Annotated in this window: 73 protein-coding genes, 1 rRNA gene and 2 other annotated features (1 of these 76 cut by a window edge); of the genes, 2 read left to right on the top strand and 72 right to left on the bottom strand. The window is 39.0% G+C overall.

Going from position 1 to position 57220, the window contains the following annotated elements; all coding sequences use genetic code 11:
• Positions 1-206 carry the end of a polysaccharide deacetylase family sporulation protein PdaB gene (gene pdaB, locus ABH959_RS27770; RefSeq protein ID WP_113938444.1) on the top strand. 559 nt of this gene lie to the left of the window's left edge, so 206 of the gene's 765 nt are visible here — the last part of the coding sequence; its start codon lies beyond the left edge, outside the window; the stop codon is at positions 204-206.
• Between the two features lie 124 nt (positions 207-330).
• On the opposite strand, the gene kbaA is transcribed toward pdaB, so the two are convergent.
• Entirely contained in the window at positions 331-942 is a 612-nt protein-coding gene (gene kbaA / locus ABH959_RS27765; RefSeq protein ID WP_002167158.1) for a KinB signaling pathway activation protein KbaA, read from the bottom strand.
• 139 nt (positions 943-1081) lie between these two features.
• On the opposite strand from kbaA, the gene gerD reads away from it, so the two are divergent.
• Complete coding sequence (gene gerD, locus ABH959_RS27760) at positions 1082-1696, top strand: spore germination lipoprotein GerD (RefSeq protein WP_002009716.1); 615 nt, start codon at positions 1082-1084, stop codon at positions 1694-1696.
• Between the two features lie 53 nt (positions 1697-1749).
• On the opposite strand, the gene ABH959_RS27755 is transcribed toward gerD, so the two are convergent.
• The 71 genes from ABH959_RS27755 to rrf all read right to left on the bottom strand — a co-directional run.
• Positions 1750-2817 carry an Mrp/NBP35 family ATP-binding protein gene (locus tag ABH959_RS27755; protein WP_113938445.1) on the bottom strand — a complete coding sequence of 356 codons (1068 nt, stop codon included), beginning with the start codon at positions 2815-2817 and terminating at the stop codon, positions 1750-1752.
• Positions 2818-2961: 144 nt separating this feature from the next.
• Complete coding sequence (gene cwlD, locus ABH959_RS27750; protein ID WP_002009721.1) at positions 2962-3675, bottom strand: N-acetylmuramoyl-L-alanine amidase CwlD; 714 nt, start codon at positions 3673-3675, stop codon at positions 2962-2964.
• A gap of 66 nt (positions 3676-3741) precedes the next feature.
• Positions 3742-4170, bottom strand: a complete 429-nt coding sequence (locus ABH959_RS27745; protein WP_002029335.1) for a DUF2521 family protein — start codon at positions 4168-4170, stop codon at positions 3742-3744.
• Between the two features lie 162 nt (positions 4171-4332).
• Entirely contained in the window at positions 4333-4725 is a 393-nt protein-coding gene (gene rpsI, locus ABH959_RS27740) for a 30S ribosomal protein S9 (RefSeq protein ID WP_002009728.1), read from the bottom strand.
• Between the two features lie 21 nt (positions 4726-4746).
• Positions 4747-5184, bottom strand: coding sequence for a 50S ribosomal protein L13 (gene rplM, locus ABH959_RS27735; RefSeq protein ID WP_002029337.1), 438 nt, complete (start codon positions 5182-5184; stop codon positions 4747-4749).
• Between the two features lie 152 nt (positions 5185-5336).
• Positions 5337-6080: a tRNA pseudouridine(38-40) synthase TruA gene (truA, locus tag ABH959_RS27730; RefSeq protein ID WP_002124694.1), complete on the bottom strand. Its 744-nt coding sequence runs from the start codon at positions 6078-6080 to the stop codon at positions 5337-5339.
• Between the two features lie 14 nt (positions 6081-6094).
• Positions 6095-6889: an energy-coupling factor transporter transmembrane component T family protein gene (locus ABH959_RS27725; RefSeq protein WP_113938446.1), complete on the bottom strand. Its 795-nt coding sequence runs from the start codon at positions 6887-6889 to the stop codon at positions 6095-6097.
• Positions 6877-7758, bottom strand: coding sequence for an energy-coupling factor ABC transporter ATP-binding protein (locus tag ABH959_RS27720; RefSeq protein WP_002124690.1), 882 nt, complete (start codon positions 7756-7758; stop codon positions 6877-6879). Before ABH959_RS27720 ends, ABH959_RS27725 begins: the two co-directional genes overlap by 13 nt.
• Positions 7734-8576, bottom strand: a complete 843-nt coding sequence (locus ABH959_RS27715; RefSeq protein ID WP_002009740.1) for an energy-coupling factor ABC transporter ATP-binding protein — start codon at positions 8574-8576, stop codon at positions 7734-7736. The genes ABH959_RS27720 and ABH959_RS27715 overlap by 25 nt, the downstream gene beginning before the upstream one ends.
• Positions 8577-8680: 104 nt before the next feature.
• On the bottom strand, positions 8681-9043 hold the full coding sequence (gene rplQ, locus ABH959_RS27710; protein ID WP_000331490.1) for a 50S ribosomal protein L17: 363 nt from the start codon (positions 9041-9043) through the stop codon (positions 8681-8683).
• A gap of 35 nt (positions 9044-9078) precedes the next feature.
• Positions 9079-10023 (bottom strand): DNA-directed RNA polymerase subunit alpha, encoded by a 945-nt coding sequence (locus ABH959_RS27705; protein ID WP_002009743.1) that lies wholly within the window; start codon positions 10021-10023, stop codon positions 9079-9081.
• Positions 10024-10203: 180 nt separating this feature from the next.
• Positions 10204-10593, bottom strand: coding sequence for a 30S ribosomal protein S11 (gene rpsK / locus ABH959_RS27700; RefSeq protein ID WP_002009745.1), 390 nt, complete (start codon positions 10591-10593; stop codon positions 10204-10206).
• A gap of 24 nt (positions 10594-10617) precedes the next feature.
• Positions 10618-10983 (bottom strand): 30S ribosomal protein S13, encoded by a 366-nt coding sequence (gene rpsM, locus ABH959_RS27695; protein WP_002063431.1) that lies wholly within the window; start codon positions 10981-10983, stop codon positions 10618-10620.
• Positions 10984-11004: 21 nt separating this feature from the next.
• Positions 11005-11118, bottom strand: coding sequence for a 50S ribosomal protein L36 (gene rpmJ, locus ABH959_RS27690; protein ID WP_000868344.1), 114 nt, complete (start codon positions 11116-11118; stop codon positions 11005-11007).
• A gap of 35 nt (positions 11119-11153) precedes the next feature.
• A complete protein-coding gene (gene infA, locus ABH959_RS27685; protein ID WP_001029884.1) occupies positions 11154-11372 on the bottom strand; it encodes a translation initiation factor IF-1 in 219 nt (72 codons plus the stop codon).
• A gap of 68 nt (positions 11373-11440) precedes the next feature.
• Entirely contained in the window at positions 11441-12187 is a 747-nt protein-coding gene (gene map, locus ABH959_RS27680) for a type I methionyl aminopeptidase (protein ID WP_113938447.1), read from the bottom strand.
• On the bottom strand, positions 12187-12837 hold the full coding sequence (locus ABH959_RS27675) for an adenylate kinase (RefSeq protein WP_113938448.1): 651 nt from the start codon (positions 12835-12837) through the stop codon (positions 12187-12189). Before ABH959_RS27675 ends, map begins: the two co-directional genes overlap by 1 nt.
• Before the next feature lie 54 nt (positions 12838-12891).
• Positions 12892-14193: a preprotein translocase subunit SecY gene (gene secY, locus ABH959_RS27670; protein ID WP_002124688.1), complete on the bottom strand. Its 1302-nt coding sequence runs from the start codon at positions 14191-14193 to the stop codon at positions 12892-12894.
• A complete protein-coding gene (gene rplO / locus ABH959_RS27665) occupies positions 14193-14633 on the bottom strand; it encodes a 50S ribosomal protein L15 (protein WP_002009754.1) in 441 nt (146 codons plus the stop codon). The genes secY and rplO overlap by 1 nt, the downstream gene beginning before the upstream one ends.
• Before the next feature lie 33 nt (positions 14634-14666).
• Positions 14667-14849, bottom strand: a complete 183-nt coding sequence (gene rpmD / locus ABH959_RS27660; protein ID WP_001085231.1) for a 50S ribosomal protein L30 — start codon at positions 14847-14849, stop codon at positions 14667-14669.
• 13 nt (positions 14850-14862) lie between these two features.
• Positions 14863-15363 carry a 30S ribosomal protein S5 gene (rpsE, locus tag ABH959_RS27655; RefSeq protein WP_002063426.1) on the bottom strand — a complete coding sequence of 167 codons (501 nt, stop codon included), beginning with the start codon at positions 15361-15363 and terminating at the stop codon, positions 14863-14865.
• A 21-nt stretch (positions 15364-15384) separates the two neighbouring features.
• Positions 15385-15747 (bottom strand): 50S ribosomal protein L18, encoded by a 363-nt coding sequence (gene rplR, locus ABH959_RS27650; protein ID WP_002009761.1) that lies wholly within the window; start codon positions 15745-15747, stop codon positions 15385-15387.
• Between the two features lie 31 nt (positions 15748-15778).
• Positions 15779-16318, bottom strand: a complete 540-nt coding sequence (gene rplF, locus ABH959_RS27645) for a 50S ribosomal protein L6 (RefSeq protein WP_002063425.1) — start codon at positions 16316-16318, stop codon at positions 15779-15781.
• 32 nt (positions 16319-16350) lie between these two features.
• Entirely contained in the window at positions 16351-16749 is a 399-nt protein-coding gene (gene rpsH, locus ABH959_RS27640) for a 30S ribosomal protein S8 (RefSeq protein ID WP_002091529.1), read from the bottom strand.
• 29 nt (positions 16750-16778) lie between these two features.
• A complete protein-coding gene (gene rpsN, locus ABH959_RS27635) occupies positions 16779-16964 on the bottom strand; it encodes a 30S ribosomal protein S14 (protein ID WP_001085700.1) in 186 nt (61 codons plus the stop codon).
• A gap of 33 nt (positions 16965-16997) precedes the next feature.
• The gene (rplE, locus tag ABH959_RS27630) at positions 16998-17537 is read right to left on the bottom strand and encodes a 50S ribosomal protein L5 (protein ID WP_002091528.1); all 540 of its coding nucleotides are present in this window, start codon (positions 17535-17537) and stop codon (positions 16998-17000) included.
• Positions 17538-17563: 26 nt separating this feature from the next.
• Entirely contained in the window at positions 17564-17875 is a 312-nt protein-coding gene (gene rplX / locus ABH959_RS27625) for a 50S ribosomal protein L24 (RefSeq protein ID WP_000558201.1), read from the bottom strand.
• Between the two features lie 38 nt (positions 17876-17913).
• The gene (gene rplN / locus ABH959_RS27620) at positions 17914-18282 is read right to left on the bottom strand and encodes a 50S ribosomal protein L14 (RefSeq protein ID WP_002063420.1); all 369 of its coding nucleotides are present in this window, start codon (positions 18280-18282) and stop codon (positions 17914-17916) included.
• A gap of 43 nt (positions 18283-18325) precedes the next feature.
• Positions 18326-18589 carry a 30S ribosomal protein S17 gene (gene rpsQ / locus ABH959_RS27615; protein WP_002091526.1) on the bottom strand — a complete coding sequence of 88 codons (264 nt, stop codon included), beginning with the start codon at positions 18587-18589 and terminating at the stop codon, positions 18326-18328.
• A 20-nt stretch (positions 18590-18609) separates the two neighbouring features.
• Complete coding sequence (gene rpmC / locus ABH959_RS27610) at positions 18610-18810, bottom strand: 50S ribosomal protein L29 (RefSeq protein ID WP_002091523.1); 201 nt, start codon at positions 18808-18810, stop codon at positions 18610-18612.
• Positions 18800-19234 carry a 50S ribosomal protein L16 gene (gene rplP, locus ABH959_RS27605; RefSeq protein WP_002063419.1) on the bottom strand — a complete coding sequence of 145 codons (435 nt, stop codon included), beginning with the start codon at positions 19232-19234 and terminating at the stop codon, positions 18800-18802. Before rplP ends, rpmC begins: the two co-directional genes overlap by 11 nt.
• A gap of 1 nt (position 19235) precedes the next feature.
• Positions 19236-19895: a 30S ribosomal protein S3 gene (rpsC, locus tag ABH959_RS27600; RefSeq protein ID WP_002009771.1), complete on the bottom strand. Its 660-nt coding sequence runs from the start codon at positions 19893-19895 to the stop codon at positions 19236-19238.
• A gap of 3 nt (positions 19896-19898) precedes the next feature.
• Positions 19899-20240: a 50S ribosomal protein L22 gene (gene rplV, locus ABH959_RS27595; RefSeq protein WP_002009773.1), complete on the bottom strand. Its 342-nt coding sequence runs from the start codon at positions 20238-20240 to the stop codon at positions 19899-19901.
• Between the two features lie 17 nt (positions 20241-20257).
• Positions 20258-20536, bottom strand: coding sequence for a 30S ribosomal protein S19 (gene rpsS / locus ABH959_RS27590; RefSeq protein ID WP_000124452.1), 279 nt, complete (start codon positions 20534-20536; stop codon positions 20258-20260).
• A gap of 60 nt (positions 20537-20596) precedes the next feature.
• Positions 20597-21427: a 50S ribosomal protein L2 gene (gene rplB / locus ABH959_RS27585; RefSeq protein WP_000511584.1), complete on the bottom strand. Its 831-nt coding sequence runs from the start codon at positions 21425-21427 to the stop codon at positions 20597-20599.
• A gap of 28 nt (positions 21428-21455) precedes the next feature.
• Positions 21456-21746: a 50S ribosomal protein L23 gene (rplW, locus tag ABH959_RS27580; protein ID WP_001205557.1), complete on the bottom strand. Its 291-nt coding sequence runs from the start codon at positions 21744-21746 to the stop codon at positions 21456-21458.
• The gene (gene rplD, locus ABH959_RS27575) at positions 21746-22369 is read right to left on the bottom strand and encodes a 50S ribosomal protein L4 (protein ID WP_001127261.1); all 624 of its coding nucleotides are present in this window, start codon (positions 22367-22369) and stop codon (positions 21746-21748) included. Before rplD ends, rplW begins: the two co-directional genes overlap by 1 nt.
• A 25-nt stretch (positions 22370-22394) precedes the next feature.
• Complete coding sequence (gene rplC / locus ABH959_RS27570) at positions 22395-23027, bottom strand: 50S ribosomal protein L3 (protein ID WP_000160209.1); 633 nt, start codon at positions 23025-23027, stop codon at positions 22395-22397.
• 34 nt (positions 23028-23061) lie between these two features.
• The gene (rpsJ, locus tag ABH959_RS27565; RefSeq protein ID WP_001040595.1) at positions 23062-23370 is read right to left on the bottom strand and encodes a 30S ribosomal protein S10; all 309 of its coding nucleotides are present in this window, start codon (positions 23368-23370) and stop codon (positions 23062-23064) included.
• Between the two features lie 400 nt (positions 23371-23770).
• Complete coding sequence (gene tuf, locus ABH959_RS27560) at positions 23771-24961, bottom strand: elongation factor Tu (protein WP_002009778.1); 1191 nt, start codon at positions 24959-24961, stop codon at positions 23771-23773.
• Positions 24962-25078: 117 nt separating this feature from the next.
• Positions 25079-27157: an elongation factor G gene (gene fusA, locus ABH959_RS27555; protein ID WP_113938449.1), complete on the bottom strand. Its 2079-nt coding sequence runs from the start codon at positions 27155-27157 to the stop codon at positions 25079-25081.
• 207 nt (positions 27158-27364) lie between these two features.
• A complete protein-coding gene (rpsG, locus tag ABH959_RS27550; RefSeq protein WP_001137492.1) occupies positions 27365-27835 on the bottom strand; it encodes a 30S ribosomal protein S7 in 471 nt (156 codons plus the stop codon).
• 29 nt (positions 27836-27864) lie between these two features.
• A complete protein-coding gene (gene rpsL / locus ABH959_RS27545; protein ID WP_001142341.1) occupies positions 27865-28287 on the bottom strand; it encodes a 30S ribosomal protein S12 in 423 nt (140 codons plus the stop codon).
• 114 nt (positions 28288-28401) lie between these two features.
• Positions 28402-28650 carry a 50S ribosomal protein L7ae-like protein gene (locus ABH959_RS27540; RefSeq protein WP_000121833.1) on the bottom strand — a complete coding sequence of 83 codons (249 nt, stop codon included), beginning with the start codon at positions 28648-28650 and terminating at the stop codon, positions 28402-28404.
• 113 nt (positions 28651-28763) lie between these two features.
• Positions 28764-32375, bottom strand: coding sequence for a DNA-directed RNA polymerase subunit beta' (gene rpoC, locus ABH959_RS27535; protein ID WP_002009783.1), 3612 nt, complete (start codon positions 32373-32375; stop codon positions 28764-28766).
• A gap of 37 nt (positions 32376-32412) precedes the next feature.
• Entirely contained in the window at positions 32413-35946 is a 3534-nt protein-coding gene (gene rpoB, locus ABH959_RS27530) for a DNA-directed RNA polymerase subunit beta (RefSeq protein ID WP_002113316.1), read from the bottom strand.
• Positions 35947-36237: 291 nt separating this feature from the next.
• Positions 36238-36837, bottom strand: a complete 600-nt coding sequence (locus tag ABH959_RS27525) for a class I SAM-dependent methyltransferase (RefSeq protein WP_002124684.1) — start codon at positions 36835-36837, stop codon at positions 36238-36240.
• Between the two features lie 76 nt (positions 36838-36913).
• Positions 36914-37273, bottom strand: coding sequence for a 50S ribosomal protein L7/L12 (rplL, locus tag ABH959_RS27520; RefSeq protein WP_002009788.1), 360 nt, complete (start codon positions 37271-37273; stop codon positions 36914-36916).
• 67 nt (positions 37274-37340) lie between these two features.
• On the bottom strand, positions 37341-37841 hold the full coding sequence (gene rplJ / locus ABH959_RS27515) for a 50S ribosomal protein L10 (RefSeq protein ID WP_002009790.1): 501 nt from the start codon (positions 37839-37841) through the stop codon (positions 37341-37343).
• A 39-nt stretch (positions 37842-37880) separates the two neighbouring features.
• Positions 37881-38026 (bottom strand) — a sequence feature (ribosomal protein L10 leader region).
• Between the two features lie 49 nt (positions 38027-38075).
• Complete coding sequence (rplA, locus tag ABH959_RS27510) at positions 38076-38768, bottom strand: 50S ribosomal protein L1 (RefSeq protein WP_002009792.1); 693 nt, start codon at positions 38766-38768, stop codon at positions 38076-38078.
• Between the two features lie 180 nt (positions 38769-38948).
• Positions 38949-39374 carry a 50S ribosomal protein L11 gene (gene rplK, locus ABH959_RS27505; protein ID WP_001085872.1) on the bottom strand — a complete coding sequence of 142 codons (426 nt, stop codon included), beginning with the start codon at positions 39372-39374 and terminating at the stop codon, positions 38949-38951.
• 168 nt (positions 39375-39542) lie between these two features.
• Positions 39543-40076, bottom strand: a complete 534-nt coding sequence (nusG, locus tag ABH959_RS27500; protein WP_002009795.1) for a transcription termination/antitermination protein NusG — start codon at positions 40074-40076, stop codon at positions 39543-39545.
• 131 nt (positions 40077-40207) lie between these two features.
• A complete protein-coding gene (gene secE, locus ABH959_RS27495) occupies positions 40208-40387 on the bottom strand; it encodes a preprotein translocase subunit SecE (RefSeq protein WP_002009797.1) in 180 nt (59 codons plus the stop codon).
• 32 nt (positions 40388-40419) lie between these two features.
• Complete coding sequence (gene rpmG, locus ABH959_RS27490) at positions 40420-40566, bottom strand: 50S ribosomal protein L33 (protein WP_012260172.1); 147 nt, start codon at positions 40564-40566, stop codon at positions 40420-40422.
• 128 nt (positions 40567-40694) lie between these two features.
• A complete protein-coding gene (locus ABH959_RS27485; RefSeq protein ID WP_002009799.1) occupies positions 40695-41354 on the bottom strand; it encodes an RNA polymerase factor sigma-70 in 660 nt (219 codons plus the stop codon).
• 67 nt (positions 41355-41421) lie between these two features.
• On the bottom strand, positions 41422-41934 hold the full coding sequence (locus tag ABH959_RS27480; protein WP_002009801.1) for an NYN domain-containing protein: 513 nt from the start codon (positions 41932-41934) through the stop codon (positions 41422-41424).
• Between the two features lie 3 nt (positions 41935-41937).
• Entirely contained in the window at positions 41938-42681 is a 744-nt protein-coding gene (gene rlmB, locus ABH959_RS27475; protein WP_002091503.1) for a 23S rRNA (guanosine(2251)-2'-O)-methyltransferase RlmB, read from the bottom strand.
• On the bottom strand, positions 42678-43085 hold the full coding sequence (locus ABH959_RS27470) for a Mini-ribonuclease 3 (RefSeq protein WP_002204579.1): 408 nt from the start codon (positions 43083-43085) through the stop codon (positions 42678-42680). The genes rlmB and ABH959_RS27470 overlap by 4 nt, the downstream gene beginning before the upstream one ends.
• Positions 43086-43087: 2 nt before the next feature.
• Entirely contained in the window at positions 43088-44485 is a 1398-nt protein-coding gene (gene cysS / locus ABH959_RS27465) for a cysteine--tRNA ligase (protein WP_002191705.1), read from the bottom strand.
• Positions 44466-45131, bottom strand: a complete 666-nt coding sequence (cysE, locus tag ABH959_RS27460; protein WP_002091498.1) for a serine O-acetyltransferase — start codon at positions 45129-45131, stop codon at positions 44466-44468. The genes cysS and cysE overlap by 20 nt, the downstream gene beginning before the upstream one ends.
• Before the next feature lie 137 nt (positions 45132-45268).
• Positions 45269-45514, bottom strand: a binding site (T-box leader).
• Between the two features lie 47 nt (positions 45515-45561).
• The gene (gene gltX / locus ABH959_RS27455; RefSeq protein ID WP_002091496.1) at positions 45562-47019 is read right to left on the bottom strand and encodes a glutamate--tRNA ligase; all 1458 of its coding nucleotides are present in this window, start codon (positions 47017-47019) and stop codon (positions 45562-45564) included.
• Between the two features lie 89 nt (positions 47020-47108).
• Complete coding sequence (gene ispF, locus ABH959_RS27450) at positions 47109-47585, bottom strand: 2-C-methyl-D-erythritol 2,4-cyclodiphosphate synthase (RefSeq protein WP_113938450.1); 477 nt, start codon at positions 47583-47585, stop codon at positions 47109-47111.
• Between the two features lie 113 nt (positions 47586-47698).
• On the bottom strand, positions 47699-48379 hold the full coding sequence (gene ispD / locus ABH959_RS27445; protein ID WP_113938451.1) for a 2-C-methyl-D-erythritol 4-phosphate cytidylyltransferase: 681 nt from the start codon (positions 48377-48379) through the stop codon (positions 47699-47701).
• A 16-nt stretch (positions 48380-48395) separates the two neighbouring features.
• Complete coding sequence (locus tag ABH959_RS27440) at positions 48396-49499, bottom strand: PIN/TRAM domain-containing protein (RefSeq protein WP_002063406.1); 1104 nt, start codon at positions 49497-49499, stop codon at positions 48396-48398.
• A 160-nt stretch (positions 49500-49659) separates the two neighbouring features.
• A complete protein-coding gene (disA, locus tag ABH959_RS27435) occupies positions 49660-50733 on the bottom strand; it encodes a DNA integrity scanning diadenylate cyclase DisA (RefSeq protein WP_000392162.1) in 1074 nt (357 codons plus the stop codon).
• A 3-nt stretch (positions 50734-50736) separates the two neighbouring features.
• A complete protein-coding gene (gene radA, locus ABH959_RS27430; RefSeq protein WP_002009817.1) occupies positions 50737-52113 on the bottom strand; it encodes a DNA repair protein RadA in 1377 nt (458 codons plus the stop codon).
• A 94-nt stretch (positions 52114-52207) separates the two neighbouring features.
• A complete protein-coding gene (gene clpC, locus ABH959_RS27425) occupies positions 52208-54643 on the bottom strand; it encodes an ATP-dependent protease ATP-binding subunit ClpC (protein ID WP_002063405.1) in 2436 nt (811 codons plus the stop codon).
• A gap of 22 nt (positions 54644-54665) precedes the next feature.
• The gene (gene mcsB / locus ABH959_RS27420; RefSeq protein ID WP_113938452.1) at positions 54666-55730 is read right to left on the bottom strand and encodes a protein-arginine kinase McsB; all 1065 of its coding nucleotides are present in this window, start codon (positions 55728-55730) and stop codon (positions 54666-54668) included.
• A gap of 4 nt (positions 55731-55734) precedes the next feature.
• A complete protein-coding gene (gene mcsA / locus ABH959_RS27415; RefSeq protein ID WP_113938453.1) occupies positions 55735-56283 on the bottom strand; it encodes a protein-arginine kinase activator protein McsA in 549 nt (182 codons plus the stop codon).
• A gap of 169 nt (positions 56284-56452) precedes the next feature.
• Positions 56453-56914 carry a transcriptional regulator CtsR gene (ctsR, locus tag ABH959_RS27410; protein ID WP_113938454.1) on the bottom strand — a complete coding sequence of 154 codons (462 nt, stop codon included), beginning with the start codon at positions 56912-56914 and terminating at the stop codon, positions 56453-56455.
• A 213-nt stretch (positions 56915-57127) separates the two neighbouring features.
• A 5S ribosomal RNA gene (rrf, locus tag ABH959_RS27405) occupies positions 57128-57220 on the bottom strand; the annotation flags it as partial.

Below are 57220 nucleotides of genomic sequence, written 5' to 3'. Positions count from 1 at the left end.
ATCCCGGCGTAAATAAAATCATTTCCACAGTCTCTAGCAATTTAAAGGGTGGAGATATCGTCTTATTACATGCTTCTGATTCTGCCCTTCAAACAAATAAGGCTTTACCATTACTCTTACAAAAATTAAAGAGCGACGGATATGAACAAACATCTGTATCACAACTTATTTCCAACACAAGTACAAAAAGTGAAGATATTAAGTAGTTCCTTTCTACACGGTTCTTCACACATAAAAAGCTCTGCTATCTTTTATTAAAATAGCAGAGCTTTTTTATGCTAGCATTTACAGACGATAAGAATCTGGATAATTAAAAATCCACTCTCCTCATTAAGCTGACTTACTCTTTTGTCCAATTAAACGATGCAATACAAGTAACTGATATGAATTACATAATAGAAGTGGTATCACCATTAAATATAACCAATCTGTATCATTAATCCGGAGCGCTGGTACCCATTCAAGAATTGTTACAACGACCATAAAGAACAGAGCGGGAACAAATGCTTTTTTATTCGTTTCTTTACTCTTTATATAAGCGACAATTGCCCCAAACACAAATAACATCCCAGCAACAAGTATGTTATTCCCTAATGAAACTTCCCCATTTGCAATAAGTACTGACCTTAAATAAACGAAATCAAACAATACGAACGCAATAAAGAACAGTTGCACTGTATTCCATAAAGAAGATGACCGAAACATCCCTAATCCAAAACGATGGATCGTTAAATACGCAAAGAACCCCATTTGACTTATAACACTAAAAATAAATCCTACGCCCATCAACCAAAAGGAAATTGCTAAAATCTCTTTTCCGTCGAAATTTTGAAAAAATTTAGCGTACTTGTCCCACTCTAAAACAAAACCAATAAAGACTGTGCTAATCCCACCAAGAAACAACGTCGTAAAAAATAGTCGTACCCACTTGCGGCTATTCACAACACATCCCCCATTATTCTTATATTTCTAATTAAATTGTAACAATGACAATTTCAAAAAGCTAGTCATGTTAATGTATAAATTCCTTAAAGAGATTTATATTAAAAAAAGAGAACTTTGCTGAAAGGAGCTCCAACTTATGAAACGGATGCTGCTCGTTTTGATTTCTTCTTTTCTATTTATAGCACTAGCGGCATGTGCACAAGAAAAAGAAGCAAAATCCGAACTTGATTATGATCAAACAAAAAAAATGATTGTTGATATTTTAAAAACCGATCAAGGAAAAAAAGCGATCCAAGATGTATTAACTGATGAAAAAATGAAACAAGCACTCATACTAGATGAAACAGTAGTAAAGAAAACGATTGAAGATGCACTGGTATCTGAAAAAGGGCAACAATTCTGGGAAAAGCTCTTTAAAGACCCTGAGTTCTCATCGAAATTTGCTAAAAGTATGGGAAAAGAACAAACAAACTTAATGAAAACTTTACTAAAAGATCCTGAATACCAATCAGGTGTTATAGAAATTATGAAAAATCCTGAAGTAGAGAAAATTATGTTACAAACAATGAAGAGTAAAGAATATCGTCAATATTTACAGCAAGTACTAACCGAAACTGCCGAAAGTCCACTCTTCCAAGCTAAGATGATTGACATCATTAGTAAAGGTGTACAAAAAGCCGAAAAAGGTGGATCTGATAAGAAAGGCGCAGGTGGTGAAGGCGGTTCCCAAGATGGGAACAAAGAACAATAATAAAAATTATAGTAATGAGTGGACAATGTATATATTGTCCACTCATTACTACTTTATTTTTGCGCGACAGCTGTTTTATCAATAACTGTCTCAGCTATCGTACGATAAATGAGACCCGTTGTATGTGTATCTTCATATACTGACGGCGCAAAGTCCTCTTTATTCCAATCAGGTTGTTGAAGTGGAATTCGGCCAAGTACATCCGTTTGGAGTTCCGTAGCCAATTTATCTCCTCCACCTCTTCCAAACACATACTCTTTTTCACCAGTTGCTTTACTTTCAAAATACGCCATATTTTCAACAACACCAAGAATACTATGTTCTGTACGTAAAGCCATGGCTCCAGCGCGCGCTGCTACAAATGCCGCTGTTGGATGCGGCGTTGTTACAATAATCTCTTTACAAGCCGGCAACATCGAATGTACATCTAAAGCAACATCACCCGTACCTGGTGGTAGGTCCAATACTAAGTAATCTAAATCACCCCACTCTACTTCTGTGAAAAAGTGATTTAACATTTTCCCAAGCATCGGTCCTCTCCAAATAACAGGTGCGTTATCTTCTACAAAGAATCCCATTGAGATTACTTTCACGCCTAGACGCTCCACTGGTATTATCTTATCACCTCTTACGATTGGACGTTTTTCTATACCCATCATATCCGGTACACTAAAACCGTAAATATCCGCGTCAATGATACCAACCTTTTTGCCTAAACGAGCTAAAGCAATTGCAAGGTTAACAGAAACAGTTGATTTCCCTACTCCACCTTTTCCACTTGCCACTGCTAAAAATGTTGTATTTGAGTTCGGTGATAATAAGGATTCACTTTTCTCTTCCTCTTGCGGTGGTGCAAACTGAGCTAATTCCTCTTCTGTAAATTCTGCAAAACGAAGTCCAACTGTTGTTGCTCCAAGTTCTTTTACTAACTTTACAATTCCAGACTGCAACTGCATTTGTTCCGCTGTACCCGTCTTTACAATTGCAATTTTAACACTTACATGTTCCTTCTCAGGCTTGACTGTCACCTCTTTAATTGCATTTGTTTCTTTTAACGTTTTATGTATAAACGGATCTACAATCCCTTCCAATGCTTCCACTACCTGCTCTTTTGTTACCATAATTAGCCCAGCCCCCTGTATAAAAAATAACGTAATGTTAATTAAATTTATCTCTCTTTATTTTTGAAATAAATGCGTTTACATTTCCAGTATAACATATTTTCGGAAAACTTCGTTAACGAGAGAAACTCGAAAAAATCCTCCTTATTCTGGAGGATTTCCTTTTTCCGTAAAATAACGTAATATACCACGATATATTGCAGCAGCTACTTTTTGTTGGTATTTCTCCGAATTTAACATATATCTTTCATTCACATTCGATAAAAAGCCAGCCTCAATTAAAGCACCTGGTGTTTTGGCATACTTCAATAAATACACGTGAGGAATTGTTTTAGCAGAACGATTCGTATTTTCTAAGCTTGTTCTCAATTCAGCTTGTATAAATTTCGCAGCCCGTTCATTTTCAATCGAAGAACGATAGTAGAACGTTTGTGCGCCCTTAGATCCACTACTAGTTAGGGCATTTAAATGAATGCTCGCAAAAAAGTCTACATCAGGCTTATTAATGATCTCAACACGCTTTTTTAAATCCTCTGCTTTACGTCTACTATATGACTTTGTATCTTTATTAGCTAGATCATAATCTCCTTCACGCGTTAAAATAACTAAAGCACCTTGTTCTTGTAAATAATCTTGTACCTTTTTTGTAATCTCAAGTGTAATATCTTTTTCTACAATATCCTTTCCACCAACAGCCCCTCCGTCTGGCCCACCATGCCCAGCATCTAGTACAATCACTTTCCCTGATAAGGGTAAATTCCAAGCTCGCCACGATTTTGTAATTTGAAATTCTTGTTTAACTAAAAAAAACAAAACAACCGCAGCGAGCGCAAAAGAGATAATTCGAATTCTCTTCATACCTTTCCTCCTCCAGCTAGTCCCTCTAATTACTTATATGGGACAAGAGGAAAGTTTATGCTTGTCTTAGTGTAGCTTTAATCGATATCTTCTTTCGCCTTTTTCATACCCTTCCTGCCACCACAAGCCGATAAACTGCTGGCAAGATTCAAAAAGCAATTCCTCGTCTTGCAACTTAATTTCACGTATAGTCATACTCGTTAAAAATTGAAATAACGTTTCAGTTAATTGTTGTTCTTCTTCTAAAGCCCTATATTTCACATCAAAGAATGATTCACCATGATAACCAAATTTACTGTATCTCGCTCCTAATAAATAAGATTCTATCCCTAGTTCAATACAATAATCTTCATACTGACGATGAAGTTCTTGCATCTGAAAGGCATCACGAATATTTAAACGCAATGTTTTTAATGATAATTCTCGCAGCATCTTCCGCTCGTATTTTAACTGCTTTTCTTTTTGTTTTTCTTGTAAGCTGACAATGACATTCATAGTACTTATAAACCTCCCTAATACGTATTAGTCTAAACTTCTAAAGAAGAAGCATACGCGAGGCGGTAGCACTAAAATATTCCAAGCTAAAAAAATTACAAAAGAAGAATTAAACATAAAAAAACCCCAACCAAAATGGTTGGGGTTTGTAGTTCGCAAAAATTAACGTTTTGAGAACTGAGGTGCACGACGTGCGCCTTTAAGACCGTATTTTTTACGCTCTTTCATACGTGCGTCACGAGTTAATAGACCCGCACGTTTTAATGTTAGACGGTATTCTGGATCAGCTTTTAATAAAGCGCGAGAAATACCGTGACGAATAGCACCAGCTTGACCAGTGTATCCACCACCATTTACGTTTACAAGTACATTGTAGTTACCTAAAGTTTCTGTTGCAACTAGAGGTTGTTTCACTACTTCACGTAATGCAGCAAATGGGATATAGTTTTCAAAATCACGACCGTTAATAATAACGCGTCCTTCGCCTGGAACTAGGCGTACGCGCGCTACTGAACTCTTACGACGTCCAGTGCCATAGTATTGAACCTGTGCCAAAGTAAGCCCTCCTTTAATTAATTATCCGCGAAGTTCGTAAACTTCTGGTTGTTGTGCTTGGTGTGGATGCTCTGCTCCAGCATACACGTTTAATTTCTTAGACACTTGACGTCCTAAACGTCCTTTTGGAAGCATGCCTTTAATTGCAAGCTCTAACATTTGTACAGGGTAGTTTGTACGCATTTCTAGAGCTGTTCTTTGCTTAAGTCCACCTGGGTGGTTAGTGTGACGGTAGTAAATTTTATCGTTTAATTTATTACCTGTTAAATGAATTTTCTCAGCGTTAATAATAATTACATGATCACCCGTGTCAACGTGTGGTGTAAATGTTGGTTTGTGTTTACCACGTAAAATGGATGCTACTTCAGTAGATAGGCGACCTAAAGTTTGACCTTCAGCATCAACCACATACCATTTACGCTCAACTTCGTTAGCTTTTGCCATAAAAGTCGTACGCATGTGTTTCCCTCCTCGTTATCTTTTCCATAGAAAAAATCTATTGTTTATCTTAAACACGATTTCCTTCCGGGGCTAATCGTGGTTTTAGAAACAATACCATATGTTATGATATACTTTTGAGTTTCTAATGTCAAGCAAATGTTACACCAGGATTAGTTGTTATAGTTTACCTGCCATAAGTAAAGTCCATGACCTGGAGCCATCTTTCCAGCAAACTGGCGATTTTGTTTCGCTAAAATCTCTGGAATACTATCCGGATCAAGCTTTCCTTGACCTACGCTAAGTAACGTACCAACAATAATTCTGACCATATTATATAAAAATCCATTACCTACAAAGCGAAAAATTAATTCATCGTCTTGCTCAATTAATTCGATTTCATAAATTGTTCGTACTTTATCTTTTTTGTCAGTTTTTGCCGAACAAAAAGAAGTAAAGTCATGCGTTCCAATAAAATAAGGAATCGCTTTTCTTATAGAGTTTATTTCGAGTGGATATGGATATTGATATACGTAATTTCTACGGAATACATCCGCAGTCTTTGATAATAATACACGATAGCGATATTCTTTTTTCTCGACACCGTAACGTGCATGAAATTCTTCTGTTTTCTTCTCTACCTGCCTGATAATAATATCATCCGGCAACATTGTATTTAAAGCATTACTCCATTGCCACTCTTCAAGAGACAAAGGTGTATCAAAGTGTATCACTTGTCCTTTGGCGTGAACGGTAGAATCCGTTCTGCCTGATGCCTGCACACGAACAAGTTCTCCTTTATGCAACTTCTGCAATGCTTTCTCTATTTCTTGTTGAACAGTCCGATGCTGTGGTTGAATTTGGTAACCACAAAAATGAATGCCATCATATGCAACTGTACATTTTATTCTTTCCATTTCTCTATTCTCCATTACGACCGCACCCATGCCAAAATACAAGCTAAACAAAGTAAGCTTACAATTGTTACTGTATCACTTATTTTCCAGCGTAGTTGCCTAAATTTAGTACGTCCTTCGCCACTTTTATATCCACGAGATTCCATCGCAATCGCTAAGTCCTCTGCACGCTTAAAAGCACTGATAAATAATGGAACGAGTAGTGAGATAATAGCTTTCATCCTATCTTTTATCGGTCCCCCGGCGAAATCAATGCCACGTGACGCTTGTGCTTTCATAATTTTACTCGTTTCATCCATTAATGTCGGGATAAAACGTAGTGAAATTGACATCATTAATGCGATTTCATGAACAGGAACTTTTATACGCTTGAACGGCTTTAATAACGTCTCCAACCCATCTGTAATTTCAATAGGTGTCGTCGTTAACGTTAATAATGTCGTCATTAAAATAATAACGAAGAATCGTATAGAAATGTATATCCCTTGCTCTAATCCTTTTTCATGTATCGAAAACCAACCAAGCTGGACTAGTACTTCCCCTTCTTTATTTGTAAAAATATGCAGGAAAAATGTAAAAAGAAAAATCCACAGAATTGGTTTTAAGCCCGAAAGTACATAACGAATCGGCACTTTTGCAAAAAATAAAGCAATGAGTGCATATAAAAATAAAAATCCATATGAAATCGCATTATTTGCTAAGAAAACAACAAATACATATAAAAAGACAATCAACAGCTTCGTACGAGGATCAAGTTGATGAATGAGTGACTGACCTGGAATATATCTCCCAATAATCAACTGCTGCATGATTCATGACCACCTTTTCGTAACACCTGTACAACTTCATGAGTAAGATCCTCTAAAGATAAGGTAGCCTTCGAAATTGAAATACCAAACTTCTCTTCAATTGCACGTTTATACTTTAAAGACATTGGAAGATCCACACCGATTTGTTCTAATTCATCAGCATATGAAAATACTTCCTCTGCTCTTCCTTGCAAAAAGACCGTTCCTTTATGCATGACCACTATTTGATCTGCATACTTAGCGGCATCCTCCATATTATGGGTAACAAGAATGACTGTAAGCCCCTGTTCCTTATGCAAATTGTAAAACATCTCCATGAGCTCGTGCTGTCCTTTTGGATCAAGCCCTGCTGTAGGTTCATCTAATACAAGCACTTCGGGTTCCATCGCAAGTACGCCTGCTATTGCAACACGCCTCATTTGCCCACCGCTTAATTCAAACGGAGAACGTGCTAATAACTCTATGTCCAATCCAACAAGCTGGATTGCATCTTTCGCCTTTTGTTTTGCCTCTTCTTCAGATACACCAAAATTAGTCGGTCCAAAACAAATGTCCTTTTCAACTGTTTCTTCAAATAGTTGATGTTCTGGAAACTGAAAGACAACCCCTACTTTTTTTCGTAGCGGCTTAAGCTTTTTCTCTTTCTTCCCTGCTGAAATTAAATGTTCACCAATTTGAACCGTACCATTTGTCGGCTGCAATAAACCATTTAAATGTTGAATCATCGTCGACTTACCTGAACCAGTATGACCGATAATGGCATAATAGCCCCCACTTGGAAACGACACGTCTACATCATAAAGTGCGCGTCTTTCAAATGGAGTTTTATATTGATAACGATGTTCTACTTTTTGGAATGTAATCTCCAAAGTTCGTTCACCAAGCTTTCCATTGTAAGATGCGTGTTTTGCAAGTGAATTTCATTTCTTTTTAATAATTCTGCTATTTTCACCGAAAAAGGTACATCTAATCCAATCTCTTGGAGCATATGAGAGGATTTGAAAATTTGCTCTGGAGTACCTTCCTCTAATATTTCTCCCTTGTTCAAAATAATAATACGGTCTGACTGTGCCGCCTCTTCTAAATCGTGCGTAATCGATAACACCGTAATACCTTTTTGATCAACAAGTTGTCTGACCGTTTCTACTACTTCACGTCTCCCCTGAGGGTCTAACATTGAAGTTGCTTCATCTAGTATTAAAATAGATGGCTGAAGTGCTAGAACACCTGCTATTGCGACTCGCTGCTTTTGTCCACCAGATAACGAATGGGGTTCTTCATTTAAAAAATCTTCCATACGGACAAGTTGCAGAGCTTGTTCTAGTCTTTCTATCATCTGCTCCCTTGGCATTCCGATGTTCTCTAGGCCGAATACAACGTCATCTTGTACTGTCGTTCCAACAAATTGATTATCTGGATTTTGAAATACCATGCCAATTTGCTTTCGAACATCCCATACTGTTTCCTCTGATAAAATCATTGTATCATTTAAAGTAATTTTCCCTGATTCCGGTAAAAATAAGCCATTCAATAATTTTGCAAGTGTAGACTTCCCTGAACCATTTTGTCCAATAACAGATACCCATTCTCCTTCATATAAGGAAAACGAAACATCTTTTAATGCATAAGAGGCTGCCCCAGGATATTGAAATGATATATTTTCTGTCCGAAGTTTCTCTTTTTTCAATACAAGGCACCCTTTCTTTCGTCAAGTTAGCCTATTTTTATACTTAAAAAAAAAGGGCCATGACCAGTTACTTGAAAAGAACTGTCCTGCCCTTTTAATCATCATTATACTAACTCGATAATTACCATTGGTGCTGCGTCTCCGCGACGTGGACCAATTTTTGCAATACGAGTGTATCCGCCTTGGCGCTCAGCATAGCGTGGAGCTACATCAGCGAATAATTTTTGAAGTGCATCTTGACCAGTCTCAGCGTTAGCAACCTCATTACGGATGAAAGCTGCTGCTTGACGACGAGCATGAAGATCTCCGCGTTTACCTAAAGTGATCATTTTTTCCACTACAGAACGAAGTTCTTTTGCACGAGTTTCTGTCGTTTGGATGCGCTCGTTGATAATTAAATCAGTAGCTAAATCACGTAACATAGCTTTACGTTGCGCACTTGTACGGCCTAATTTTCTGTATGCCATTCGTAGTTCCCTCCTTTGTTGATGGGTTTAAATCCTCAGTCGTCTTTACGTAAACCCAAACCTAATTCCTCAAGTTTATGTTTAACTTCTTCTAAGGATTTACGTCCTAAGTTACGAACTTTCATCATATCTTCTTCTGTTTTGTTCGCAAGCTCTTGTACAGTATTAATTCCTGCACGTTTTAGGCAATTATAAGAACGAACAGAAAGATCTAGTTCCTCGATAGTCATCTCAAGAACTTTTTCTTTTTGATCTTCTTCCTTCTCGACCATAATCTCAGCATTTTGTGCTTCGTCAGTTAAACCAACAAAGATATTTAAATGCTCAGTTAAGATTTTGGCACCTAAAGAGATAGCTTCTTTTGGCCCGATGCTTCCATCCGTCCATACATCAAGCGTAAGCTTATCATAATTAGCCACTTGTCCGACACGTGTCTTTTCCACTTGGTAAGTCACACGTGATACTGGAGTATAAATAGAATCAATAGGAATTACTCCTATTGGTTGATCTTCGCTTTTATTTGCATCAGCTGGCGTATACCCACGGCCACGCTTTGCAGTTAAACGCATGCGGAAATGCGCATTTTTTGCTAACGTCGCAATGTGTAAATCTGGATTTAAGATTTCAACATCACTATCGTGAGTAATATCAGCAGCTGTGACAATACCTTCGCCCTGTACATCGATTTCCAACGTCTTCTCTTCTTCAGAGTAGATTTTAAGAGCTAACTTTTTCAAGTTTAAGATCATCGTCGTAACGTCTTCTACTACGCCCTCAACTGTTGAAAATTCGTGTAAAACGCCATCGATTTGGATAGCAGTTACAGCGGCACCAGGGAGTGAGGATAAAAGAATACGACGTAAGGAGTTACCCAAAGTAGTACCATATCCACGCTCAAGCGGTTCAATCACGAATTTGCCATACTTAGCATCTTCGTTAAGTTCAACCGTTTCGATTTTCGGTTTTTCGATTTCAATCATTAACTAAACCCTCCTTCAAAACGTCGAAACCCCGGTTAAACAAAGGAAGAACCTCTGTTTAACCGAAAGTCCCCCTTAGGCAGTTCCCGATTGTGCACAACAAGCGATGTTTCTGTACGAAATTTCTCGATAATGCATCATATCCATTATAGACAAAAGGGAAAATTCTATACAGAAAAATTACACACGACGACGTTTTGGTGGACGACATCCATTATGAGGAACTGGAGTAACATCTCTAATTGCTGTTACTTCTAGACCTGCCGCTTGAAGAGCACGAATTGCAGCTTCACGACCAGCACCAGGACCTTTAACAGTAACCTCTAAAGTTTTTAAACCATGCTCCATTGCAACTTTAGAAGCAGCTTCAGCAGCCATTTGCGCAGCGAATGGAGTAGATTTACGAGATCCACGGAAACCAAGTGCACCAGCACTAGACCAAGAAAGTGCGTTACCATGAGTATCTGTAAGTGTTACGATTGTGTTGTTGAAAGTAGAACGAATATGAGCTATACCAGCTTCAATATTCTTTTTCACACGTTTTTTACGAGTGTTTGTTTTACGTGCCATTGTTAGTTCAACCTCCTTTACTTATTATTTCTTTTTATTTGCTACTGTACGACGTGGACCTTTACGTGTACGAGCATTGTTTTTAGAGTTTTGACCACGAACTGGTAAACCACGACGGTGACGAAGACCACGGTAAGAACCGATCTCCATTAGACGTTTAATATTAAGAGATACTTCACGACGAAGGTCTCCCTCAACTTTAATACGATCGATGATATCACGGATACGTCCTAATTCATCTTCCGATAAATCACGAACTCGTGTTTCCGAAGAAATACCAGCTTCTGTAATAATTTTTTCAGCAGTTGTGCGACCAATGCCGAATACGTAAGTTAAAGAAATAACAACGCGCTTGTCACGAGGAATATCTACACCTGCGATACGTGCCATTCTGAATGCACCTCCTTCTGATTAACCTTGTTTTTGTTTATGTTTAGGGTTTTCACAAATAACCATTACTTTTCCACGTCTACGAATAACTTTACATTTTTCGCAGATTGGTTTAACTGACGGTCTTACTTTCATGTCTCGAACCTCCTTAAAGATTACGGAGTGCTATATTATTTAAAACGGTACGTAATACGACCACGATTTAAATCGTACGGAGATAATTCTACCGTAACTTTGTCTCCTGGTAAAATACGAATGAAGTTCATACGGATTTTACCAGAAACGTGAGCCAATACGACATGCCCATTCTCTAATTCTACTTTGAACATAGCATTTGGCAACGTTTCAAGAACGGTACCTTCGACTTCAATTACATCATCTTTAGCCATTCAATAGTTCTCCCTTCTTCAAATCAGTAACATTTTACACTGCTCTGAAATCCCGGAGAGCCAGCTACTTATAAAGTGGTAAGGATTTCGTATCCTGCTTCTGTAAGAGCAATCGTGTGCTCAAAATGGGCACACCATTTACCATCTACCGTTACCACTGTCCAGTCATCAGATAGTGTTTTTACATATCGTCTTCCTTGATTCACCATCGGCTCAACACAGATGACCATTCCCGGCTTTAATCTAGGGCCTCTATTTGGTGGACCATAGTGCGGGATTTGAGGGTCCTCATGTAAGTCTTGCCCGATTCCGTGACCAACATACTCCCTAACGATCGAGAACCCATTCTCTTCAGCATGTGTTTGAACCACATGCGAGATATTTGATAATCTTTCGCCTGGTTTTACTTGTTCTAGACCAAGATACAACGATTTTTCTGTGACATCAAGTAGCTTTTGAACAGATTCAGAAATGTTTCCAACTGGATACGTCCATGCAGAATCTCCATGGTACCCATTGTATTTCGCACCAATATCGATACTGATGATATCGCCCTCTTCGAGCTTACGCTTCCCTGGAATCCCGTGTACAAGCTCTTCATTTACAGAAGCACAAATGCTCCCCGGAAATCCGTTGTATCCTTTAAAAGATGGCGTAGCACCATATTTTCGAATCGTCTTTTCCGCTATTTGATCGAGCTCTTTCGTTGTAATTCCTGGAGTAATATGTTGTTTCAACTCTTGATGAGTTAAAGCAACGATCCTGCCAGCTTCTCGCATGATTTCTATCTCGCGAGGAGTTTTGCAGATGATCATTACGCTAAGTCTCCGATGAGAACATCGATATCAGCAAATACTTTATTGATACCTTGCTCACCATTAATGCTTTGTAAGTAGCCAAGCTCCTCGTAGAAATCAAGCAAAGGTTTTGTTTGCTTAATATTTACATCTAAACGATTTGCTACAGTTTCTTCATTGTCATCAGAGCGTTGATATAATTCGCCACCACATTTATCGCACACATCAGCTTTTGCTGGCGGATTGAATTCTAAGTGGTAAGTCGCACCGCATTCTTTACAAATGCGACGGCCTGTAAGGCGTGTTAATAACAACCCTGAATCCACATTAATGTTTAAAACATAGTCGATTTTTTTGCCAAGATCTTTCATAATCTCTTCAAGAGCTGATGCTTGTGCAACAGTTCGTGGGAAACCATCTAATAAGAAGCCTTTAATACAGTCTTCTTGGCTTAAACGTTCACGAACAATTCCAATTGTAACTTCATCTGGAACAAGCGCACCTTTATCAATAAAAGATTTTGCTTGTAAACCAAGTTCAGTTTCAGCCTTCATAGCTGCACGGAACATATCTCCTGTTGAGATGTGAGGGATGTTATACTTGGCAACAATCTGTTCGGCTTGTGTACCTTTACCAGCACCAGGAAGCCCCATTAAAATCAAGTTCATCCTTGTTCCCCCTCAGTACATGAGCATGTAGGGAAGACAGTTCTTCCCACTTACTCACTGCTTGATAAACCCTTTGTAATGGCGTTTTACCAATTGGCTTTCTAGCTGCTTCATTGTTTCTAAAGCAACGCCGACAACGATTAACATACTCGTTCCACCAATCTGTGCAGATGGAGGAAGATTTCCCAATTTCGTAAAGATAACTGGTAAGATTGCAATCGCTGCTAGGAAAATTGATCCCACAAAGGTCAAACGATACAAGATTTTTGTTAGATATTGTTCTGTATTCTTACCCGGACGAATACCTGGAACATATCCACCTTGCTTGTTTAGATTCTCTGACATTTGCTCTGGATTAACCTGAACAAATGCATAGAAATATGTGAAGGCTACAATGAGCGCAACATATATGATCATTCCCACTGGGTGAGAATAGTTAAAGTTTGCAATAATCCACTGCGACACATCATGTTTCGGGAAGAACTGTGCAATAGTTGGAGGCGTAATTAAGAATGAAACAGCAAAAATGACTGGAATAACACCCGCACTATTTACCTTAAGTGGTAAATGAGTGTTTTGTGCTCCAGCATGATTCCCATTCCCTCCTGTTACACGCTTCGCGTATTGAATTGGGATCTTTCTAACAGCCTGTTGAATGAAAATAACACCAACAATAACTGCTAGCACAGCTAGTAAAATCAATGCAACTTTAACGATACTCATGAACAATTGATCTCCGATATTTTGAAACTGTTGTTGATACACTTGAGATATAACACTTGGGATCGCTGCGGCAATACCACCAAAGATAAGAATGGAAATACCATTACCTACACCTTTAGCTGTAATCTGTTCACCTAACCACATTAAAAATGCAGTACCAGCAGTCAGTACCGTAGCAATGTATAAATAAGTGCTCCAACCTGGATTCAAAATTAATTGCCCACCTACCATACCGTTAAAACCGATTGACATACCAAACCCCTGAATAAACGCAAGAACAATTGTAAAGTAACGCGTGAATTGCGTTAGTTTACGACGGCCCATTTCGCCTTGCTTCGACCATTCCGAAAATTTAGGAACAACATCCATCTGCAATAATTGCACGATGATGGATGCTGTAATATACGGCATGATTCCCATCGCGAAGATGGAGAAGTTCTTCAAGGCGCCACCGCCAAATGTATTTAGGATACCTAAGGCATTTAATTGATCTTGTGCTTTCAGTACGTCTCCATTTGTAAATGGCACTGGGATAAACGTGCCAATCCTGAATACGACTAACATGGCTAAAGTGAATAATATTTTACGTCTTATCTCAGCAACGCGCATAAAGTTGGAGATTGTACGAAACATTAGATCACCTCAACTGATCCGCCAGCTGCTTCAATTGCTTCTTTAGCACTTGAAGAGAACTTGTGCGCTTTAACAGTTAATTTTTTCTCTACTGCTCCGCTTGCAAGAATTTTAACACCGTCGTTTAACTTGCTGATAACGCCAGTTTCCAGCAATAATTCAGGTGTTACTTCTGTACCATCTTCAAAACGATTTAACGTTGATAAGTTTACAATAGTAAACTCTTTACGGTTAATGTTTGTGAAGCCGCGTTTTGGTAAACGACGGAATAGTGGAGTTTGACCACCTTCGAAGCCAAGACGAACACCGCCGCCAGAACGTGCGTTTTGTCCTTTATGACCTCTACCAGCAGTTTTACCGTTACCAGAACCGATACCACGACCGACACGGTTACGTACTTTACGAGAACCTTCTGCAGGTTTTAATTCATGAAGTTTCATTCCCAGGCACCTCCTTATATTAATGAGTTATCCTTAAGCTTCTTTTACAGTTATAAGGTGAGAAACTTTGTTGATCATACCAAGAATAGCAGGAGTTTCTTCCTTAACTACAGTTGAATTCAACTTTTTAAGACCTAAAGCTTCTACCGTCGCACGTTGATCTTGTGGACGACCAATTACACTACGAGTGAGGGTAATTTCTAACTTTTTCGCCATTTGTTTTCCCTCCTTAACCTAGTAGCTCTTCTACAGATTTACCGCGTAATTTTGCAACATCTTCAGCGCGCTTAAGTTCGCTTAATCCGTTCACAGTAGCGCGAATCATGTTGATTGGTGTGTTAGTACCAAGAGATTTCGAAAGAATATCTTGTACACCAGCTAATTCTAGTACCGCACGAACAGGTCCACCAGCAATAACACCAGTACCCTCAGCAGCAGGTTTTAAGAATACTTCACCAGCTCCAAAATGACCGTTGATTGTATGTGGAATTGTTGTACCAACTAATGGTACTGCGATTAGGTTTTTCTTAGCGTCTTCGATAGCTTTACGGATTGCGTCTGGTACCTCTTGTGCTTTACCAGTACCGAATCCAACATGACCGTTTTTATCGCCAACTACAACTAGTGCAGCAAAGCGGAAACGACGACCACCCTTAACAACTTTCGCGACACGATTTATCGTAACTACACGTTCTTCAAGTTCTAATTTACTTGGGTCAATGCGTTGCATCAATTTTCCCTCCTTTGACCATTAAAATTGTAATCCAGCCTCACGAGCAGCTTCAGCTAGAGCTTTAACACGGCCATGGTATAAGTAACCACCGCGATCAAATACTACTTCTTTAACGCCTTTCTCTACAGCACGCTTAGCAACTGATTCTCCAACTTTCGTAGCAGCTTCAGTATTGCTAGTACCGTTAAGAGCAAGGTCTTTATCAAGAGTAGATGCACTTACTAATGTTACACCATTTACATCATCAATAACTTGAGCGTAAATATGTTGGTTAGAACGGTACACGTTTAAACGTGGACGTTCTGCAGTACCAGTAAGTTTAGCACGTACACGTGCATGTCTTTTCTTACGAGTCGCATTTTTAGCAGCTTTAGTGATCATTCTTGTCACTCCTTTCTTTCACCTAACGGGTTTACTTAGCAGTTTTACCTTCTTTACGACGAACAACTTCGCCTTCGTAACGAATACCTTTACCTTTATATGGCTCAGGAGCACGTACAGCACGGATGTTAGCAGCAAATTCGCCAACACGTTGCTTGTCGATACCTTTAATTACGATTTTAGTTGGTACAGGTACTTCAACTTCAAGTCCTGCTTCTGGAGTCATTTCTACTGGATGAGAATAACCTACGCTTAAAACAAGTTTATCACCTTGTTTTTGAGCACGGTAACCAACACCGACTAATTCAAGTCCGCGTGCAAAACCTGTAGTAACACCTTCAACCATGTTTCCGATTAAAGCACGAGTTGTACCGTGTAATGCACGGTGTTCCTTCTGTTCAGATGGACGCTCAACTGTTAGTGTATTTTCTTCAATTTTGATAGACATATCAGTTTTGAAAGTACGAGTTAATTCACCTTTAGGGCCTTTTACTGTTACAGTATTGTCTTCTGCAACTGTAATAGTAACACCTGCAGGGATTTCAAGAATCTTTTTACCAATACGAGACATGTGGTCACACCTCCGTTCGTTTTAAATATATATTACCAAACGTATGCTACTACTTCTCCACCAGTTTGTAATTGACGAGCATCTTTGTCTGTCATTACTCCCTTAGATGTAGAAACAAGAGCGATACCTAATCCGTTAAGTACACGAGGTACTTCATCAGCTTTTGCGTAAACGCGTAAGCCAGGCTTACTGATACGCTTTAATCCAGTGATTACACGTTCATTGTTTGCACCATATTTCAGGAAAATACGAAGGATACCTTGTTTGTTATCCCCGATGTATTCTACATCACGAATGAAACCTTCACGTTTTAAAAGATCAGCGATCTCTTTTTTGATTTTAGAAGCAGGAACCTCTAATTTCTCATGACGTACCATATTCGCATTACGGATGCGAGTAAGCATGTCTGCAATTGGATCTGTCATCACCATGTGTTTTACCTCCTTCCCATTTGTGGGTTTTACCAACTAGCTTTTTTAACACCAGGAATTTGACCTTTATATGCAAGTTCACGGAAACAAATACGGCAAAGCTTAAATTTGCGGTATACAGAATGCGGACGACCGCAGCGTTCGCAACGTGTATACTCTTGTACTTTAAACTTAGGAGTACGCTTTTGTTTCGCGATCATAGATTTTTTAGCCACGTTTTCGCCTCCTCTACTTAGCGTTGGCTTCCATTATTTTTGGAATGGCATACCGAATTGTGTTAAAAGTTCACGAGCTTCTTCATCAGTTTTCGCTGTAGTAACGATTACGATGTCCATACCTCGGACTTTACTTACTTTATCATAATCAATCTCAGGGAAAATTAGTTGCTCTTTAACACCTAATGTGTAGTTCCCACGACCATCAAATGATTTCTTAGAAACACCACGGAAATCACGTACACGTGGTAAAGAAACTGATACTAATTTGTCGAAGAACTCATACATTTGCTGACCGCGTAAAGTTACTTTCGCACCGATTGGCATACCTTCACGAAGACGGAAACCAGCGATTGATTTTTTAGCGCGAGTTACAACAGGTTTTTGACCTGCGATTTGAGTTAATTCTTCTACTGCATTGTCTAAAGCTTTTGAGTTAGATACCGCGTCACCAACACCAGTGTTGATTACGATCTTTTCGATTTTCGGTACTTCCATCACAGATTTATAGTTAAACTTGCTCATTAGAGCAGGAGTAATTTCCTTTTGGAACTTCTCTTTAAGGCGATTCAATGAAGTGACCTCCTTTCTTAAGAAAATTATTTATCTAATAATTCACCAGATTTTTTTGCAATACGCACTTTTTTACCATCTTCTACTTTGAAGCCTACGCGAGTAGGTTCGCCTGTTTTCGGATCTAATACCATAACATTAGAAACGTGAATAGGTGCTTCTTTCGTAATAATTCCACCTTGTGGATTTAATTGAGATGGCTTAGAGTGTTTTTTAACGATGTTAACACCCTCAACGATAACACGGTTTTGCTTTGGGAAAGCCACAAGGATAACACCTTGTTTTCCTTTGTCTTTACCAGTGATTACCTGAACTTTATCACCTTTTTTTACATGCATCTTAATTCTGCACCTCCTTAGCAAGGCAATACCTTAAATTATAGAACTTCTGGAGCTAAAGAAACGATCTTCATGAAGTTGCTATCACGTAATTCACGAGCTACTGGTCCGAAGATACGAGTACCACGTGGGCTCTTATCGTCTTTGATGATAACCGCTGCGTTTTCATCAAATTTAATGTAAGAACCGTCCGGACGACGAGCTCCGCTCTTCGTACGTACCACTACTGCCTTAACAACGTCACCTTTTTTAACAACGCCACCTGGTGTTGCTTGTTTTACCGTAGCAACGATAATATCACCAATATAAGCATATTTACGACCAGAGCCGCCTAATACTTTAATTGTTAAAAGTTCGCGGGCACCAGAGTTGTCAGCAACTTTCAAACGAGATTCTTGTTGGATCATGTTATGAAACCTCCCTTCGGACTAAAAATTCCGATTCGTCTATTTAGATAACAACCGCTTCTTCAACGATTTCAACTAAACGGAAACGCTTAGTAGCAGAAAGCGGGCGAGTTTCCATGATTTTAACGATATCGCCAAGTTTCGCTTGGTTTTGCTCATCATGGGCTTTATACTTTTTAGAATACTTAACACGTTTTCCGTATAAGGAATGAGTTTTGTAAGTTTCAACTAAAACTGTAATCGTTTTGTCCATTTTGTCAGAAACAACACGACCAGTATAAACTTTGCGTTGGTTACGTTCGCTCACTATGCAAACCTCCCCTCAATTTATCGATTAATTCCGATCTCTCTTTCACAAACTACAGTTTTCATACGAGCAATCGCTTTACGTACTTCACGGATGCGAGTTGGGTTCTCTAATTGTCCTGTAGCAAGTTGGAAGCGAAGATTAAACAACTCTTCCTTTAAAGCTTTAACTTTTGTTTCGATTTCGGCAGTGGTTAATTCACGAATATCATTAGTTTTCATTAGATTCACCACCATTTTCTTCACGTTTTACGAATTTACATTTCACAGGTAACTTGTGAGCTGCAAGACGTAATGCTTCGCGTGCTACCTCTTCAGATACACCCGCAATTTCAAACATAATTTTCCCAGGTTTTACTACTGCTACCCAGCCTTCTGGTGCCCCTTTACCGGAACCCATACGTACTTCTAGAGGTTTTGCAGTGTAAGGTTTAGAAGGGAAAATTTTAATCCATACTTTACCGCCACGTTTCATGTGACGAGTCATTGCACGACGAGCAGCTTCGATTTGACGGTTTGTAATCCATGAAGCAGCTAGTGCTTGTAAACCAAATTCACCAAAAGCGATTTCAGTTCCACCTTTTGCACGACCACGCATTTTACCACGATGCTCTCTACGATATTTTACGCGTTTAGGCATTAACATATTATTTTCCTCCTTCCTCAGAAGCTTTCTTTTTTGTAGGAAGGACTTCTCCACGGTAGATCCATACTTTTACGCCTAATTTACCGTATGTTGTATCAGCTTCAACTGCTGCATAGTCAATATCAGCGCGAAGTGTATGAAGTGGAACAGTTCCTTCACTGTAAGATTCTGCACGAGCGATATCAGCTCCGCCAAGACGACCAGAAACCTGTGTTTTAATACCTTTTGCTCCTGCACGCATAGCACGTTGAATAACTTGCTTTTGTGCACGACGGAATGATACACGGTTTTCTAATTGACGAGCGATGTTTTCGCCTACTAATTTAGCGTTAAGATCAGCTCTCTTAACTTCTAAAATGTTAATGTGTACACGCTTGCCTGTTAATTGGTTAAGAGCTTTACGAAGTGCTTCAACTTCAGTACCACCTTTACCAATTACCATACCAGGTTTTGCAGTGTGAATTGTAACATTTACACGATTTGCTGCACGTTCGATTTCTACTTTAGCAACAGCAGAATCTTTTAAGCGTACAGTAATGTACTCACGGATTTTGATGTCTTCATGTAATAACGTAGCATAATCTTTCTCAGCGAACCAACGAGATTCCCAGTCGCGGATAATACCGACACGAAGACCAATTGGATTAACCTTCTGACCCATCGATTATCCCTCCTTCTTTTCTGATACCACAACTGTGATGTGGCTTGTGCGTTTGTTAATTTGGCTTGCACGACCCATTGCACGTGGACGGAAACGTTTCAACGTTGGACCTTCGTCAACGAAGACTTTTTCAACAACTAGGTTGTTAATATCCATCTCATAATTGTGCTCTGCATTTGCGATTGCAGATTTTAAAACTTTTTCTACAACTGGAGAAGCAGTTTTTGGTGTGTGGTTAAGGATAGCAATCGCTTCACCCACTTGCTTACCTCGGATTAAGTCTACTACTAAACGAACCTTACGAGGAGCAATACGAACTGTTCTCACTACTGCTTTAGCTTGCATTGAAGTGCCTCCTCTCATTATCTTCTAGTTTTCTTATCGTCAGCAAGGTGACCTTTATACGTACGAGTTGGTGCGAATTCACCTAACTTATGGCCAACCATATCCTCAGTGATGTACACAGGTACGTGTTTACGACCATCATATACAGCAATTGTATGTCCGATGAACTGAGGGAAGATTGTTGAACGGCGAGACCAAGTTTTAACAACTTGTTTTTGCTCAGATGCAACTAATTTTTCCATTTTGTTCATTAAGTGATCATCGACAAATGGTCCTTTTTTTAAGCTACGAGCCATTTTGGTGCCTCCCTTCGTGATTGGCGTACGGTTCTTGAAATGAACCGTACTACAATCCCATTATTTTTTACGACGACGAACGATAAATTTATCAGACGCTTTGTTTTTCTTACGAGTCTTGAATCCAAGAGTTGGTTTACCCCATGGAGACATTGGAGACTTACGTCCGATTGGAGAGCGTCCTTCACCACCACCGTGTGGGTGATCAACCGGGTTCATTACAGAACCACGAACTGTTGGGCGCTTACCTAACCAGCGAGAGCGACCTGCTTTACCGATTTTGATAAGTTCGTGTTGTTCGTTACCAACTTGACCGATTGAAGCGCGACAAGCAGATAATACTAAACGTACTTCACCAGAAGTTAAACGTACAAGTACGTATTTTCCTTCTTTACCAAGTACTTGAGCAGACGTACCAGCAGAACGGACTAATTGTCCTCCACGACCAGGCTTAAGCTCGATATTATGAACAACAGTACCTACTGGAATGTTGATTAATGGTAATGCGTTACCGATTTTAATGTCAGCTTCAGGGCCAGACATAACTTCCATACCTACTTCTAAAGTTTTAGGAGCAAGAATGTAACGTTTTTCACCGTCAACGTAGTTAATTAATGCGATATTCGCAGAGCGGTTTGGATCGTATTCGATCGTAGCAACGCGTCCTGGAATTCCATCTTTGTTACGCTTAAAGTCGATGATACGGTATTGACGCTTATGTCCGCCACCTTGATGACGTACAGTAATTTTACCTTGGTTATTACGACCAGCCTTTTTGCTTAAAGGAGCAAGTAAAGACTTTTCCGGTCTGTCAGTCGTGATTTCAGCGAAATCATTCGTAGTCATGTTACGACGACCGTTAGTAGTTGGATTATACTTTTTAATTCCCATCTCAATTTCCCTCCTTCTTTAGTAAGAATTAAACGCCTTGGAAGATTTCGATTTCTTTGCTGTCAGCAGTTAGCTTAACGATTGCTTTACGACGACGGCTAGTAAAACCAGCGTGACGACCAACACGTTTTGCTTTCGGCTTGTAGTTCATGATATTTACTTTGTCTACATTAACACCAAAGATCGCTTCTATAGCGTCTTTAACCTCTGTTTTATTAGATTTAACGTCCACGTCGAACGTGTATTTTTTTTCAGCCATCATTTCCATAGAACGTTCAGTGATAACTGGGCGCTTAATGATATCACGAGGATCTCTCATTATGCAAGCACCTCCTCTACTTTTTCCACTGCCGCTTTTGTCATGATTAGCTTATCATGATGAAGCACATCTAGCACGTTTACGCCATCAGCAGTGATTACTGTTACTCCAGGGATATTGCGAGCAGATAACTCTACAGATTCGTTTGCATCAGCAGTTACGATAAGAGCTTTCTTCTCAACAGTTAATCCTTTAAGTACTGCTACCATGTCTTTTGTTTTTGGTGCATTTAACACTAGGTCCTCAAGAACTACAATGTTGTTCTCAACTACTTTAGTAGCTAATGCAGATTTGATTGCTAAACGACGAACTTTCTTAGGAAGTTTGTACGCATAGCTTCTTGGTGTAGGTCCGAATACCGTACCACCACCACGCCATTGAGGAGAGCGGATAGAACCTTGACGAGCACGTCCAGTTCCTTTTTGACGCCATGGTTTACGACCACCACCGCGAACTTCAGAGCGAGTTTTTACTTTGTGTGTACCTTGACGTAAAGATGCACGTTGCATCATTACAGCTTCAAATAGTACAGCTTCATTTGGTTCGATACCGAAAATAGCTTCAGCTAATTCGATTTCACCAACCTGTGAACCAGTTTGGTTATATACAGTAACTTTTGGCATTGGAATTCCTCCTTCCTATTGTGAATTATTTGCTAACCTTCACAGCGCCTTGAACAACTACAAGAGATTTCTTAGCACCTGGAACGTTACCTTTTACTAGTAATAAGTTGCGCTCAGTGTCAACTTGAACGATTTCTAAGTTTTGGATAGTAACTTGGTCTCCACCCATACGTCCAGCAAGTTTTTTGCCTTTGAATACACGGTTCGGAGCAACTGGCCCCATTGAACCTGGACGACGGTGATAGCGAGAACCATGAGACATAGGTCCGCGAGATTGTCCGTGGCGTTTAATAACACCTTGGAAACCTTTACCTTTAGAAATTCCTGTTACGTCAACGATTTCACCTGCAGCGAAAACTTCAACTTTTACCTCTTGACCAACCTCTAATCCGTCCACGTCTGCATCGCGGATTTCGCGAATGAAGCGCTTAGGAGTTGTAGATGCTTTAGCAGTGTGGCCTTGTTCAGGTTTGTTAGTTAACTTTTCACGTTTATCTTCAAATCCTAACTGAATTGCGTTGTAGCCATCAGTTTCAGTTGTTTTCTTTTGAAGAACAACGTTTGGATTAGCAGCGATTACCGTTACTGGGATTAACTCACCGTTCTCAGCAAATACTTGAGTCATACCGATCTTTCTTCCTAAGATTCCTTTGGTCATGAGTTACACCTCCTACATTTTTAAGTTATATGAATTATAGTTTGATTTCGATATCTACACCAGATGGTAAATCTAAACGCATTAATGAATCTACTGTTTGCGGAGTAGGACTCACGATGTCGATTAGACGTTTGTGTGTGCGCATTTCGAATTGTTCACGAGAATCTTTGTACTTATGAACAGCACGAAGAATTGTGTAAATAGTCTTCTCAGTTGGTAATGGGATCGGACCAGAAACTGTTGCCCCAGAACGCTTAGCTGTTTCTACAATTTTCTCAGCTGATTGATCAAGAATACGGTGATCATAAGCTTTTAAACGGATACGAATTTTTTCTTTTGCCATTATTTTCCCTCCTTCGTTCGCCTATTTCTAAAATAGACCTTCTCCATGGAAATTTCCCCACACCATGCCATGGCAAAGCGGCCGGGTGTGTCAGCAACCTTCCACTTCATCGCAGTCAAAGACCAACATTGTCTATTATACAATGTTATTCGTCTAGATGCAAGCATCTTTTTGTTCGCATCTGCTTTTCTCTACTTTTGCTATTATACATGGCACTTTAAAGAATATCAAGTTTTCATCTATTCTTATTCACCTTACAGTTTTTGGGTGTTGTTTTCGTTTTATATACTATAGAAGAAACTCATCCAAAAATAGAAAATACATCTCTTTCTTCTATAGTAATAAGCAATAAAAAAACTCAAGGGAGAATCCCTTGAGTTTTTAATAATCTAATTAAAGACTACTCAGCAACGATTGTAGCAACTACACCGTAACCTACTGTACGTCCACCTTCACGAATAGAGAATTTAGTTCCCTCTTCGATAGCGATTGGAGCGATAAGTTCGATAGTCATTTCGATGTTGTCACCAGGCATTACCATTTCAGTACCTTCTGGTAATTGGATGATACCAGTTACGTCAGTTGTACGGAAGTAGAACTGTGGACGGTAGTTAGCGAAGAATGGAGTATGACGTCCACCTTCTTCTTTAGATAATACGAAAACCTCAGCTTTGAATTTAGCGTGTGCTTTTACAGAGCCAGTTTTAGCAAGAACTTGTCCACGTTGGATGTCTTCACGAGCAACCCCACGAAGTAGAGCACCGATGTTGTCTCCAGCTTGAGCTTGGTCAAGAAGCTTACGGAACATTTCTACACCAGTTACAGTTGTAGTAGCATTCTCTTCAGCAAGACCGATGATTTCTACTACGTCACCAACTTTAACGATTCCACGCTCAACACGACCAGTTGCAACTGTACCACGACCTGTGATAGAGAATACATCCTCGATAGGCATTAAGAATGGTTTGTCAGTTTCACGTTCTGGAGTTGGGATGTAAGCATCAACTTCAGTCATTAATTCGATGATTTTTTCTTCCCACTCAGCTTCTCCTTGAAGAGCTTTAAGAGCAGAACCTTTAATTACAGGAATATCGTCGCCTGGGAATCCGTATTCAGATAATAGGTCGCGAACTTCCATTTCTACTAATTCTAATAATTCTTCGTCATCTACCATGTCGCATTTGTTTAAGAATACAACGATGTAAGGAACACCTACTTGACGAGAAAGAAGGATGTGCTCACGTGTTTGAGGCATTGGACCATCAGCAGCAGATACTACTAAGATACCGCCGTCCATTTGAGCAGCACCAGTGATCATGTTTTTAACATAGTCAGCATGACCTGGGCAGTCAACGTGTGCATAGTGACGAGTTTCAGTTTCGTACTCAACGTGTGCAGTTGAGATTGTGATTCCGCGCTCTCTTTCTTCTGGAGCAGCGTCGATTTGATCGTATCCGCGTGCTTCAGCACCACCAGCTTTTGCAAGAACTGTAGTGATCGCAGCAGTTAATGTAGTTTTACCATGGTCAACGTGGCCGATTGTACCGATGTTAACATGGGGTTTAGAACGTTCGAATTTAGCTTTAGCCATTCTAAATTCCTCCTTAGTTTATATGAGTTATTTTATATTTAGACTAGAAAGTGAAACTTGCGTCTCACTTTCTAAGCTTACATAAGTAGTTATACTTGAACAATCGATAAAAATCAATTATTCACCTTTATTTTTTTTAATAATTTCTTCAGAAACAGACTTCGGTACTTCTTCATAATGATCAAATGTCATCGAGAATGTTCCGCGTCCTTGAGTGTTAGAACGTAATGCCGTTGCATAACCGAACATTTCAGAAAGTGGAACCATAGCGCGAACAACTTGAGCGTTACCGCGAGCTTCCATACCTTCTACACGTCCACGACGAGATGTTACGTCGCCCATAATGTCACCCATGTACTCTTCAGGAATTACAACTTCAACTTTCATCATTGGCTCAAGAATTACTGGGCTACATTTAGAAACCGCAGCTTTAAGCGCCATAGATGCAGCGATTTTGAACGCCATCTCAGATGAATCGACATCATGGTAAGATCCGTCAACTAACGCAGCTTTAATATCAACTAGTGGATAACCAGCTAGTACACCATTTTTAAGTGCGTCTTCAAGACCCGCTCCAACAGCTGGGATGTATTCACGTGGAACTACACCACCGACTACCTTGTTTTGGAATTCGAATCCTTTACCTTCTTCATTAGGTTCAAACTCAATCCAAACGTGACCGAATTGTCCACGACCACCAGATTGACGAGCGAACTTACCTTCAACTTTCGCAGCAGCGCGGAAAGTCTCACGGTATGCTACCTGAGGAGCACCAACGTTTGCTTCCACTTTGAATTCACGGCGCATACGGTCAACAATGATATCAAGGTGAAGTTCACCCATACCAGCGATGATTGTTTGGCCAGTTTCTTGGTCAGTGTGAGCACGGAATGTTGGATCTTCTTCAGAAAGCTTAGATAATGCTGTACCCATTTTATCTTGGTCAGCTTTAGATTTTGGTTCGATAGCTACAGAGATAACTGGCTCTGGGAATTCCATAGACTCAAGGATAACAAGGCTCTTCTCGTCACAAAGAGTATCACCAGTAGTAGTATCTTTTAAACCTACAGCAGCAGCGATATCACCAGCGTAAACTGTTGAAATCTCTTCACGGCTGTTAGCGTGCATTTGTAGGATACGACCTACACGCTCACGCTTACCTTTAGTTGAGTTTTTCACGTATGATCCAGAGTTTAACACACCAGAGTACACACGGAAGAACGTTAACTTACCAACATAAGGATCAGTCATGATTTTGAATGCTAAAGCTGCGAATGGTTCTTCATCGCTAGACTTACGCTCGATAGCTTCATCTGTATCCGGAAGAGTACCTTTAATAGCAGGTACATCTAATGGAGATGGTAGGTAGTCGATAACTGCGTCTAACAGAATTTGAACACCTTTATTTTTGAATGCAGAACCACAGATTACTGGGAAGAATTCTACAGAAGTTGTAGCCTTACGGATACCAGCTTTAAGCTCTTCTACAGTGATTTCTTCACCTTCTAGGTACTTCATCATCATTTCTTCATCAAGCTCAGCTACCGCTTCAATAAGTTTTCCACGGTATTCTTCAGCTAATTCTTTATGCTCTTCAGGAATTTCGACACGCTCGATGTCTGTTCCTAAATCGTTAGAGTACATGTAAGCACACTCTTCAACAAGGTCAATGATACCATTGAACTCATCTTCAGCACCGATTGGTAACTGAATTGGATGTGCGTTTGCTTGTAAACGATCGTGGATTGTTCCTACAGAGTATAAGAAATCTGCACCAATCTTATCCATTTTGTTAACGAATACGATACGAGGTACACCATAAGTAGTAGCCTGACGCCAAACAGTTTCTGTTTGTGGTTCTACACCAGATTGTGCATCAAGTACTGCTACTGCGCCATCAAGTACGCGTAAAGAACGTTCTACTTCTACTGTGAAATCTACGTGTCCTGGAGTGTCAATGATATTTACACGGTGACCTTTCCATTGTGCTGTAGTTGCAGCAGAAGTAATTGTGATACCACGTTCTTGCTCTTGCTCCATCCAGTCCATCTGAGATGCACCTTCATGAGTTTCACCGATTTTATGAATACGTCCTGTGTAATACAGAATACGCTCAGTTGCTGTTGTTTTACCAGCATCGATGTGAGCCATGATACCAATATTACGAGTGTTTTCTAAAGAGAACTCTCTAGTCATTTGGTGTCTTGCTCCTTCCATATATGGATTGGATTATTTTATTTTAAGTAGCAAAAAAGCCACTTTATATTGTTACATATGCCAGTGTCCAGTACCCTCATTATGTAAAACGAGCGCCCAACGAAAGGGAGAGGCATTCTCCCTCTCCACACTTCCATAAGCGACAAATAAAGCGGTTTATGCTTATAATCTATTTTACGTTGAATCCTACCAACGGTAATGAGCAAATGCTTTGTTAGCTTCTGCCATTTTATGAGTGTCTTCACGTTTCTTAACAGATGCACCAGCGTTGTTAGCTGCATCTAAGATTTCGTAAGCTAGACGCTCTTCCATAGTTTTTTCACCACGAAGACGAGCATAGTTTACTAACCAGCGAAGACCTAAAGTTGTACGGCGTTCTGGACGAACCTCAACTGGAACTTGGTAGTTAGCACCACCAACACGACGAGCGCGTACTTCAAGAACAGGCATGATGTTCTTAAGAGCTTGCTCGAATACTTCCATTGGTTCTTTATCTGAACGTTCACGAACGATATCGAAAGCGTTATAAAGAATTGTTTGAGATTTACCTTTTTTACCGTCAACCATCATTTTGTTGATTAGGCGTGTTACAAGTTTAGAATTGTACATTGGATCTGGTAACACGTCACGTTTCGCAACAGGTCCTTTACGAGGCATATTGAGTTCCTCCTTTCATTATAAGTTTATTATTTTTTAGCAGGTTTTGGTCGCTTAGTACCATATTTAGAACGTCCTTGCATACGTTTGTCAACACCAGCTGTATCAAGCGCACCACGAACGATGTGGTAACGTACCCCTGGTAAATCCTTTACTCGACCACCGCGAATTAATACTACGCTATGCTCTTGTAGGTTATGACCGATACCTGGGATGTAAGCTGTAACTTCAATACCATTTGTTAAACGTACACGAGCGTATTTACGTAACGCTGAGTTAGGTTTCTTCGGAGTCATTGTACCAACACGAGTACACACACCACGTTTTTGAGGTGCAGAGATATCAGTTGATTTTTTCTTTAAAGAATTAAAACCTTTGTTTAACGCAGGTGATTTAGACTTCCATACTTTATCAGTACGACCATTTCTCACTAATTGGTTAATAGTAGGCATTTGATTATCCTCCCTTCGCATGTTTGTATGACCACATATCCAGGTGGTTCATTATTAGTTGAAAACAAAGTTTTTGCAAGGAAGAGCAAATGCTCTCTCCTCACAAAAACAGTTTTAACTTATTATTCCTATTGCTGAAGCTCCCACTTGAATCCCCGAAACTTTTCCAAGCTTACGAACTGATTCAACTTTGGTTATGGGTATGTTATGTTGCAAGGCAGTACGAATGATAACATGGGTTAACCGCACATCAGCATCTTCCGCAATAACAACTTCTTTAACTATACCATTTTTGATTGCTTCCAATGTTCGTTTATGACCAACGACTACATTTTCAGCATTTGACACTTTTTGATAAGACATATAAATATCCTCCAAAGCATCGTTCAGGAGCAACCTTGATTATAGTAACATTTTGTCTCATACAATGTCAACTAGGATTAGCTGTTTTTATACAAAATTTACGACGGAAAATTTTACTGTTCCACATAAACTTCATCGTTTTCTACATTCATGTTATCTTGTGTTGTTTTTACAAGATCCACTTTGCGATAACGATTCATACCTGTTCCAGCAGGAACAAGCTTACCGATAATAACATTCTCTTTCAATCCTAGAAGCTCATCGCGTTTACCTTTAATTGCTGCATCTGTTAGAACACGAGTTGTTTCTTGGAATGACGCCGCAGATAAGAACGAATCTGTCTCAAGTGAAGCTTTTGTAATACCAAGTAGAACCGGTCTAGCCGTTGCTGGTTGTTTACCTTTCAGTAACACCTTCGCATTCGCATCAGTAAACTGATGGATATCTAGTAATGTTCCTGGTAATACATCTGTTTCACCCGCATCACTCACACGGACTTTACGTAGCATTTGACGTACCATTACTTCTACGTGTTTGTCACCAATTTCTACCCCTTGCATACGGTATACTTTTTGAACTTCACGTAATAAGTATTCTTGAACTGCTGTAATGTCCGTTACTTTTAGTAATTCCTTCGGATCAATAGAACCTTCTGTTAACTCTTTACCGTGGCTAATTGGCTGTCCTAGAGTTACTTTCAGACGAGCACCGTAAGGAATAGCATACGTACGAGCTTCAACTTCACCCTGTACAACTACTTCTTGGCGATCTTTAACATCGTTGATCGCTGCGATAACACCGTCAATTTCACTGATAACTGCCTGACCTTTCGGATTACGAGCTTCGAAGATCTCTTGGATACGAGGTAAACCTTGTGTGATATCATCTCCGGCAACCCCACCTGTATGGAACGTACGCATCGTTAACTGTGTACCTGGCTCACCGATAGATTGAGCTGCGATAATACCTACCGCTTCTCCTACTTCTACGTCTGTACCAGTTGCTAAGTTACGACCGTAACACTTCTTACATACACCATGGCGAGTATTACACGTAAACGCTGAACGAATGTTTACAGTTTCAACACCCGACTTTTCAACGATATGAGCAATATCTTCAGTAATTAATTGATTTTCAACAACTAATACTTCACCTGTTTCAGGATGTTTTACAGTTTTTCTTGCAAAACGTCCAACAAGACGATCATATAGTGACTCAATAACTTCATTACCCTCTTTAATCGCACCAATTAGTAAACCGCGATCTGTTCCACAATCATCTTGACGAACAATTACATCTTGTGCAACGTCTACAAGACGACGTGTTAAGTAACCAGAATCGGCAGTTTTAAGTGCTGTATCGGCAAGACCTTTACGCGCACCATGCGTAGAGATGAAGTACTCAAGTACTGTTAAACCTTCACGGAAACTCGATTTGATCGGAAGCTCAATGATACGACCAGATGGATTGGCCATCAGACCACGCATACCAGCAAGCTGAGTAAAGTTCGATGCGTTACCACGGGCACCGGAATCACTCATCATGAAGATTGGGTTGCGTTTATTCAAGGATTTCATCAGCTTTCCTTGGATAACATCTTTTGCATTACTCCAAATAGAGATAACGCGATCGTAACGTTCTTCTTCCGTAATTAAACCGCGACGGAATTGTTTAATTACATTATCTACTTTTGCTTGTGCTTCATGGAGAATTTCATCTTTTTCACCTAATACAAGAATATCTGATACCCCAACTGTAATACCAGCTTTTGTAGAGTATTTAAATCCTAAGTTTTTCATACGGTCAAGCATGCGAGACGTTTCTGTAATTTGGAAACGTTTGAATACTTCCGCAATAATGTTACCAAGGATTTTCTTGCTAAATGGTGCCACTTCTTCGCGACTAGCAATAATTTCTTTAATGTTCGCACCTTTTTCAACGAAATATTCCGCTGGTGTTTCTTTTTCAAGGTTTGAGTTTGTTGGTTCATTAATATAAGGGAACGACTCTGGTAAGATTTCGTTAAATATTAATTTACCAACTGTTGTTAATAGAAGCTTACTCTTTTGCTCTTCAGTAAACGTTACATTATTTACCGAACTCGCAGCAACTGCAACACGTGTGTGCAGATGTACATATCCATTTTGGTATGCAAGTATTGCTTCGTTTGCATCTTTGAAGACCATACCTTCACCGATTGCACCCTCGCGCTCAAGTGTTAAGTAATAGTTACCTAATACCATATCCTGAGATGGAGTAACAACTGGTTTTCCGTCTTTTGGATTCAAGATGTTTTGTGCCGCTAACATAAGAATACGAGCTTCTGCTTGTGCCTCTGATGATAACGGAACGTGAACCGCCATTTGGTCACCGTCAAAGTCCGCGTTGTATGCAGTACATACAAGTGGGTGAAGACGGATTGCACGACCTTCTACTAGTGTAGGTTCAAACGCCTGGATACCAAGACGGTGAAGTGTTGGTGCGCGGTTTAGAAGTACTGGATGCTCTTTGATCACAGATTCTAAAACGTCCCAAACTTCAGGGTGTACACGCTCGATTTTACGTTTAGCACTCTTAATGTTGTGTGCTAATCCTTTTCCAACTAACTCTTTCATAACGAAAGGTTTAAACAATTCCAGTGCCATTTCTTTCGGTAATCCACATTGGTACATCTTTAAGTTCGGTCCTACAACGATTACAGAACGGCCAGAGTAGTCAACACGTTTACCTAATAAGTTTTGACGGAAACGTCCTTGTTTACCTTTAAGCATGTGAGATAGTGATTTTAATGGACGGTTACCTGGTCCAGTAACTGGACGGCCACGGCGACCATTATCGATTAATGCGTCTACAGCTTCTTGTAACATACGTTTTTCGTTTTGAACGATGATGCTTGGTGCACCTAAGTCCAATAGACGTTTTAAACGGTTGTTACGGTTAATTACACGACGATATAAGTCGTTTAAGTCAGAAGTAGCAAAACGTCCACCATCTAACTGTACCATTGGGCGTAGTTCTGGTGGGATAACTGGAAGAACCTCTAAGATCATCCAAGATGGGTGATTTCCAGAGTTACGGAATGCTTCTAATACTTCTAGACGTTTAATAGCACGAGTACGGCGTTGTCCTTGTGCTGTTTTTAATTCTTCTTTTAAGAAGTCTACTTCTTTATCTAAATCGATGTCTTGCAGTAATTTTTTAATCGCTTCTGCACCCATAGCAGCATGGAATGTACTGCCATATCGATCACGATATGCACGGTATTCTTTTTCAGAAAGTAATTGCTTCTTATCAAGTGGTGTATCTCCACTTTCTGTTACAACATAAGAAGCGAAATAAATTACTTCTTCAAGCGCGCGAGGGGACATGTCTAAGACAAGTCCCATGCGGCTCGGGATACCTTTGAAATACCAAATATGAGATACAGGAGCAGCTAATTCGATATGACCCATACGTTCACGACGAACTTTTGCACGCGTTACTTCAACGCCACATCGATCACAAACTACACCTTTATAACGTACACGTTTATATTTTCCGCAATGACATTCCCAGTCCTTTTGTGGTCCGAAAATACGCTCACAGAACAAGCCATCTTTTTCAGGCTTTAACGTACGATAGTTAATTGTTTCTGGTTTCTTAACTTCACCGTATGACCAAGAACGAATCTTGTCAGGTGAAGCAAGTCCAATCTTCATATATTCAAAGTTATTTACATCTATCAAGGGGCCTACCTCCCTTTTAGTCTACAGGTTATCCCAATTATTCCTTAGTTGTCTCAACTTCAACATTCAATTTATCTGCTGATTGATGATCATCGTCATCTTCCGTATCACGCATTTCAATTTCTGTATCGTTGATAGACATCATTTTAACGTCCATACCTAAACTTTGCAGTTCTTTAATCAATACTTTGAATGATTCAGGAACACCTGGTTCTGGAACATTTTCACCTTTAACAATTGCTTCATACGTCTTAACACGTCCAATAACATCATCAGACTTCACTGTTAAGATTTCTTGAAGAGTATAAGCAGCACCATAAGCTTCAAGTGCCCAAACCTCCATCTCACCGAAACGCTGTCCACCGAACTGAGCTTTACCTCCAAGAGGTTGCTGCGTTACAAGTGAGTATGGTCCAGTAGAACGAGCATGAAGTTTATCGTCAACCATGTGCGCAAGTTTGATCATATACATGACACCAACAGATACACGGTTATCGAATGGCTCACCAGTACGTCCGTCATACAGGATTGTTTTCGCGTCATTTGCCATACCAGCTTCTTCAATTGTGCCCCATACATCTTCCTCACGAGCACCATCGAATACTGGTGTTGCAATGTGAATGCCAAGGTATCTTGCTGCCATACCAAGATGAAGCTCTAATACCTGACCGATATTCATACGAGATGGTACCCCTAATGGGTTTAACATGATATCGATTGGCGTACCATCTGGTAAGTAAGGCATATCTTCTTCCGGTAAAATACGGGAAATAACACCTTTGTTACCATGACGACCGGCCATTTTGTCACCTTCAGAAATTTTACGCTTTTGAACGATATATGCACGTACAAGTTGATTCACGCCTGGTGGCAATTCATCGCCATCTTCACGGTTAAACACTTTTACGTCTAATATAATACCGCCACCACCGTGTGGTACACGTAGTGATGTATCACGTACTTCACGTGCTTTTTCACCGAAGATTGCATGTAATAGACGTTCTTCTGCCGTTAATTCTGTTACACCTTTTGGCGTTACTTTACCAACAAGTAGATCTCCATCTTTTACTTCAGCACCGACGCGAATAATACCGCGCTCGTCAAGATTACGAAGTGCATCTTCTCCAACATTCGGGATATCACGTGTAATTTCTTCTGGTCCAAGCTTCGTATCACGAGCTTCTGATTCATATTCTTCAATATGGATAGAAGTGTACACATCATCTTTTACAAGGCGCTCACTCATGATGATCGCATCCTCATAGTTATAACCGTCCCATGTCATAAAGCCAACAAGCACGTTACGTCCAAGCGCCAGTTCACCTAGTTCCATAGAAGGACCATCCGCAAGGATTTCACCTTTTACAACTTGGTCTCCAACACTTACGATTGGACGTTGGTTGTAGCAAGTTCCTTGGTTAGAACGAATGAATTTTTGCATTTTGTAGCGATCTAAGTCGCCTTTTACTGTTTGACCGTCAACGTCTACATAGCGACGTACCCAAACTTCACGTGCTTCTACGCGCTCAACAACACCAGGCTGTTTACAGATTACTGCAGCACCTGAGTCTTTTGCTGATACGTACTCCATACCTGTACCTACAATCGGAGATTCCGGATTTATTAACGGAACCGCCTGACGTTGCATGTTCGCTCCCATAAGTGCGCGGTTAGAGTCATCGTTTTCTAAGAACGGAATACAAGCTGTCGCTGCCGACACTACTTGTTTTGGAGATACATCCATGTAGTCGATGCGTTCTTTATTTGTGACAATGTTTTCACCACGGAAACGAGCTACGATATCTTCATCAAGGAATTCCCCTACTTCAGATAATTTCATATTCGCTTGGGCTACAACATAGTTATCTTCTTCATCTGCCGTTAAATAATCAACCTGCCCTGTTACAAGACCAGTTTCTGGGTCAACACGACGGTATGGCGTTTCAATGAAACCAAACTCATTTACTTTCGCAAACGAAGATAATGAGTTAATCAAACCGATGTTTGGTCCCTCTGGCGTTTCAATTGGACACATACGACCATAGTGAGAGTAGTGAACGTCACGTACTTCAAAGCCTGCGCGCTCACGCGTTAAACCACCGGGTCCTAATGCAGATAGTCTTCGTTTGTGAGTTAACTCTGCTAATGGGTTTGTTTGATCCATGAACTGAGATAACTGAGAACTTCCGAAGAACTCTTTAATAGATGCAATAACCGGGCGAATGTTAATTAACGCTTGTGGTGTAATTGCATTTGTATCTTGAATCGACATTCTCTCACGAACAACACGTTCCATACGAGAAAGACCGATACGGAATTGGTTTTGTAGTAACTCTCCTACAGAACGCAGACGACGATTTCCTAAGTGGTCAATATCATCTGTATCCCCTACTTTATATAGCAAGTTAAAGAAGTAGCTAATAGAAGCAAGAATATCACCTGGTGTGATGTGTTTTATATCACGAGTAATATTTGCATTCCCAATTACGTTTATAGATCGTTCGCCTTCTGATTCTGGAGCATAAATCTTAATAGATTGCAGCTCAACATCGCCTGCTACCACTCCACCCATTGGTTTCGCTGTTTTGAATCCAATGTTTTTCTCTAAGTAAGGTAGAATGCGATCCAGTGTACGACGATCTAAGACTGTTCCTTCTGCCGCTAAAATTTCACCAGTTTCTGGATCCACCAGTGTTTCAGCTAAACGTTGGTTAAACAATCTGTTTTTAATGTGTAGCTTTTTGTTGATCTTATAGCGACCTACATTTGCTAAATCGTAGCGCTTCGGATCAAAGAAACGAGACACAAGTAAGCTCTTTGCATTTTCTACTGTTGGTGGTTCACCAGGGCGTAGACGCTCATAAATTTCAAGCAATGCTTTCTCTGTGCTATCTGTGTTGTCTTTTTCTAACGTATTGCTTAAGTATTCGTTATCACCTAAAAGCTCGGTGATTTCTTGATCAGAGCCAAACCCTAATGCGCGTAACAAAACAGTTACAGGAAGTTTACGCGTACGGTCAATACGCACATATACAACATCCTTAGCATCTGTTTCATACTCTAACCAAGCTCCGCGGTTTGGAATTACAGTAGCAGTAAAACCACGTTTTCCGTTTTTATCCACTTTGCCACTATAGTATACGCTTGGAGAGCGAACTAACTGGGAAACGATAACACGTTCTGCACCGTTAATTACGAATGTTCCAGTCTCTGTCATGAGTGGGAAATCTCCCATGAACACATCTTGTTCTTTTACTTCACCAGTTTCCTTGTTGATTAGACGCACTTTTACACGAAGTGGTGCTGCATACGTCACATCACGCTCTTTGCATTCTTCTACAGAGTATTTAGGTTCACCCAAGCTGTAGTCGATAAATTCAAGCGATAGATTTCCCGTAAAGTCTTCGATCGGAGAAATGTCTTGGAACATTTCTCGCAAACCCTCATCAAGAAACCACTGATAAGAAGAGGTTTGAATTTCGATAAGATTTGGTAACTCTAATACTTCACTAATACGGGCATAACTTCTTCGTTGGCGGTGGCGTCCGTATTGAACTAGTTGACCTGTCAACTGCTTCACCCCTCAAATCATGAGTATTATAAATGCACAAAAAAATTTGTGCAAAATCACAAATAAATACAACTACTGCTATTAGCGTAGTTTTTTTCTCTTAAAGATAGATACGTTGAGTCTTTCTACCTGCTCAAAAAAGAAAAATGGCTTCTATAAGAAAACCATCATTCTGTTTCATAATCTGCTGATTTTACTATCTTTTCCAAGAGAAGCAAAAATATACATCTTTCTCAACGCAGAAAATCATATATTGGCATTGTATAATGTTAACATAGCCAAAAATAACCGTCAACGCTTTTTTGATTTTATGATATAATATCCTTTTTTCTTTTCTACAACTTCAACTTCAGAAAATACTTCTTCTAGTTTTTTCATCGCAGATGGCGCACCTTGTTTCTTTTGAATAACAATCCACAATTCTCCACCTGAAACTAAATACTCCACAGCCTTTTCTAAAATCTCATGCACGATATCTTTACCAGCACGAATTGGAGGATTAGATAGAATAACAGCATACTTGCCATCTACATTTTCATAGACACTACTTTGCAAAATACGTATATTTTCAATTCTGTTATTAGCGGCATTTTCTTTTGCAAGTCCCAAGGCCCTTTCATTCACATCCACCATGTGAATTTCACGATTTTGAAACTCTTTCGCTAACGACAAACCGATTGGACCGTACCCACATCCTACGTCTAACACATTACCTTTAACATCTGGCATTTGAAACGCTTCAATTAAAAGACGAGAACCAAAGTCCACTTCGTTTTTCGAGAACACCCCATGGTCAGATAAAAAAGTAAATCGAGATTCACGAAGTGTAACTTCCCATCGTTTACGATCACTTTTACTAGAAGGGTCGTTAGAAAAATAATGGTCTGCCATATGGCCACCTCTTTTCTTTACAGTTAAAAAAAAAGCTCGCATAAGAGCGAGCTTTTTTTAAAGCACCAAAAGTTAATTACTTAACTTCTACAGCAGCGCCAACTTCTTCAAGTTTAGCTTTCATTTCTTCAGCTTCCTCTTTAGTAACGCCTTCTTTGATTGCTTTTGGAGTGTTGTCAACTAATTCTTTAGCTTCTTTTAAGCCAAGACCAGTGATTTCACGTACAGCTTTGATAACTTTGATTTTTTGAGCGCCAGCACTTGCAAGTACTACGTCAAATTCAGTTTGCTCAGCAGCAGCTTCACCAGCGCCACCAGCTACAGCTACAGGAGCAGCAGCAGTTACGCCGAATTCTTCCTCGATAGCTTTTACTAAGTCGTTAAGTTCTAATACAGTCATAGATTTAACTGCTTCAATGATTTGTTCTTTAGTCATTGTAAATATCCTCCCTTAAATAGGTTTGTATTGTTTTATAGATAACAAGTAATTATCTTTTAAAAAATTAAGCGCCTTGCTCTTCCTTTTGATCTGCAACTGCTTTAGTAGCAAGTGCAAGGTTACGGATTGGAGCTTGAAGAACGCTAAGAAGCATAGAAAGTAAGCCTTCACGTGATGGAAGAGTAGCGATAGCTTTAACCTCATCAAGTGTTACAAGTTTACCTTCGATTACGCCCGCTTTAATTTCTAAAGCTTCATGATTTTTAGCGAAGTCGTTTAATACTTTCGCAGGAGCAACTACATCCTCGTTACTGAACGCGATTGCGTTTGGTCCTGTTAAGAATTCGTTTAACTCAGCCATTTCAGCAGACTCTGCAGCACGACGAGTTAAAGAGTTTTTGTAAACTTTGAACTCAACGCCAGCTTCACGTAAGTTTTTACGTAATTCTGTTGCTTCAGAAACTGTTAAACCACGGTAGTCAACAACAATTGTAGATTTACTCGCGCGAAGTTTTTCAGCGATTTCAGTTACAACTTGTTGTTTAGTTTCGATTACTTTGCTCATGTTATTACACCTCCTGTAGATTATATAGAAGATGTACCGAAAGTGCACTAAAAACCTCCATGCCCAACTTGTAGACATGGAGGCATATAGTCACAGAAAAAAGATTCCGCTTCGTATATTAACACCTAGGTAGGAAATTAAGTCGAATCGACTCCTACTGTCTACGGTACACTATTAAAATTCACAACATAAATGATTATATTAAAACTTCTTTATGAAGTCAACTTCCAATTTTTACGCAAGTGTAGAAACATCTACGCGTACGCCAGGTCCCATTGTAGAAGCAACAGTTGCGTTCTTCATGTAAGTACCTTTTGCAGCAGCTGGCTTAGCTTTTTGTAGCGTGTCAGCAATTGTTTTGAAGTTTTCTACTAATTTAGCATCTTCGAAAGATACTTTACCGATTGGAACGTGGATGTTACCAGCTTTATCAACGCGGTATTCAACTTTACCAGCTTTGATTTCGTTAACAGCTTTAGTTACATCGAAAGTAACTGTTCCAGTTTTAGGGTTTGGCATTAAACCTTTAGGTCCTAATACGCGACCAAGTTTACCAACTTCACCCATCATGTCAGGAGTTGCTACTACTACATCGAAATCGAACCAACCTTTTTGGATTTTACCGATGTAATCAGCATCGCCTACGAATTCAGCGCCAGCAGCTTCAGCTTCTTTTGCTTTTTCGCCTTTAGCGAATACTAATACACGTTGTACTTTACCAGTACCGTGTGGAAGAACAACTGCACCACGAATTTGTTGGTCAGCTTTCTTAGGGTCAACACCTAAACGGAATGCAGCTTCTACAGTTGCATCAAATTTAGCTGTGTTTGTTTTCTTTACTAATTCTACTGCTTCTGTTGCAGAGTAAGCAGATGCACGATCAACAAGCTTCGCAGCTTCAACGTACTTTTTACCTCTTTTAGCCATGTTTGTTTCCTCCTTGAATGTGGTTTTAGCGGAATAACCTCCCACGTTTACGCCTTCATTCCGGGAACCCCCGAGGATGTGCGCCCATCCATTTATTTAAAAATGATGATCATTTACGATAATAAAGGTTGCGAATTGGAATTCCAGACCCGCAACCTTTTTTACAAAAAACAAATCGAATTAGTCTTCGATAACGATGCCCATACTGCGCGCAGTACCTTCAACCATACGCATTGCAGCTTCTACGCTAGCAGCGTTTAGGTCAGGCATTTTAGTTTCAGCGATTTCGCGTACTTTATCACGCTTAACAGTTGCCACTTTATTACGGTTTGGTTCACCAGAACCAGACTCAATACCAGCTACTTTCTTAAGAAGAACAGCAGCAGGAGGAGTTTTAGTAATGAAAGTGAATGAACGGTCCTCAAATACCGTAATTTCAACAGGGATGATAAGACCAGCTTGATCAGCTGTACGAGCGTTAAACTCTTTACAGAAGCCCATGATGTTAACACCTGCTTGTCCTAATGCTGGACCAACCGGCGGAGCTGGATTAGCTTTACCTGCAGGAATCTGAAGTTTTACCATTTTAATTACCTTTTTAGCCACGAGACACACCTCCTTAAGTCCGTGATGTGGTCAATTGGGCAGTGATTTGCCCTCCCACTTCATATTTTATCATAATGATAAAATCTTTTTCAAAAAACGTCTCCGTTACCGAAGACGTACTGACTTAAAAGATATTATCACTTTTTACAATTCATTTCAAGTTTCATTTTATAATTTTTCGATTTGATGGAAATCAAGTTCAACCGGAGTCTCGCGACCGAACATGTCTACAAGCACGCTAACTTTTTTCTTTTCCACATCAATTTCTTCAATCGCACCTGTATAATCCGCGAATGGTCCCTCATTTACACGCACTGTTTCATGAAGTTCAAATTCGAAATCAACCACTTCATTGTCCATTCCCATATGCTTCATGATGGTAACAACTTCCTCTTCTAATAGAGGCGATGGTTTAGATCCTGAACCAGAAGAACCGACAAAACCTGTTACACCTGGCGTGTTACGAACAACATACCAAGAATCGTCAGTCATGATTAGTTCTACTAATACGTAACCTGGGAACACTTTTCTTTTCGTTATTTTTTCTTTACCATTTTTCATTTCTACTTCTACTTCTTCCGGGACAACAACACGGAAAATTTTATCTTGCATACCCATTGATTCTACACGTTTCTCTAGGTTTGCTTTTACTTTATTTTCATATCCAGAATAAGTATGGACAACATACCAACTTTTTTCCATTCATTTAGGACGAGCGTCCTTCCCTCCCTGACGTACATTTTTTTGCGCAAATGAAAAAACCCGTTCACCGGGCTTTTACACAGTTCTTATAAATAACATTATATCATGGATAAGTGCTTCTTATTCAAGAATTAACCAAGAATTAACCGAATTAAAGAAGAAATGCCCATATCAACCACTGCGAAGAAAATCGCAAAGAACACAACTGTCGCAATAACAGTCGTTGTTGAGCGGAGTAATTCATCTTTTTTAGGCCAACTTACTTTTTTCATTTCGCGACCTACATCGCCGAAAAAGTTCGTTAAACGCATCTACGGGACCTCCAGTGTATTATTTCAATTATTTATTTTGTTTCTTTGTGAACTGTATGCTTATTGCATGTTTTACAAAACTTCTTTATCTCAAGTCGCTCTACTGAGCTCGTATCTTTCATCGTAGAGTAGTTTCGATTTTTACACTCTTCACATGAGAGTACAACTTTTTTCCTCATTAGTTACACCAACCTTGTAACATTGTCCCTAAAAATGTATCATACAACAAAAGATAATGTCAATGTCATGACTTTCACTCTCTTAACAAAAAGAAAACAGGTGAATTATTTTACACCTGCGGCACTTGCTATGAATTTAAAGTTGTACTCTCTCTCATCTCCATATATCTTTCTAATTTCCTTTTTACACGCTGCAATGCGTTATCAATAGATTTCACGTGCCTGTTTAACTGTTCTGAAATTTCTTGATAGGAACGACCATCTAAGTATAAAGAGAGCACTTTTCTTTCTAAATCGCTTAATAATTCAGATATTTTTGATTCTATGTCTGTATATTCTTCCTGACTTATAATCATCTCTTCTGGATCAGTTACTTTCGATTCCGAAATAACATCTAATAATGTTCGATCAGATTCCTCATCGTAAATTGGCTTGTCTAAAGACACATACGAATTTAACGGAATATGTTTTTGCCTTGTTGCTGTTTTAATAGCGGTAATAATTTGTCGAGTGATACACAGTTCAGCAAATGCTTTGAACGAAGACAGCTTGTCCCCTTTATAATCACGAATGGCTTTAAACAATCCAATCATGCCTTCTTGAACAATATCTTCTCGATCGGCACCCACCAAGAAATAAGATCTTGATTTCGCGCGAACAAAGTTCTTATATTTGTGAATTAAATATTCTAGAGCGTCAGTATTACCTTTTCGAACTAACTCAACGATTGCCTCATCCTCTAAATCACGAAATGTAACGTCGCCTACACTTACGAAGCCTGCTTCCACCTTGATCCCTCCGACCGCTATATATTTAGCAATATTATACAGTAAAAAGATAAAGAGCGTCAATGCTTCAACGCTCTCCTCTTCTTAATTTTTCTAATTTTTCTGTAATATCCTCACTAAATATCTTTCGCATGGCGGGTTGCTTTTCTTTCGTGTCTTTTGTACACCTTCTTACTTGTTGTTCCATCGCTTGCACTTCTAACTCTAATTCACGCGCAGATTTTCGAAGTGCACCTTGCGCAAATATAATCCATTGCTCCGTATAATCCGAAGTTGCAACGTATATTTGTGTATTTATATTTCTAAGCTCAATTGCAAGTTGTTCTATCTTTTCATCTGCAGTTTGATTTTTTCTCGTGAATATTACTTCCACCCGTGATTGTTTCATCTTTTTTTCAATACCATAGACTGTATAGGCATCAAAGACAATCATTACCTTTGTGCCTGTATAGCCTTGATAATCCGCCATCTTATCAATAAGTGCGTCTCTTGATGACTGTAAATCTACATCCCGCAGTTTCTTCAAGTCTCCCCAAGCCCCGATAATGTTGTAACCGTCAACGATTAAAATATCGTTCATTTTTTATTTACCAATTTCGTGACGTTTACGATATACCTCATACATTAACAAACTTGCGGCTACTGAAGCATTTAAGGATGTAACTTTACCGACCATCGGTAAAGTAATTAGGAAATCACACTTTTCACCGATAATACGACTCATACCTTTTCCTTCACTACCAATTACTAGTCCGATTGGCATATTACCATCTAAATTACGGTAATCTGTTTTCCCTTTGGCATCTGTACCAGCAATCCAAAGTCCACGTTCTTTTAATTCATCAATTGTACGCGATAAATTTGTTACACGTGCAACAGGAATATATTCAATTGCCCCAGTCGACGCTTTCGCAACTGACGCTGTAAGCCCCACCGCTCTTCTTTTTGGAATAATAACCCCATGAGCCCCTGTTGCATCCGCAGTACGCATAATAGAGCCTAAGTTATGCGGGTCTTCAATTTCATCTAAAATTAAGAAGAACGGATCTTCATTGCGTTTTTCTGCTAATTTAAACAAATCCTCTAACTCAGCATATTGATATGCAGCTACTTGAGCAATTACACCTTGATGATTACCCTCAACCAATTGATCTAATTTCTTCTTTGGTGCGTGTTGCAAAATAACCTTATTCTCTTTTGCTAATGCTAGTACAATTTGCACTTGTCCTTTGGCAGCACCTTCCGCTACCAAAATTTTATTAATATCTCGCCCCGCTCTTAAAGCTTCAATTACAGGGTTACGTCCGATAATATATTCACTACTCATGATGATGTGCTCCCTTCCTTTTCTTCCAAAACGTCAATCGCCTTATATACAATCTCGTCCAATCTTTCACGATTATTCAACAAGTGATGATAACCGATTAGCGCTTCAAAGGCTGTACTGTGTCGATATGTTTGTACATCTGTATTTTTTGGAACAGTACCCGAATTCGCATTACGCCCTCTTCTTAATACCGCCTCTTCCTCTTCTGTCAAAAATGCCGTTTCTAATAAATGATAAACAACTTTCGCCTGTGCTTTTGCCGAAACAAAGCCCGTCCCTAAGCGATGTAATTGATTAGGGCGAACTTTCCCCTTTTGAAGGAGGTGATAGCGGATATATTGCTCATATACCGCATCACCCATATATGCTAAAGCTAAGCTGTTCAATTGCTTTGCATCAATCATTCTTATCCTCTTTTCCATCTTGTACCTTGAGCGGTATCTTCTAAAATAATATTACGTCCCTTTAAATCATCGCGAATTTGATCAGATAGTGCGAAGTCACGATTTTGACGAGCTTCAATACGCTTTTGGATTAGTGCTTCAATTTCTTCATCAAGCAACTCTTCTTGCGCTAATTCTAATCCTAAAATACTAAATAATGTTTCAAGTTGTTTTACATACGCTTCAATTACAACTTTAGAAGTATGTTCTTCTAACAAATATTGATTTGCGTAATTTGCTACGTTATATAATTCAGTAATCGCATTAGCCGTATTGAAATCATCATCCATCGCTTCTTCGAATGCAACCTGGAACTTTTCCATTTCAGCTAACCATTTTTCATTATGGTCCGTTAAATCCGTACTACTTTCCATACGATGCTTTAAGTTACCGTAAGCTGTTTTAATTCTTTCTAGTCCATTATTAGTACTTTGCAATAAATCCTCGCTAAAGTTAATTGGGTGACGGTAATGTACCGATAGCATAAAGAACCTGATTAACTGTGGATCATATTGTTTAATGATATCGTGAACTAAAATGAAGTTTCCAAGCGACTTAGACATCTTCTCGTTATTAATATTAATATATCCGTTATGCATCCAATAACGTGCAAATGTTTTTCCTGTCAACGCCTCAGACTGCGCAATTTCATTTTCATGATGAGGAAATGCCAAATCTTGACCACCAGCATGAATATCAATTGTATCCCCTAAATATTTACGCGCCATTGCTGAGCATTCAATATGCCACCCTGGGCGTCCTTTCCCCCAAGGGCTTTCCCAGAAGATTTCTCCTTCTTTCGCAGCTTTCCATAAAGCAAAGTCAAGAGGGTCTTGTTTCTTTTCTCCTACTTCAATACGTGCACCGTGACGTAAGTCTGCAATCGGTTGATGTGATAATTTACCGTAACCTTCGAATTCTTTCGTTTTAAAGTACACATCACCTTCTGATTCATATGCATACCCTTTATTCACAAGTTCTTGAATAAATTCAATAATGATATCCATATTTTCCGTTACACGTGGATGAACCGTTGCATGTTTGCAACCTAGTGCCGTTACATCTTCAAAGTAAGCTTCAACAAAACGATCTGCAATTGTTGGCACATCTTCACCTAATTCATTTGCCGCCTTAATTAATTTATCATCCACGTCAGTAAAGTTAGATACATACTGCACATCATATCCTTTATATTCTAAGTAACGGCGTACTGTATCAAACACCATAGGTGGTCTTGCATTCCCAATGTGAATGTAGTTATACACTGTAGGTCCGCACACATACATCTTTACCTTATTTTCTTCTAATGGCATAAACTCTTCTTTTTGACGCGTTAACGTATTATAAATGTGAATAGTCATTTTTATCCTTCCTTCCTACCTTTACTTCGAGTTGCTTTCTCAATTTATCAAGTTCTACTTCCATAACCTTTAATTTATCAAAAATCGGATCCGGAAGATCAGAATGATTTAATTCTTGACCAATCTTTACTCCATTTTGAATAACGACTCGGCCAGGTATACCTACAACTGTAGAATGCGCAGGAACTTCCTTTAACACGACAGATCCTGCTCCAATTTTAGAATTCTCTCCAATAGTAATAGAACCTAGTACTTTAGCACCTGTTGCAATTAATACATTATCCTGAATTGTAGGGTGCCTCTTTCCTTTTTCTTTACCTGTACCACCTAATGTGACACCTTGATAAATTGTTACGTTTTCGCCAATTTCACACGTTTCTCCAATTACAACCCCCATTCCATGATCAATGAAAAAACGACGACCAATAGTTGCTCCTGGATGAATCTCAATGCCAGTAAAAAAACGACTAACTTGCGAAATCCAACGTGCCATAAAGAAAAAATTCCTTTTATAAAAAGCATGTGCAATTCGATGGGCCCAAACTGCATGTAATCCAGAGTAAGTTAAAATGACTTCGAAATAACTTCTTGCCGCTGGATCCTGTTCAAAAACGACTTCAATATCTTCCCGAAGCCTCTTAAACATCGATGTTCCCTCCCCTTTATGGGCTGCTTTTTTCGAGTGAACTAACTCCCCACTTCCCCCTAAATCTTTATACAAGGGGATAAAACTTATACTCACACCATTTACATGGTATAAAAAAAAGACGCCTCTGTCATATAGACAGAGACGCCTTTTAAGCGCGGTTCCACTCTGTTTAGGCTAAAGAAGCCTCAAACTCATCCATGATAACGGTTTACACCGCTTCTGTTTACTTTGCGCCCTAAGACGTTCCGCGAAATACTTCGCTGTTCAACAGAAGACTCGAAGGGGCATTTCAAAAATCCGCTTATAAACCACTTCCAGCCTAAGGGTGGTTCTCTCTGTAAAAAGCCTGATTTTCTACTTCTCCTTCTCGTCGCTTTTCCTTATTAGATTTTAGATATACTTATTATATTGCTAAACCTAGAAAATGTTAACCAATTACTTTTTGAATACGATTTAAAACTTTTTCTTTTCCAAGAAGAGCAATAGCGTTAGGAAGCTCTGGACCATGTGTTTGTCCAGTAGTAGCAACACGGATTGGCATAAATAGGTTTTTACCTTTATGTCCTGTTTCTTTTTGAACTGCTTTAATAGCCGCCTTAACTGCCGCTGGCTCCATTGCTTCTAAAGCTTCTAATTGATCGGCAAATGCACGAAGTACTTCAGGTACTTGTTCACCTTTCAATACTTCTTGTCCCTCTTCTTCATGATCAACATGATCTTTAAAGAACATTTCAGAAAGCTCTACAATTTCAGCTCCAAAGCTCATTTGGTCATGATATAAAGCAATTACATCACGAACCCACGCTTGTTCTTGTTCGCTTAAGTTTTCACCTACGCGACCCGCTTTCACTAAATGCGGTAAGCTTAGTTCAACAACCGTATCTAAATCTTGTTTTTTCATATATTGGTTGTTCATCCATTTTAGTTTTTGGGAATCAAATAATGCAGGTGATTTTGATAAACGAGCTGCATCAAACATTTTGATAAACTCATCTTGAGAGAAGACTTCTTCTTCACCTACTGGTGACCAACCTAGTAATGCAATAAAGTTAAAGATTGCTTCTGGAAGATATCCAAGCTCTTTATATTGCTCAATAAATTGAATAATAGATTCGTCACGCTTACTTAGCTTTTTACGGCTTTCGTTTACAATTAAAGTCATATGACCGAACTTCGGGATATCCCAACCGAAAGCTTCATAAATCATCATTTGTTTTGGCGTGTTTGAAATATGATCATCACCACGAAGTACGTGTGTAATCTCCATTAAGTGATCATCTACCGCTACCGCAAAGTTATAAGTTGGAATTCCATCTTTTTTCACGATAACGAAATCACCAAAATCATTTGAATGGAATGCAACTTCATCTTTTACGAGATCTTTAAACGTGTAGTCGCTATCAGCCGGCACACGGAAGCGAATACTTGGAATACGGCCTTCAGCCTCAAATCCTTTAATTTGCTCCTCAGTTAAGTCACGGTGGTTTCCTGCATAACGCGGTGTTTCACCACGAGCGATTTGACCTTCACGCTCTGCTTCTAGCTCTTCCTCTGTCATATAACATTTGTAAGCTAAATCACGCTCTAATAAATCTTTATATAATTTTTTATAAATATCTAAACGCTCTGTTTGACGATATGGTCCAAATTCACCACCAACATCAACACCTTCATCCCAGTCCATACCGAGCCATTTCAAGTATTTTAATTGGCTTTCTTCTCCACCAGCAACATTACGTTTCACATCAGTATCTTCAATACGAATAATAAACTTACCATCTTGATGACGAGCAAATAAATAATTAAATAATGCCGTACGCGCATTTCCGATATGTAAGTGTCCTGTTGGACTTGGCGCATAGCGCACTCTCACTTGCTTTTCCATAGTTGGTACACCTTCCAATCTTAATGTCAACACATTCTATAATTGTACACCAAAAAAACGTGATTATCCATCTTACGAATTAAAAACCACTATTTTTTCTGTAATAAAACAACCGCTTGAGAAGCAATCCCTTCTTCTCTACCTGTAAATCCTAATTTTTCTGTTGTTGTTGCCTTTACATTAATATTATCAATAGACGTTTCTAATAGTTCACTAATGCGTTTACGCATACTTTCAATATGCGGTGCCATTTTTGGCTTTTGGGCAATAATTGTACAATCTAGGTTCCCTAGCTCATAACCTTGTTCACGCACAAATTTCCAAACCTTTTGTAACAATACGGCTGAATCCGCATCTTTAAAGGCAGGATCTGTATCAGGAAAATGTTTTCCAATATCTCCTGCTGCAATTGCTCCTAGACATGCGTCAGCAATCGTATGTAACAATACATCCGCATCCGAGTGACCGATTAATCCTTTTTCATGAGGAATTGTAATTCCACCGATAATTAACGGTCTACCTTCCGCAAATTCATGTACATCAAAACCTTGTCCAATTCGAAACATTCTTTACATCCTCCTCAATCTAAACTACTTTATGAATTCTATATTATATTGCTATCTCTATAAAGAAAAGCCCGGCAACTGCCGAGCTTTTCTTTACTATAATACCATCACTTCTATTTCTTCTGAACATGAAGGAAACTTTCAGCAATTAGTAAATCCTCTGGAGTCGTCACTTTAATATTATAGTAACTCCCCTCTACTACGCCTACTTTCTTCCCTACACGTTCTACGAGACTTGCATCATCTGTACCAAGAAAACAATTTTGCTTTGCACTTCTATGAGCTTCTAATAAAAGAGGAACAGAAAATCCTTGTGGTGTTTGAACCGCTTTAAGCTGAGAACGTTCTACCGTTTCAACAACAACACCCTGTTCTACTTTCTTAATGGTATCCTTCACTGGCACCGCACAAATGGAAGCACCATATTTCTCTGCTGCAGTTAATACATCTTGCATCATCTTATTCGTTACGAACGGGCGCGCACCATCGTGTACGAGAACATATTCAACACCACTCACATACTGAAGCGCATTATACACACTATCTTGTCTTTCGGCCCCGCCTTGAATAAATTGCACCTGCTTTTCAACCGGGTACTTCTGCATTAACTCCTCAAAATAAGGGCGTTCCTCTTCGTTAATCGCCATGATAATACGTTTACATGCTTTATCTTTTTCAAAAGCACGTAATGTATGCACAATGATAGGTACTCCATTTATAAGTAAGAACAACTTATTTTTGCCAGCACCCATCCGTTTCCCTTGACCAGCTGCCGGAATAATTAACGTATACATATTAATAATCCTCTACTTATAATGCTTTTTCTAATAATTTACGTTTTGCGAAAATCATACGACCAGCCGATGTTTGCAACACACTTGTAACTAGTACATTAAGTTGCGAACCGACATATTCTCTACCATCTTCTACTACAATCATCGTGCCATCATCTAAGTATGCAACACCTTGATTTTGTTCTTTACCATCTTTCACAACATAAACACTTAATTCTTCACCAGGGAGTACGACTGGTTTAATTGCATTTGCTAAATCGTTAATGTTTAACACTGTTACTCCTTGTAGTTCAGAAACTTTGTTTAAGTTGAAATCATTTGTTACAACAGTTCCACCAGTGATTTTAGCTAACTTTACAAGCTTGCTATCCACCTCTTGGATATCCTCAAAATCGCCTTCATAAATTTCCACCGGAATTGGTAGCTCTTTTTGAATACGATTTAAAATGTCTAATCCTCTGCGACCACGATTACGCTTTAAAGCATCAGAAGAATCGGCAATATGCTGAAGCTCTTCTAATACGAATTGTGGAATCACAATTGTTCCTTCTAAAAACTTCGTTTGGCAAATATCCGCAATACGTCCATCAATAATTACACTTGTATCGAGAATTTTCCAATGAGTTGTAGATTTTTCTACCTCTACCTCTTCGTTCTCGCTATTGTTTTTCTTCTTACCTCCACGCTGGGGTAATGTAAATAATCCTAGCAATTCATTTCTCTTTTTAAATCCTACTTGGAATCCTAAATAACCAAGTAAAAGAGTAAAGAACACTTGTAATACTGTACTAATGACTGGAATCGTGAATTCACGAATTGGTATCAAAATTAAATATGCAACAATAAGACCAGAGATCAACCCTAATGTACCAAATAAAACATCCGCTACCGGTGCCTTTACAAGGGCTTCTTCGATATGTTTAATAAGTTGAACAATATAATCCACAAGCCAAAATGTTGTTAAAAATAAAATAATTGCACCAATAATTGCACGAACGTACGATCCCTCAAGCAAAGGAACAGCACCGACGTCCAATACATTAATAACTTTTGGGATTAGAAAAATCCCTAACGCTCCCCCGATTACTAAAAAGAAGAGCTGTACGATTCTTTTTAACATCCAACCACCTCCTACTCATTATTAACCATTGTTTTGCTAATCAAAACGCCGAATGCAAAAGCGGACGTGTTTTTTTGTAAATAGTTTTATTTACCAATATACCATATCATATAACAAAAATGTTCTAGTGTCGTTATATTATGGAATCAATGTAATATTCTTAATTGTGTCTACTCATATAGAGATGCTCTTGAATTCTTTTTAGGCCCTCTCGTATTTTCTTCGCCCTAACTTCCCCAATTCCTTCCACATCATCCAATTCATTAATAGTTGCACGACAAACACCTTGCAATGTTTTAAATCGATTAATTAAATTTTCAATGATAAGTGGTGGAACACGAGAAATTTTGCTTGCGATTCGGTATCCCCTCGGTGTCACGCTTTCTTCTAAGCTCATTTGCCCTGGATAGCCGAGCAATTTAACTAAATCGCTATCCTCTAAAAGCTGTGTATTTGCAAGATCTTGTAACTTTTTCAAAATTTGATGGTGATCCTGCGTTTTTTCTTGATAATAATCCTTAATTAATAACGCTGCCTCTGCTTCTAAGTCGGCTAGTAATTCTGTAAGTTGTAAACGAATTAACCTTCCTTCCGTTCCTAACTCATGAATGTAGCTCACTATTTCATTTTTAATACGCAGTACCATTTCAACACTATGTAAAACGTGAACTACCTCGGACATTGTAACGACCTCTTCAAATTCTAGAATGCCCAAATTCGTAATCCCATCATTCCATACAGCTTTATATTTTTCTAACGTTTGAATAGCTTGGTTTGCCTTTGTTAAAATTACACCTATATCTTTTAGTGTATAACGTAAGTTCCCTTGATATAGTGTAATTACGTTACGTCTTTGTGAAATAGCCACAACAAGGCTAGCCGTCTGCTTTGCTACACGCTCTGCCGTTCGGTGACGCATACCTGTTTCAATAGAATCAATGGATGGATCTGGAACTAATTGTGCATTTGCAATTAAAATTTTGCTCCCAGTTTCATTTAAAATAAGTGCCCCATCCATTTTTGCTAATTCATATAAACTAGCCGGTGAGAATGCACAATTAATGTGAAATCCTCCATCAACAATACTTTTAATCTGCTCATTATACCCAAGAACAATTAGCCCTCCAGTTTGCGCACGAAGTACGTTATCTATCCCCTCGCGTAGTGGTGTTCCTGGGGCAACAAGCTGTAGAATATTAATCATACTTTTGACACGTTGCTTGTTTTCCTCCATAGCCTAGCCTCCTAATGTCAAACGAAGCGCTTCTCCTAAATTAGAAACACCTACTACCTCAATCCCATCTGGAATTGTCCATCCTCCCAAATTTTTTCTAGGAATAATAGCACGTTGAAATCCTAATTTCGCTGCTTCTTGTACACGTTGTTCAATTCTTGATACTCTTCTTATTTCTCCAGTTAGGCCTACTTCTCCTATTACCGCATCGGCTGGTGCAGTAGCTTTATCTCTGAAACTTGAAGCAATACTTAAGGCGACAGCTAAATCGATTGCTGGTTCATCTAATTTCAAGCCACCCGCAACTTTTAAATATGCGTCTTGATTTTGCAACAATAAACCTGTTCTTTTTTCTAGCACTGCCATAATAAGTGAAACGCGGTTATGATCAATTCCCGTCGCCATTCTTCGAGGATTTCCAAAACTAGTAGGGGAGATTAATGCTTGTATTTCTACTAAAACCGGTCTTGTTCCTTCCATTGAAGCAACCACTGTGGATCCTGCAACTCCAACTGGACGTTCCTCAAGGAAAATTTCAGAAGGATTTAGTACTTCTGCAAGACCTAGTTCCTTCATTTCAAAGATACCCATTTCATTTGTGGAACCAAAACGGTTCTTCACAGCTCGCAAAATACGATATGTATGGTGACGATCTCCTTCAAAGTAAAGAACTGCATCAACCATATGTTCTAGCATACGTGGTCCTGCAATTGCCCCTTCTTTTGTCACATGTCCGACGATAAAAATAGGAATCCCTTTCGTCTTTGCAAGTTTCATTAATTCCGCTGTACATTCACGTACTTGCGTTACACTCCCTGGGGCTGACGTCACTTCAGGTAAATGTATCGTCTGAATGGAGTCAATAACAACAAAAGCTGGATTCATCTCTTCAATGTGCGCTGCAATTCTCTGTAAATCAGTCTCTGCTACAACAAATAGATTACTACCCTTTACATGCAAACGATCTGCACGAAGTTTGATCTGCTTTGCTGACTCCTCACCTGATATGTATAGTACATCATATGAAGAATCTGCTAATTGCGATGAAATTTGTAATAACAATGTTGATTTCCCAATCCCAGGGTCTCCACCAATAAGTACTAAAGATCCATCTACAATCCCGCCACCAAGTACACGGTTAAACTCTTGAAATTTTGTTTCAATACGCGCCTCAGACTTTGTTTCTACCTCTGTTAAGCGTCTTGGTTTTGTTACTTCTGATTGAATTGCATTGGCATAATTAAGGCGTCTTGATGATACAACTGGTTCCATCTCTTCAACAAGCGTATTCCATTGACCACATCCAGGACATTTCCCCATATATTTTGGCGACTGATAACCACATTCTTGACATGTAAATTTTGTTTTCTTTTTAGCCATATCTTTTATAGTTCACTTCACTTTCATCTACAAACGTTTATCCTTCTCGTACAAGAAAGAGGGCTATCGCGTAGCCCTCTTTGTTTGTCTATACTTATTTTACCTTTTCCGCACTATGAATGACAAATGATTCTCCTTCTATATCAAAGATAACTTTTTGTCCTTTCTCAATAGCACCTTTTAACAGTTCTTCTGATAGTCTATCTTCTACATGTTTTTGAATTGCTCTACGAAGCGGACGAGCACCGTACTCTCGATCAAATCCTTTATCAGCAATTGCTGAAATTGCTCCTTCTGTTAAATGCAATTCAATCTCTTGTTCTTTTAAGCGATTCACTAACTGATTCACCATAAGAGTTACAATTTCTTGAATATGTTTTTTCTCAAGCATATGGAACACGATAATTTCATCAATACGGTTTAAGAATTCTGGACGAAATGCTTTTTTCAATTCATCCATTACTTTACCTTTCATATCTGAATAATCGCGGCTCTCATCTTGTACGTTAAATCCAAGATGTTTATTACGTTTTAATGCGTCTGCACCAACATTAGATGTCATAATAACAATTGTATTACGGAAATCAACTGTACGTCCTTTAGAATCTGTTAAACGGCCATCTTCTAATACTTGTAGTAAAATATTAAACACATCAGGATGAGCTTTCTCTACTTCATCTAATAAGACAACTGAATATGGCTTACGACGAACTTTCTCTGTTAATTGTCCACCTTCTTCATATCCAACATATCCTGGAGGAGATCCAACTAAACGAGAAGTAGAATGCTTTTCCATGTACTCAGACATATCGATGCGGATCATTGCATCCTCATCACCGAACATAGATTCCGCTAATGCCCTTGCTAGTTCTGTTTTACCTACACCAGTAGGTCCTAGGAAAATAAATGAGCCAATTGGACGTTTCGGATCTTTTAATCCCGCTCTCGCACGACGAACAGCTTTTGCCACAGCTACAACTGCTTCATCCTGCCCAATTAAACGATCATGTAAAATTGATTCCAAGTTTAATAATTTATCTGTCTCTGTTTGTGCAAGTTTAGAAACTGGAATACGTGTCCATGTGGAAACGACATTTGCAATATCTTCTACTGTTACTTCTGAGTTTTCTTGTCCTTGTTTCTCTTTCCACTGACGCTTTGTATCTTCTAACTTTTCACGTAAACGTTGTTCCATATCACGTAAGGAAGCAGCCTTTTCAAATTCTTGGCTTTGTACAGCTGCATCTTTTTCTTTTCTAATTTCCTCAAGCTTCACTTCAAGCTCTTTTAAGTTTGGCGGTGTTGTATACGAACGTAAGCGCACTTTTGATGCAGCCTCGTCAATTAAATCGATTGCTTTATCAGGTAAAAAACGGTCTGTAATGTAACGATCTGAAAGTTTTACAGCCGCATCGATTGCATCATCTGTAATAGATACGCGGTGATGCGCCTCATAACGGTCACGTAAACCTTTTAAAATTTGAACTGATTCTTCTAAGTTTGGTTCATCAACATGAATTGGTTGGAAACGTCTTTCTAATGCCGCATCCTTTTCAATATATTTACGATATTCGTCTAAAGTTGTTGCACCAATACATTGTAATTCACCACGTGCTAAAGATGGTTTTAAAATATTCGATGCATCAATTGCACCTTCCGCCCCTCCTGCACCAATTAACGTATGAAGCTCATCAATAAATAGGATGATGTTACCAGCTTGGCGAATCTCATCCATCACTTTCTTTAAACGATCCTCAAACTCACCACGATATTTTGTTCCAGCAACAACTGTACCCATATCTAATGTCATAACACGCTTATCTCTTAAAGTTTCAGGAACTTCATTATTTACAATTTGCTGTGCTAATCCTTCCGCAATTGCTGTCTTACCTACACCAGGTTCTCCAATTAATACTGGATTGTTTTTTGTTCTACGGCTTAACACTTCAATTACACGTTGAATTTCTTTACTACGTCCAATAACAGGATCTAAACGATTTTCACGTGCAACAACTGTTAAATCACGTGCTAGACTGTCAAGTGTAGGTGTATTCGCATTTGTTGATGAACCACCCTGGTGACCTGAACTAGCTTCATTACTTCCAAGAAGTTGTAACACTTGTTGTCTTGCTTTATTTAGGCTTACACCTAAATTATTTAAAACGCGTGCTGCTACACCTTCACCTTCACGGATTAAACCAAGTAAAATATGTTCTGTTCCAACGTAGGAATGGCCTAGCTTACGAGCTTCATCCATAGACAACTCAATAACTTTTTTAGCACGAGGTGTGTAATGTACTGTTTGAGAAGCTTCCGTTCCACGTCCAATTAATGCTTCTACCTCTTTTTGAACTTTCTCTGGACTTAATCCAAGAGCAATTAACGCTTTTGCTGCAATTCCTTCACCTTCGCGTACAAGCCCAAGTAAAATATGTTCTGTTCCAATATTATTATGCCCAATGCGAATTGCTTCCTCTTGAGATAAAGCTAATACTTTCTGTGCTCGTTCTGTAAATCTTCCAAACATCATAGAAATCGCCTCCTACTTGCGCTTAATTTTGTTTAATTCGTAATCGCTCACGGATTAAGGTTGCTCTTCGATAATCTCTTTCTTCTGGTCCTAAAGGTCCTCCTGCATATTGTTGCAAAATGCCTGGCTGAGTAAGAACCATTAACTCAGTTAAAATATTTCTCGATATACCTTGTATATATCCTAAGTCAATACCAAGCCGTACATCTGATAAACAAGTGGCTGCTTCTGCAGATTGAATTAAACGACTGTTAGCTAGTATTCCGTAAGAACGATATACTTTATCTTCAAGCTCGATACTTGAATTTTGTACAATTAATTCTCTAGCCATTTTTTCTTGATGGATGATTTGTTGAATGACACTCTTTAAATCTGCAATAATATCTTCTTCTGATTTCCCTAGTGTCATTTGATTTGACACTTGAAATATATTACCTAACGCTTCGCTACCTTCACCGTATATTCCTCTTACTACTAACCCTAATTTTTGAATTACTTGTATAATACGGTTAATTCTTTTCGTTAAAACCAGTCCCGGCAAATGAATCATTACCGAAGCCCTTAATCCTGTACCGACGTTAGTGGGGCAACTCGTAATATATCCAAGCGATTCATCAAAAGCATATTCAACCTGTTCCTCGATCCAATTATCTATTTGATTGGCACTTTGAAGCGCCTCTGATAACTGTAAACCTGAAAATAGGCACTGAATCCTAACATGATCCTCTTCATTAAGCATGATACTTATATGTTCACTTTCTGATAGTAGGCATGCTCCGTATTCTGTTCCTGCAAGATTTGGACTAATTAAATGCTTCTCAACTAAAACTCTCCTTTGAAGAGGATTTAATTCATTCATTTTTAATAGTTCAAACTCCCCAAAAGGTTCTACAGGTTTATTTATAAACTTCTTCTTAAATAACTCGTGAATCTGTTTAGCTTCTTCCTCGTTTTGCATAGTAGAGAATTGATATTTTTTAAAATTACGAGCCAAACGAATTCGACTACTTAAAACAATATCAGAATCAGGGCCATCTCCCTTCATCCATGGACTAATCGCTTCATTCATGATTCTGTCCAGTGACATAGAACTATTCCCCCTCTCTATGCTCACTAAGCTGATTTACAAGACCTCGAATTTTATCTCGTACTTCAGCCGCTTTCTCAAATTCCTCTTTCTGTACATATTGTTTCAGATTGAGTTTTAGTTCATCTAATTCTTTCTTTAAGTAGATATTTCCTTCTATACGCTCAGGAATTTTTCCACAATGATCCGTATGCCCACCGTGAAGACGTTTTAACAATGGTTTTAAATGCTCCTTAAATGTATCGTAACAAGAAGCACATCCAAAGCGTCCCACTTTTGTAAATTGTTCATATGTCATCTTACAATTCGGACATCTTGATATATTTGTATTTGAAAATGCATCTTGCCCTTCTTCAAACATTGCTGGTTCACTATGCAATAATCCGGCTAATAGGTCATGGAATGAAAAATTAGACTGCGGTGATTGAAAGAAAGACGTATAGCCACTTTGTTCTGCACATTGCTCGCAAAGATGAACTTCCGCCTTTTTTCCGTTGATTACTTTTGTATAATGTAAAGTTGCTGGTCTTATATTACAGTTTTGACAAGTCATCGCTATCCCCCACCTTTACAACAGGAACGATCTATCTCATGATACTTTTCATACATTACTAGATTGTTCTCTTTCCTTAATCCATTTAGTAAAAGCACATGTCATCTTTCAAAATTCCTACAATATTAAACTGCATTATCTTAGTTATCATTCTTAACAAAAGTTATATTTATTTATATTTCAGTGTTCTTAACATTGCGCATAATATTCGAGCCCTAAGTTCATCTCGAAAAGGAACATCCATTAATAATACAGAACGATCTAGTACGCTTAACATAAGTTTAGCTTCACGATTTGTTATAATCCCCTCTTCTATTAAACGTATAATCATACTTTCAGCATTTCCTTGTGCAACGCTATGATCAATCATATGAAGCATTTGATCAATAATGTCTATATCATCATGCAGTTTGACTTTTATAATGCGAATGTAACCTCCTCCACCTCGTTTACTTTCTACTACAAATCCTCTTTCTAACGTAAAACGGGTATTGATTACATAGTTGATTTGAGATGGCACACAATCGAATCGATCAGCGACCTCATTCCTCTTGATTTCAATCGCATTATTATTGCTTAAGTCAATAACTTGCTTTAGATATTTCTCAATGATATCAGATATATTTCTCATTTATCCGCCACCTTTATTGACTTTGACTATCTTTGACTATAATTATATACGTATTAAAAAAATTTGCAACTCTTTTGCTTATTCACTATCCTAGCCACATTTCACAATCTTTAATCAAAAGGACGATTCTTTAAATAAAGATTTTTTAAATTACTATGAATTATAAAAGAAAACACGAAAAAACACGAGTCAAATGACTCGTGTTTTTAGCTTGCTTGGCGACGTCCTACTCTCACAGGGACAAGGTCCCAACTACCATCGGCGCTAGAGAGCTTAACTTCCGTGTTCGGTATGGGAACGGGTGTG

This window comes from Bacillus sp. RC51 (genome assembly GCF_044908115.1).
GTDB lineage: Bacteria > Bacillota > Bacilli > Bacillales > Bacillaceae_G > Bacillus_A > Bacillus_A mycoides.
This window is presented reverse-complemented; position numbering and strand designations above follow the sequence as displayed.

Coding starts and splice junctions, on each gene's coding strand:
- gerD (WP_002009716.1), top strand. CDS start 1,082: ATGAAACGGATGCTGCTCGTTTTGATTTCTTCTTTTCTATTTATAGCA.
- ABH959_RS27755 (WP_113938445.1), bottom strand. CDS start 2,817: ATGGTAACAAAAGAGCAGGTAGTGGAAGCATTGGAAGGGATTGTAGAT.
- cwlD (WP_002009721.1), bottom strand. CDS start 3,675: ATGAAGAGAATTCGAATTATCTCTTTTGCGCTCGCTGCGGTTGTTTTG.
- ABH959_RS27745 (WP_002029335.1), bottom strand. CDS start 4,170: ATGAATGTCATTGTCAGCTTACAAGAAAAACAAAAAGAAAAGCAGTTA.
- rplM (WP_002029337.1), bottom strand. CDS start 5,184: ATGCGTACGACTTTTATGGCAAAAGCTAACGAAGTTGAGCGTAAATGG.
- truA (WP_002124694.1), bottom strand. CDS start 6,080: ATGGAAAGAATAAAATGTACAGTTGCATATGATGGCATTCATTTTTGT.
- ABH959_RS27725 (WP_113938446.1), bottom strand. CDS start 6,889: ATGCAGCAGTTGATTATTGGGAGATATATTCCAGGTCAGTCACTCATT.
- rplQ (WP_000331490.1), bottom strand. CDS start 9,043: ATGGCATACAGAAAATTAGGCCGTACAAGTGCGCAACGTAAAGCTATG.
- ABH959_RS27705 (WP_002009743.1), bottom strand. CDS start 10,023: ATGATTGAAATCGAAAAACCGAAAATCGAAACGGTTGAACTTAACGAA.
- rpsK (WP_002009745.1), bottom strand. CDS start 10,593: ATGGCACGTAAAACAAACACTCGTAAAAAACGTGTGAAAAAGAATATT.
- rpsM (WP_002063431.1), bottom strand. CDS start 10,983: ATGGCACGTATCGCAGGTGTAGATATTCCTCGTGACAAGCGCGTTGTT.
- rpmJ (WP_000868344.1), bottom strand. CDS start 11,118: ATGAAAGTAAGACCGTCAGTTAAACCAATCTGCGAAAAATGTAAAGTT.
- infA (WP_001029884.1), bottom strand. CDS start 11,372: ATGGCTAAAGATGATGTAATTGAAGTCGAAGGTACCGTTCTTGAAACG.
- map (WP_113938447.1), bottom strand. CDS start 12,187: ATGATCATCTGCAAAACTCCTCGCGAGATAGAAATCATGCGAGAAGCT.
- ABH959_RS27675 (WP_113938448.1), bottom strand. CDS start 12,837: ATGAACTTGATTTTAATGGGGCTTCCTGGTGCTGGTAAAGGTACACAA.
- secY (WP_002124688.1), bottom strand. CDS start 14,193: ATGTTTCGTACAATCTCCAACTTTATGCGCGTTGCTGAGATAAGACGT.
- rplO (WP_002009754.1), bottom strand. CDS start 14,633: ATGAAACTTCATGAATTAAAACCTGCAGAAGGTTCTCGTAAAGTACGT.
- rpmD (WP_001085231.1), bottom strand. CDS start 14,849: ATGGCGAAAAAGTTAGAAATTACCCTCACTCGTAGTGTAATTGGTCGT.
- rpsE (WP_002063426.1), bottom strand. CDS start 15,363: ATGCAACGCATTGACCCAAGTAAATTAGAACTTGAAGAACGTGTAGTT.
- rplR (WP_002009761.1), bottom strand. CDS start 15,747: ATGATCACTAAAGCTGCTAAAAATGCGACTCGTAAGAAAAGACATGCA.
- rplF (WP_002063425.1), bottom strand. CDS start 16,318: ATGTCTCGTATTGGTAAAAAGATTCTTGAAATCCCTGCAGGTGTTACT.
- rpsH (WP_002091529.1), bottom strand. CDS start 16,749: ATGGTGATGACAGATCCAATTGCAGACATGCTTACTCGCATCCGTAAT.
- rplX (WP_000558201.1), bottom strand. CDS start 17,875: ATGCATGTAAAAAAAGGTGATAAAGTTCAGGTAATCACTGGTAAAGAC.
- rplN (WP_002063420.1), bottom strand. CDS start 18,282: ATGATCCAACAAGAATCTCGTTTGAAAGTTGCTGACAACTCTGGTGCC.
- rpmC (WP_002091523.1), bottom strand. CDS start 18,810: ATGAAAACTAATGATATTCGTGAATTAACCACTGCCGAAATCGAAACA.
- rplP (WP_002063419.1), bottom strand. CDS start 19,234: ATGTTAATGCCTAAACGCGTAAAATATCGTAGAGAGCATCGTGGTAAA.
- rpsC (WP_002009771.1), bottom strand. CDS start 19,895: ATGGGTCAGAAGGTTAATCCAATTGGTCTTCGTGTCGGTATTATCCGC.
- rplV (WP_002009773.1), bottom strand. CDS start 20,240: ATGCAAGCTAAAGCAGTAGTGAGAACAGTTCGTATTGCTCCTCGTAAG.
- rpsS (WP_000124452.1), bottom strand. CDS start 20,536: ATGGCTCGTAGCTTAAAAAAAGGACCATTTGTCGATGATCACTTAATG.
- rplB (WP_000511584.1), bottom strand. CDS start 21,427: ATGGGAATTAAAAAGTATAATCCAACTACTAACGGTCGTCGTAACATG.
- rplW (WP_001205557.1), bottom strand. CDS start 21,746: ATGAGAGATCCTCGTGATATCATTAAGCGCCCAGTTATCACTGAACGT.
- rplD (WP_001127261.1), bottom strand. CDS start 22,369: ATGCCAAAAGTTACTGTATATAACCAAACTGGTTCACAGGTTGGTGAA.
- rplC (WP_000160209.1), bottom strand. CDS start 23,027: ATGACCAAAGGAATCTTAGGAAGAAAGATCGGTATGACTCAAGTATTT.
- rpsJ (WP_001040595.1), bottom strand. CDS start 23,370: ATGGCAAAAGAAAAAATTCGTATCCGTTTAAAAGCTTATGATCACCGT.
- tuf (WP_002009778.1), bottom strand. CDS start 24,961: ATGGCTAAAGCTAAATTCGAACGTTCTAAACCCCATGTTAACATCGGT.
- fusA (WP_113938449.1), bottom strand. CDS start 27,157: ATGACTAGAGAGTTCTCTTTAGAAAACACTCGTAATATTGGTATCATG.
- rpsG (WP_001137492.1), bottom strand. CDS start 27,835: ATGCCTCGTAAAGGACCTGTTGCGAAACGTGACGTGTTACCAGATCCA.
- rpsL (WP_001142341.1), bottom strand. CDS start 28,287: ATGCCTACTATTAACCAATTAGTGAGAAATGGTCGTACTGATAAAGTA.
- ABH959_RS27540 (WP_000121833.1), bottom strand. CDS start 28,650: ATGTCTTATCAAAAAGTGTCAAATGCTGAAAATGTAGTCGTTGGTCAT.
- ABH959_RS27525 (WP_002124684.1), bottom strand. CDS start 36,837: ATGGCAGACCATTATTTTTCTAACGACCCTTCTAGTAAAAGTGATCGT.
- rplL (WP_002009788.1), bottom strand. CDS start 37,273: ATGACTAAAGAACAAATCATTGAAGCAGTTAAATCTATGACTGTATTA.
- rplJ (WP_002009790.1), bottom strand. CDS start 37,841: ATGAGCAAAGTAATCGAAACTAAACAACAAGTTGTAACTGAAATCGCT.
- rplA (WP_002009792.1), bottom strand. CDS start 38,768: ATGGCTAAAAGAGGTAAAAAGTACGTTGAAGCTGCGAAGCTTGTTGAT.
- nusG (WP_002009795.1), bottom strand. CDS start 40,076: ATGGAAAAAAGTTGGTATGTTGTCCATACTTATTCTGGATATGAAAAT.
- secE (WP_002009797.1), bottom strand. CDS start 40,387: ATGCGTTTAACGAACTTTTTCGGCGATGTAGGTCGCGAAATGAAAAAA.
- rpmG (WP_012260172.1), bottom strand. CDS start 40,566: ATGAGGAAAAAAGTTGTACTCTCATGTGAAGAGTGTAAAAATCGAAAC.
- ABH959_RS27480 (WP_002009801.1), bottom strand. CDS start 41,934: ATGAACGATATTTTAATCGTTGACGGTTACAACATTATCGGGGCTTGG.
- rlmB (WP_002091503.1), bottom strand. CDS start 42,681: ATGAGTAGTGAATATATTATCGGACGTAACCCTGTAATTGAAGCTTTA.
- ABH959_RS27470 (WP_002204579.1), bottom strand. CDS start 43,085: ATGATTGATGCAAAGCAATTGAACAGCTTAGCTTTAGCATATATGGGT.
- cysS (WP_002191705.1), bottom strand. CDS start 44,485: ATGACTATTCACATTTATAATACGTTAACGCGTCAAAAAGAAGAGTTT.
- cysE (WP_002091498.1), bottom strand. CDS start 45,131: ATGTTTAAGAGGCTTCGGGAAGATATTGAAGTCGTTTTTGAACAGGAT.
- gltX (WP_002091496.1), bottom strand. CDS start 47,019: ATGGAAAAGCAAGTGAGAGTGCGCTATGCGCCAAGTCCAACAGGACAC.
- ispF (WP_113938450.1), bottom strand. CDS start 47,585: ATGTTTCGAATTGGACAAGGTTTTGATGTACATGAATTTGCGGAAGGT.
- ispD (WP_113938451.1), bottom strand. CDS start 48,379: ATGTATACGTTAATTATTCCGGCAGCTGGTCAAGGGAAACGGATGGGT.
- ABH959_RS27440 (WP_002063406.1), bottom strand. CDS start 49,499: ATGTTAAAAAGAATCGTACAGCTCTTCTTTTTAGTAATCGGGGGAGCG.
- disA (WP_000392162.1), bottom strand. CDS start 50,733: ATGGAGGAAAACAAGCAACGTGTCAAAAGTATGATTAATATTCTACAG.
- radA (WP_002009817.1), bottom strand. CDS start 52,113: ATGGCTAAAAAGAAAACAAAATTTACATGTCAAGAATGTGGTTATCAG.
- clpC (WP_002063405.1), bottom strand. CDS start 54,643: ATGATGTTTGGAAGATTTACAGAACGAGCACAGAAAGTATTAGCTTTA.
- mcsB (WP_113938452.1), bottom strand. CDS start 55,730: ATGTCACTGGACAGAATCATGAATGAAGCGATTAGTCCATGGATGAAG.
- mcsA (WP_113938453.1), bottom strand. CDS start 56,283: ATGACTTGTCAAAACTGTAATATAAGACCAGCAACTTTACATTATACA.
- ctsR (WP_113938454.1), bottom strand. CDS start 56,914: ATGAGAAATATATCTGATATCATTGAGAAATATCTAAAGCAAGTTATT.